General features: G+C 63.8%; 32 protein-coding genes. 13 read left to right on the top strand and 19 right to left on the bottom strand.

Annotation, left to right across the window (positions count from 1 at the left end):
• Positions 1–524: 524 nt before the first annotated feature.
• A complete protein-coding gene (locus C8J42_RS18565; protein WP_133021310.1) occupies positions 525–1,283 on the bottom strand; it encodes an SDR family oxidoreductase in 759 nt (252 codons plus the stop codon).
• A 179-nt stretch (positions 1,284–1,462) separates the two neighbouring features.
• On the opposite strand from C8J42_RS18565, the gene C8J42_RS18560 reads away from it, so the two are divergent.
• Complete coding sequence (locus C8J42_RS18560) at positions 1,463–3,019, top strand: SDR family oxidoreductase (RefSeq protein WP_133021309.1); 1,557 nt, start codon at positions 1,463–1,465, stop codon at positions 3,017–3,019.
• 90 nt (positions 3,020–3,109) lie between these two features.
• On the opposite strand, the gene C8J42_RS18555 is transcribed toward C8J42_RS18560, so the two are convergent.
• Complete coding sequence (locus C8J42_RS18555; protein ID WP_243644609.1) at positions 3,110–5,305, bottom strand: TonB-dependent receptor; 2,196 nt, start codon at positions 5,303–5,305, stop codon at positions 3,110–3,112.
• Positions 5,306–5,623: 318 nt separating this feature from the next.
• On the opposite strand from C8J42_RS18555, the gene C8J42_RS18550 reads away from it, so the two are divergent.
• Positions 5,624–6,388 (top strand): enoyl-CoA hydratase/isomerase family protein, encoded by a 765-nt coding sequence (locus C8J42_RS18550; RefSeq protein WP_133021308.1) that lies wholly within the window; start codon positions 5,624–5,626, stop codon positions 6,386–6,388.
• Positions 6,389–6,393: 5 nt separating this feature from the next.
• Positions 6,394–8,010, top strand: coding sequence for an acyl-CoA synthetase (locus tag C8J42_RS18545; protein WP_243644608.1), 1,617 nt, complete (start codon positions 6,394–6,396; stop codon positions 8,008–8,010).
• Between the two features lie 120 nt (positions 8,011–8,130).
• Here C8J42_RS18545 and C8J42_RS18540 read toward each other — a convergent pair whose 3' ends face one another.
• The 7 genes from C8J42_RS18540 to C8J42_RS18510 form a co-directional block, all read right to left on the bottom strand.
• Positions 8,131–8,685 (bottom strand): hypothetical protein, encoded by a 555-nt coding sequence (locus tag C8J42_RS18540; RefSeq protein WP_133021307.1) that lies wholly within the window; start codon positions 8,683–8,685, stop codon positions 8,131–8,133.
• A gap of 11 nt (positions 8,686–8,696) precedes the next feature.
• Positions 8,697–9,413, bottom strand: coding sequence for an SDR family oxidoreductase (locus C8J42_RS18535; RefSeq protein WP_133021306.1), 717 nt, complete (start codon positions 9,411–9,413; stop codon positions 8,697–8,699).
• Between the two features lies 1 nt (position 9,414).
• Entirely contained in the window at positions 9,415–9,918 is a 504-nt protein-coding gene (locus C8J42_RS18530) for a nuclear transport factor 2 family protein (protein ID WP_133021305.1), read from the bottom strand.
• 10 nt (positions 9,919–9,928) lie between these two features.
• Positions 9,929–11,044, bottom strand: coding sequence for an acyl-CoA dehydrogenase (locus C8J42_RS18525; protein WP_133021304.1), 1,116 nt, complete (start codon positions 11,042–11,044; stop codon positions 9,929–9,931).
• A gap of 14 nt (positions 11,045–11,058) precedes the next feature.
• Positions 11,059–12,237, bottom strand: a complete 1,179-nt coding sequence (locus C8J42_RS18520) for an acyl-CoA dehydrogenase family protein (protein ID WP_133021303.1) — start codon at positions 12,235–12,237, stop codon at positions 11,059–11,061.
• 79 nt (positions 12,238–12,316) lie between these two features.
• A complete protein-coding gene (locus C8J42_RS18515; RefSeq protein WP_133021302.1) occupies positions 12,317–13,198 on the bottom strand; it encodes an SMP-30/gluconolactonase/LRE family protein in 882 nt (293 codons plus the stop codon).
• Entirely contained in the window at positions 13,198–14,085 is an 888-nt protein-coding gene (locus C8J42_RS18510) for an amidohydrolase family protein (protein ID WP_133021301.1), read from the bottom strand. The genes C8J42_RS18515 and C8J42_RS18510 overlap by 1 nt, the downstream gene beginning before the upstream one ends.
• Positions 14,086–14,278: 193 nt before the next feature.
• Here C8J42_RS18510 and C8J42_RS18505 point away from each other — a divergent pair, with 193 nt between their 5' ends.
• Together C8J42_RS18505 and C8J42_RS18500 are read left to right on the top strand one after the other, a co-directional pair.
• Positions 14,279–15,691, top strand: a complete 1,413-nt coding sequence (locus tag C8J42_RS18505; protein WP_165895561.1) for an MFS transporter — start codon at positions 14,279–14,281, stop codon at positions 15,689–15,691.
• Between the two features lie 41 nt (positions 15,692–15,732).
• The gene (locus C8J42_RS18500; protein WP_133021299.1) at positions 15,733–17,373 is read left to right on the top strand and encodes a long-chain fatty acid--CoA ligase; all 1,641 of its coding nucleotides are present in this window, start codon (positions 15,733–15,735) and stop codon (positions 17,371–17,373) included.
• Here the strand turns inward: C8J42_RS18500 and C8J42_RS18495 are convergent.
• Positions 17,370–18,494: a zinc-dependent alcohol dehydrogenase family protein gene (locus tag C8J42_RS18495; RefSeq protein WP_133021298.1), complete on the bottom strand. Its 1,125-nt coding sequence runs from the start codon at positions 18,492–18,494 to the stop codon at positions 17,370–17,372. The two genes, C8J42_RS18500 and C8J42_RS18495, sit on opposite strands and share 4 nt — an antisense overlap.
• A gap of 155 nt (positions 18,495–18,649) precedes the next feature.
• On the opposite strand from C8J42_RS18495, the gene C8J42_RS18490 reads away from it, so the two are divergent.
• Complete coding sequence (locus tag C8J42_RS18490) at positions 18,650–19,123, top strand: thioesterase family protein (protein WP_133021297.1); 474 nt, start codon at positions 18,650–18,652, stop codon at positions 19,121–19,123.
• Here C8J42_RS18490 and C8J42_RS18485 read toward each other — a convergent pair.
• The 8 genes from C8J42_RS18485 to C8J42_RS18450 all read right to left on the bottom strand — a co-directional run bounded on the left by C8J42_RS18485 (position 19,093) and on the right by C8J42_RS18450 (position 33,926).
• A complete protein-coding gene (locus C8J42_RS18485) occupies positions 19,093–20,751 on the bottom strand; it encodes an NAD(P)/FAD-dependent oxidoreductase (RefSeq protein ID WP_243644607.1) in 1,659 nt (552 codons plus the stop codon). The two genes, C8J42_RS18490 and C8J42_RS18485, sit on opposite strands and share 31 nt — an antisense overlap.
• Positions 20,752–20,866: 115 nt before the next feature.
• Complete coding sequence (locus C8J42_RS18480) at positions 20,867–21,643, bottom strand: helix-turn-helix domain-containing protein (RefSeq protein WP_243644606.1); 777 nt, start codon at positions 21,641–21,643, stop codon at positions 20,867–20,869.
• A 498-nt stretch (positions 21,644–22,141) separates the two neighbouring features.
• On the bottom strand, positions 22,142–24,808 hold the full coding sequence (locus C8J42_RS18475; RefSeq protein ID WP_207897179.1) for a TIM-barrel domain-containing protein: 2,667 nt from the start codon (positions 24,806–24,808) through the stop codon (positions 22,142–22,144).
• 39 nt (positions 24,809–24,847) lie between these two features.
• Positions 24,848–26,932 carry a beta-galactosidase gene (locus tag C8J42_RS18470; RefSeq protein WP_133021295.1) on the bottom strand — a complete coding sequence of 695 codons (2,085 nt, stop codon included), beginning with the start codon at positions 26,930–26,932 and terminating at the stop codon, positions 24,848–24,850.
• A gap of 67 nt (positions 26,933–26,999) precedes the next feature.
• Entirely contained in the window at positions 27,000–29,921 is a 2,922-nt protein-coding gene (locus C8J42_RS18465) for a TonB-dependent receptor (RefSeq protein ID WP_347812420.1), read from the bottom strand.
• A gap of 563 nt (positions 29,922–30,484) precedes the next feature.
• On the bottom strand, positions 30,485–31,981 hold the full coding sequence (locus C8J42_RS18460) for an altronate dehydratase family protein (protein ID WP_133021293.1): 1,497 nt from the start codon (positions 31,979–31,981) through the stop codon (positions 30,485–30,487).
• Positions 31,978–33,096 (bottom strand): mannitol dehydrogenase family protein, encoded by a 1,119-nt coding sequence (locus C8J42_RS18455; RefSeq protein WP_133021292.1) that lies wholly within the window; start codon positions 33,094–33,096, stop codon positions 31,978–31,980. Before C8J42_RS18455 ends, C8J42_RS18460 begins: the two co-directional genes overlap by 4 nt.
• Positions 33,093–33,926, bottom strand: coding sequence for an amidohydrolase family protein (locus tag C8J42_RS18450; protein ID WP_133021291.1), 834 nt, complete (start codon positions 33,924–33,926; stop codon positions 33,093–33,095). The genes C8J42_RS18455 and C8J42_RS18450 overlap by 4 nt, the downstream gene beginning before the upstream one ends.
• A 98-nt stretch (positions 33,927–34,024) precedes the next feature.
• On the opposite strand from C8J42_RS18450, the gene C8J42_RS18445 reads away from it, so the two are divergent.
• The 3 genes from C8J42_RS18445 to fucP are packed head-to-tail and all read left to right on the top strand — an operon-like array spanning position 34,025 to position 37,402.
• Positions 34,025–35,035: a zinc-binding alcohol dehydrogenase family protein gene (locus C8J42_RS18445; protein ID WP_133021290.1), complete on the top strand. Its 1,011-nt coding sequence runs from the start codon at positions 34,025–34,027 to the stop codon at positions 35,033–35,035.
• 13 nt (positions 35,036–35,048) lie between these two features.
• Positions 35,049–36,062: an aldo/keto reductase gene (locus C8J42_RS18440; RefSeq protein ID WP_133021289.1), complete on the top strand. Its 1,014-nt coding sequence runs from the start codon at positions 35,049–35,051 to the stop codon at positions 36,060–36,062.
• Positions 36,063–36,103: 41 nt separating this feature from the next.
• On the top strand, positions 36,104–37,402 hold the full coding sequence (gene fucP, locus C8J42_RS18435) for an L-fucose:H+ symporter permease (RefSeq protein ID WP_243644604.1): 1,299 nt from the start codon (positions 36,104–36,106) through the stop codon (positions 37,400–37,402).
• Here fucP and C8J42_RS18430 read toward each other — a convergent pair.
• Positions 37,390–38,172: an IclR family transcriptional regulator gene (locus C8J42_RS18430; protein ID WP_133021288.1), complete on the bottom strand. Its 783-nt coding sequence runs from the start codon at positions 38,170–38,172 to the stop codon at positions 37,390–37,392. The two genes, fucP and C8J42_RS18430, sit on opposite strands and share 13 nt — an antisense overlap.
• Positions 38,173–38,345: 173 nt before the next feature.
• Here C8J42_RS18430 and C8J42_RS20240 point away from each other — a divergent pair, with 173 nt between their 5' ends.
• From C8J42_RS20240 to C8J42_RS18415, 4 genes are all read left to right on the top strand, one after another.
• The gene (locus C8J42_RS20240) at positions 38,346–38,483 is read left to right on the top strand and encodes a hypothetical protein (RefSeq protein WP_165895560.1); all 138 of its coding nucleotides are present in this window, start codon (positions 38,346–38,348) and stop codon (positions 38,481–38,483) included.
• A 171-nt stretch (positions 38,484–38,654) separates the two neighbouring features.
• Complete coding sequence (locus C8J42_RS18425; RefSeq protein WP_133021287.1) at positions 38,655–41,306, top strand: glycoside hydrolase family 3 C-terminal domain-containing protein; 2,652 nt, start codon at positions 38,655–38,657, stop codon at positions 41,304–41,306.
• A 35-nt stretch (positions 41,307–41,341) separates the two neighbouring features.
• A complete protein-coding gene (locus C8J42_RS18420) occupies positions 41,342–43,708 on the top strand; it encodes a glycoside hydrolase family 95 protein (RefSeq protein WP_243644603.1) in 2,367 nt (788 codons plus the stop codon).
• Between the two features lie 399 nt (positions 43,709–44,107).
• Positions 44,108–47,356 (top strand): glycoside hydrolase family 2 TIM barrel-domain containing protein, encoded by a 3,249-nt coding sequence (locus C8J42_RS18415; RefSeq protein ID WP_133021286.1) that lies wholly within the window; start codon positions 44,108–44,110, stop codon positions 47,354–47,356.
• Positions 47,357–47,685: the final 329 nt, after the last annotated feature.

Here is a 47,685-nt window from a genome sequence, read left to right as displayed (position 1 = left end):
ATTTGTATTTTCGTCGCCTACCAATTCCTCAAACCGGCGCACTCGCGGCGGCGGAGAGTGGTCTGCGCCTGTTGACTCAGGCCGCGATAGAGAAGCGGACGCTTAGCTGCCCGTAGCCCGGTCTCAGCTTCGGACGTTCGTTCAGCTTCGTACATCGTCGACGCTAGTTTGATTCTCCTGTCCGCTACTCAACAGGTCCATCTTGAGCGTACCTATTTTGGCGCTCCACCCGTAGGTTTAGGGGCGGTGACACCGGTCGATTGGCGATTTACGGCCTGAGCGTGAGCCGGATATTCCCAAGCTACTGATGGTCGCGCCTGATCTTCGAGGCGAGAAGCGTGGCCGGTGTTACTGTGCGGTCTGGGTGACCGCGGCCTTCGAGTGTGCCGGTGCTTCGATACGGGCCGCGCCCAGATGTCGGTCGGCGAAAAGGTGAATGCTCTTTGCCAGGAAAATCACTACCGCCACCACCTACGCTAACCGCCAGATCGGCGTATGAATTGAGCCGCCAAAAAAGGCCTGGATCATGGCAAGAACGCGTGTCCGAGGCCTCCATCGACCGCGATTGACTGGCCATTGATGAAGCTCGATCGGTCGGATGCAAGCCACAGCGCCGTTTCAGCGATATCGCGCGTCTCGCCCAGACGGCCGAGCGGCGAGCGCTCCAGTCGGCTGGCCATTGCCTCGGGCGTCAGCATTGCGAGTACACCTTCGGTTGCAATCGTCGACGGCGCGATCGCGTTGACCCGGATACGGTGCTTGCCGAGCTCGATCGAGGCGGAGCGCGTCAGACCGTCGACGCCTGCCTTCACGCCCGCATAGATCAGCGCATTGGGGCTGCCCAAGCGCCCCGCCATCGAACCAATGTTGATGATCGAACCACCATGGTCGCGCATCGCGGGTGCCGCCGCCTGAATGCCCCAGACGATCCCGCCCAGACCGATCCGCGTCATCCGCTCAAACGTGTCCGGCGTAATGTCCGCGATCGGCTCATACTTGTTCCACATCGCGTTGTTGACCAGCACGTCCAGCCGCCCGAACGCGGATAACGTCTCAGCCACGGCGGCGTGTACGGCTTCGCGGTCCGACACGTCGCAGCCGATGCCGATGGCTTTGCCACCGCCGGTGTTGATTTCGTCGGCCACCGCGAGGGCCCAAGGCCGCTTCAGGTCGAGCACGGCGACGCTGCCCCCCTGCGAGACGAACAGCTCGGCGATCGCCCGACCCAGGCCGCGCGATGCCCCCGTCACGATCGCCACCCGACCCGCCAGTTCGCCTGCCATCATCCGTCTCCCGTTTTCATTGACCGGAGAGCTATCAGCGGCCTCCGCGGCGGGTCACGCCTGCGGACGACCGGGCCATGCGTATCTCATGCGCGATAACCGCAGCGCGGCGCGCAGGACTTTTGATTGACGACACCGAGCGGAGTTGTCTGCGATCAAGGCATAAACAGGAGAGCCGCATGTCCGATCGCCTCGCCCCCGCAACCCCGTCCCGGATCGTCGTCGTCACCGGCGCCGCCGCCGGCATCGGCCTGGCCACCGCGCGCGCGTTTGCCGACGCGGGGGACACCGTCGTGCTGACCGACCTGAACGTCGCCACCGTCGAGGTTTGCGCCGCAGAACTCGGCGACCGTCATGTCGGTGTAGCGATGGACGTCTCGGATGAAGCCGCAGTCGTCGCCGCGATGGCCGCGATCGCCGCCCGCTTCGGACGGATCGACATACTCGTGAACAATGCCGGGATCGTGGACCCCGCTGCGAGCAAGGTCCTCAACAAGCCGATCGACGAAGTCCGCCGGCTGATCGCGGTCAATCTGGAGGGCACCTATGTCGCGGCGCGCGAAGCCGGGCGGGTAATGCTGCGCCAGGGATCGGGATCGATCGTCAACCTGTCGTCGGGCGCGGCGCTGTCCGCGTTGCCGGGGCGGACCCCGTACAGCATGACCAAGGCCGCGGTCCTCGGGCTGACGCGAGCGCTGGCCTGCGAATGGGCGGGGCGCGGCGTGCGCGTCAATGCGGTGCTGCCAGGCTATGTCCGCACCGAAATCCTCGCCTCGCTGGAACGTGCGGGCAAATTCGATCCAAGCGTTGTCGGCGCGGCCATTCCGCTCGGCCGGATGGCCGAACCAGACGAGATAGCCGCAGCGATCCTGCACGTCGCCGGTGCGCGCTACGTCACGGGGGCAGCATTCCTCGCCGATGGCGGCGTCGCGGCATATGGCGGACGCGCCGCCGCCTCGAGCGCGCCCGTGTCCGGGCGCATAGGCACTGGCGTTGTGCTGGTGACAGGCGGCGCGTCAGGCATCGGCGCGGCGATCGCGGACCATTTCGTCGCACTTGGTCGAACGGTGGTCGTCGCGGATTCCAACGCTGACGCGGTCGCCGCACTCGCTGCCGACCGCACCGGCATCGTCCTCGACGTAACCGACGCGGTCGCGGTGGAGCAGGCGGTGCAGGAGATCACGACAACGCTCGGGCCGATCGCGATACTCGCCAACACTGCCGGGATCGCCGACACGTTCACCGCCACGGTCGACCAGAGCCTCGCCGATTTCCGCCGGGTGTTCGACGTTGACCTGACCGGCACATTGATCGTCGCACGCGCAGTGGCGCGGACGATGGCGGCGCACGGCAAGGGTGGTGCGATCGTCAACCTCTCCTCGATCGTCGCGACCGGCGGCATGCCCAGGCGCAACGCCTATTGCGCAGCCAAGGCCGGGGTGACGATGCTGACCAGGAGCCTCGCCTGCGAATGGGCGGTGTACGGCATTCGCGTCAATGCGGTCGCACCCGGCTATATCGCGACGCCCGGCCTTATGGCGTTGCAGGAGGACGGTCGGCGCGATCTGGAGGCGGTACGACGCCGCATACCGATGGGGCGGCTCGGCGGTCCGACGGAGGTCGCGGATGCCGTCGCCTTCCTCGCCTCCGACGCAGCATCCTATGTCACCGGCATGAGCTATGCCGTGGATGGCGGGTACGCCGCTTACGGGGATGTCGGGCCGGCCGCCGACTGAACCCGCAAAAAAGGCGCTGATCTTAAGACCGGCGCCCGAAGTTGCAGGGGAGGATGTACCGGGACGGCTCGCGCCGTCCCGTCCGAACCGTCAGAACTTGTACTGCAGCTCGATGCCGAGCACGCGACCCTTGTTCAGGACCGAGAAGGTGCCGTTCGGAATGAACGGCGTCGGCCCCGAAATGCCGTAGGTCACTTCGTTCAGCAGATTGGTACCAAAGACAGACAGCTTGTACCGCCCGCGACTATAGGCGAGGTTCGCATCGACCATCGTCGCCGCCGGCAGGACGCCGTTGTTCAATTCGTTATAATAAGCGAGGCTGCGATAATTGGCCGCGACGCGCCCGTCGACGGTGCCTTCACCGGCCGGCATGGTATAGGCGATCGACCCGCCATAGGTCCACCGCGACAGGCGTGGCAGGACGAGCGCGTAATCCCGCGCGTCGATAACGCGATCATTGTTCAGGTCGGCGAAGATCTTATCGTAATTCCCGTCGGTAAAGCCCAGCTGTCCGGTCAGCGTCAGCCCCTTGACCGGCATCAGCACGGCCTCCGCATCGATGCCCTTGATCGTCACGTTGGCGGCGTTGGCCACCACCTGCAACGCGCCGACGCCCGCGACCGGCGTCACGATCTCACGCTGCACATTGTCGACCTTGTTGTAGAAACCGGCGATATTGAACCGCGCGATCCGGCCGAATTCCTGCTTCAGCCCGACCTCGAACGAGTTTTGCGTCTCCTGGTCGAATGGCCCCGGCGCGACCGCCGTGTTGATGCTGCGCAGGTTATAGCCGCCGCTGCGGAATCCCTTGGCCCAGAAGGTATAGAGTTGCGTCGCGTCGGTCGGCTTGTACTGGACGCCCACGCGCGGGGTAAAGCCGTTCCAGTTCTTCTTGCTGAAGAAGGTGTAGTTGCAGGTCCGCGCATCGAAATTGCATCCGCCTGCGATGATGTTGGCGATACGGACCTTCTTGTCTTCCTCCGTGTACCGGCCACCGATGTTGAACGTGATCTTGTCGGTCAGATGCGCGTCGAACGAAGCGAAAGCGCCATAGCTGTGCTGGTTTTGCACGCCGCCGCCGGCGATCGTCAAATTGCCTCCTGACAGCAGGCGCTTCTCGAGGTAATTGATCTCCTGCCCGAAATAATAGAGCCCAGTGGTCAGGTCCACCTTACCGAACGTCCCGGCATAGCGCAGTTCGTTGGAAAACTGGTTCTGCTCGGTGCGCGTGTAGAAGTGATAGGCGGTTGCCGGCGAGGCATCGAGATCGGTGATCAGGTCGCCCTGGAAATTACGATAGCCGGCGATGTTGGTGATCTTGCCGTCGCCGAACCCGACATCGACGTTCGTCTCCAGGCTGGCCATGTTCCAGTTGTTGCGCGACAACCCTTCTTCGTTGACCGAGATCTTGAACGTGTCGCGTCCGAACAGCCCGAAATTGGTCGGGCGCGCGCCGTCGCCGATCTGGTGTCCGTGTTCGTACCGCGCGATCACCTCGACCGTCTCCGTCGGCGTGAAGCGCACCGCCGGACGGACGATCATCGTCTCCATCTTGCCGAAATTATGGTTGTTGTTTAGCCGGTTGGTAAACCAGCCATTGTCCTTGTCGTAATAGACACCCAGCTTCGCCTGGATCTTGTCGGTGATGATCGGACCACTTATTACACCGCTGATATTCTTTTCCAGCCCCGTCGACAGTGCCGCCTTCACGTCGACATGCAGCGTGTTGTTCGGCACGGTCGAGCGAATGACTACAGCGCCACCCGTCACGTTGCGACCGAACAGCAGGCCCTGCGGCCCGCGCAGTACCTCGACGCCGGCAAGATCGAACGTATCGAGCACGACGCCGCCGCCGATGCCGAGATAGATGCCGTCGACGAAGGTCCCGACGGTCGGATCGATCGATGGGATCGAGCTGTTGATGCCGAGGCCACGGATCGAGAAATTGGCGTAGCCGGGCGCGGTGCCGAGTTCGGTCAACTGTACGTTCGGGATGTCGTAACTGAGCCCAGCGATGCTGCGGATATGCTGCTCGTCCAGCTGGTCGGTGCCGAACGCCGTCACCGCGAACGGTACGTCCTGTACGTTCTGCGCCGTGCCGCGCTTGCTGGCCGTCACGATGATGTCGGCGAGGCCGCCCTGATCGGCATTCACTTCGTTGGATTGTTGCTCGGGAGTGTCGGTGGCGGCTGGCGCCGCGGTCTGGGCCATGCCGGTCGACGACAGGCCGAGCATCGCAATGGCGCTGCCGATCAGCAGAACGGTCTTGGAACGGGTAGCTTGCATTCCTGATATCCTCCCTAAAACGCCTCGTCGCACGTCGTTGCGTGCGCATCTGATCTTGGCGTTGCAGCGTCGTAGGGAGCTGTAATTGGCTCGCTCGGCGCTGTTCGGCATCGCTTTGTCGTCGCCGAACAGCGACATTCTCAATCGACGAGAGAGGTCCGCACCCGAAAATCACAAACGGGATTTGGGCAAATGTCGAAATACCGGGTGCCAAATCGCGTATGGGATTTTCTCCCGGCTCTGGTCTCGCCCCGTATTTCACCCCGCCCGTTCGGATACAAACCCGACACACAAAAACCGAAACGGGAGAGTAATGCCGTGAGCCTGATCAAGCTGGAAGTCGCCGATTACGTCGCCGTCGTGACGATGGACAATCCGCCGGTAAACGCTCAGCCGATGGAGTTCATCCAGGAACTGATCGCGATCTTCGACACCTTCAACGATCGCGACGACGTGCGCTGCGTCGTGCTGACGGGGGCTGGCAAATGCTTTTCGGCCGGCGCCGAACTCAAGAACCGCATGGACCTGTCGGCGCCGGGCGCTCGATCGAGCCGCAACCGTTGGGTGCGCGAGGTCGGATATTGCATCGCCGACAATGCCAAGCCGACGATCGCCGCAGTCAACGGTGCGGCGCTCGGCGCCGGACTGGGTCTGGTCACGGCGTGTGATATTATCGTCGCATCCGAGCGCGCGGTGTTCGGTTTGCCCGAAGTCGATGTCGGCCTGATGGGTGGTGGCAAGCACGCCGCGCGGATCATCCCGCATTCGCTTGCGCGTCGGATGATGCTGACGGGCTACCGCGCGACGGCCGAGGAGATGTATCGTCGCGGTATCATCGAGGCCGCGCTACCGCACGACGAACTGATGCCGTTTGTGATGAAGATGGCGCTTAACATCGCCTCGAAGAGCCCGCTCGCGACGCGCCTCGCCAAGGACAGCATGCGCACGATCGAGAACATGACGCTGCGTGATGGCTACATCTACGAACAGGGCAACACTGCGAAGCTCGCGCAGTCTGACGACGCGAAGGAAGCGGTCGCCGCCTTCGTCGAGAAGCGCAAGCCCGTCTTCCAGGGACGCTGATCGTCATGACGGAGGGGGTGACGCGACCAACCGTGATGGACTGGAATTTCGGCGACCTGCTCGATGCTACCGCCGCAAACGTGCCGGGTGATCGCCCGGCGCTGATCCGGGGCGATACGGTCGTGAGTTGGGCGGAGTTCGACGCGCGCACCAACCGCGTCGCCCGCGCTATGCTGGCGGCCGGGCTGCCGGTCGGTGCCCGGATTGCGATCCTGGCGCGCAACATTCCAGAATTCATCGAGATCGCCTGCGCCGCGTTCAAGGCGCGGCTGAGCCACGTCAATATCAACTACCGGTACACGACCGCGGAGATAGAATATGTCTTGGCAGACTGCCAGGCACATGCGCTGTTCTACCAAAGCGAGTTCGCGGAACTCGTCGCGCCGCTGTTCGACGTGCTGCCCGACCTGACCCTCGACGTGCAGATCGACGATGACGGCCCCTATGCGGCGATGGCGCGCGAGGGCGACGGCAGCCCGCTCGGCATCCCGCGCTCGCCCGACGACGGCTATCTGCTCTACACCGGCGGCACTACCGGCAAACCCAAAGGCGTGATGTGGCGATCGGGCGACGCGCGCACGTCTCAGTTGGAGGCCCCCACGATCAAGACGGTCGTGCGCGACATGGCGGATCATATCGCGATGGTCGCCGCCAACGCCGCGCCCGGCCGCGTCATCCCCGCCTGCCCGCTGATGCATGGTGCGGGCCTGAACAGTTCGATGGCGGAACTGGTCGGGGGTGGCACGGCGATCCTGTTACCCAATACCCGCTTCGACGCGGTGGAATTGTGGGACGAAGCGGAACGGACGAAGGCGACGCGCATCCTGATCGTCGGCGACGTTTTCGCGCGGCCGATGGCGCAGGCGTTGGAGAAATTCCCCGGACGCTGGGACCTGTCGGCCATGCGCGTCATTTCGTCCGCCGGTCTGATGTGGAGCCGCGAGATAAAGCAGATCCTCGTCCAGCATCTGCCGCAGGTAACGCTGGTCGACATTCTCGGCGCGTCGGAGGCCTCGGGCTTCGGTTACGCCATCACGACCGCGACCAGCGAAACGCCGACCGGCTATTTCGAACCCGGCCGGCAAACCGTCATCGTCGAAGTGGAGACCGACCGTATCGTGGAGGCCGGCCAGTGCGGCGAAGGCTGGCTCGCGCGGCGCCCGCCTTTCGCGCTCGGCTATCACGGGGATCCGGCGAAGACCGCCAGCGTCTATCGCATCGTCGCCGGGGAGCTGCTGGCGATCCCCGGCGATATGGCTGCGCGCGAGGCGGACGGCCGGTTGCGCCTGATCGGACGTGGCAACATGGTCATCAACACCGGCGGCGAGAAAGTCTTCGCCGAAGAAGTCGAGGAGGCGATGAAGCGCGCGCCCGCGATCGAGGACGCGATCATCGTCGGCGTCCCCGACCCGACATGGGGGAAGGTCGTTATCGGTCTCGCAACGGTGACCGAAGAATATGACGAGGCGGCGGCGCGCGCATCGATGCTGAAGAATCTAGCGGCGTATAAATTGCCCAAGCGTATCATCGTGCTGGACGAACTGCCGCGGCATGCGAGCGGCAAGAGCGATTATCGCCGTGCGCTGGAGATCGCGCAGGCCGAACTTGGTCTTGTGGCCTGACGACTTTTGTCGACGGGCACAGCTGATCGGCCGTGCCATGAGCCCTATGTTCACGGCGCAGTCGAAAGGGACACTCCCGCGAATACGCAGGAAGTAACGTGGCAGATCGGCAGCCCTCGCCTAGCGCCGTTTGGCCTGGCGCATCTTCAGGCTGTTGCCCCCGTCGATCAGCACCGTCTCGCCGGTGATCGAGACCGCATCGAACAGCGCCGCCGCCTGCCGGGCAGCGTCGCCGATCGTTCCGCTATCGTCGGCATTGGTGCCCAGTGGCAGCGCGATCATGTTCGCGCGGACGGCGTACCGCGCATATTCCATCCCGACGCTGCGCATGATGCCGAGCAGCGCCGCGCTCGCCGCGGCCTGCCCCGTGCCGTGCCATCGGCCGAGATAGGCATCCGATCCCACGACGACGATACTCGCCGCCGCGCCGAGCCGCGGCAGTGCGGAGTGCAGCATCGCGACACGGTCGAGCGTCGCATCGATCACCTGTGCCGAGAACGCCGCATCGTCCAACTCGAGGAACGGGATCTCGTCGCCCGTGTCCGTGCCGTCCACCAGCACCGCGTCGGCAGCATCGTCCGCCGCGACGCATGTGCCCTCCGCGATCAACCGCGCACCGATGGCCGCGGCAATCCCCTCGGTCGCACCGAGAATGAGCAGGCGGCGCGGTTGCATGGTGGTCTCCATCAATACAGCCTCGTGCCAATGGTCTTGCCGCCGTCGACCAGCAGCACCTGCCCGGTTACCGATCGCCCCGCCGGCGACGCGAGATACGCGACCGCGCCGGCGATGACGCTCGGGTCCAGCGGGCCGCCGCCAGGCTCCATCTCGGTCAGCTTGTTCCGCATCGCAGGCGAGAATCCCTCGATCATCCGCGTCTCGACCATCCCCGGCGCGACCGCGTTGACGCTGATCCCACGCCAGCGGAGTTCGACCGCCATCGCGCGCGTTATGCCGACCACTGCCGCCTTCGACGCGACATAATGCGCGCCGCCGATCCCGCCGAGATAGCCGCGTGACGCGATATTGACGATCGCGCCCGAGTCCATGCGACGCGCGGCTTCCTGCGCGACGATGAAGCTGCCCTGCACGTTGATCCTGAGCGCCCGCGCGAAATGCTCGGGCGTCAGTTCCGCGAACGGCAGCATGTCGGCAGGGATCGCGGCATTGTTGACCACGACGTCTAACGGGCCATGCGCGTCCATCAGCGCGACGACCGCCGTGCGGTCGGTGACATCCAGCACCGCCCCAGTGATCGGCGCATCAATCCATTCCCGCGCGGCCTGCGCAACCGCGTCCGCGTCGATATCGGCGGCGATCACCCGCCATCCCGCTGCCGCCAACGTGGAGACGATCGCCGCGCCGATGCCGCGCGCGCCACCGGTGACCAGCGCCGTCCTCACGTCAGGCGAACAGCGCGTAGACAGGGTCGTGCGGATGACGCCCGCCGACGGGCTTACGCCTGCCGAAGCGTTCGTCCTCCGTACCCGGCGGCAACGGCATCTCCTCGACCCAATCGTAGATCACCGTGCGCGCCTTGATCCGCCACTCGTCCCCGCGCTTCTCGAACCAGTCGACATAGCGACCCTTCAAGTCCCATTGCTGCAACCCGTCGGGCCCGGGCTGCCGCTGGAACGCGGAAAAATAGGTCTCCACCGCCGCACCCTCCTCGCGCAGTTCGATCAACATGTTATGCAGTTGGTGGATGCCGCGATCGATCTTCGGCAGCACGCTCATCGCCCAGTCGCAAAACCCTTCGGCGCTGCCGGTATACTGCCCGTGATCGTCCGTGCCGTCGGGCCAATAGGCCGATCGCAGCGCCGTTTCGTCCACCCGGTCGATGCCGCGGCAATACCGGAACAGGCAGTCGCGGATCGCCTCGCGATCGATCAGGTCCTGAAGCGTCATGTGTCTCTCCTCAAGCCGGGGTCAGGGCAAAGCGCGACCGGTGATGCTCGATCGGCCCGAAGGCGAGATTGAGCATCATCTGGCGACGCAGATGATGGCTGACGATCAGTTCCTCACTGATGCCGACGCCGCCGTGCAGTTGCACCGCCTGCTGCCCGACATAGATACCGCTTTCGCTTACCCGGACCTTGCCGGCGGAGACGGCGCGGGCGCGTTCGCTCGCGTCGCGGTTGAGATTAAGCGTCGCGTGATAGGCCATCGACCGCGCCTCCTCGCCAGCGACGACCATGTCGACCATCCGGTGTTGCAAAGCCTGGAAGCTGCCGATCGCCACGCCGAACTGCTGGCGCGTGCGGATATAGTCGAGCGTGGCATCCGATGCCGCCTCCATCGAGCCGACCGCCTCGGCCAATTGCGCCGCGATCGCACGGTCGACCGCTGCCTCCATGCCAGGCAGCGCGCGCTCCGCGTCGCCGATCGGCACGGCGGCGACCCGATCGAGCTTCAGCCGCGCATGACGATGGCCATCGATCGCACGGAACGGCTCGACGGTCACGCCCTCCCCCTCGCGCGGGATCAGGAACAGGCCGATCCCGTCGCGCTCGTCCGTCCCGCCTGCGGTGCGCACCGACACCAGGAACCAGTCCGCATCCGCCCCGTCCTCGACATGAACCTTCGCGCCCGACACGCGCCAGCCGTCCGCGCCATTTTCGGCCCGCGTCGCGACCCGGTGTAGATCGTATCCGCTGTCCGCTTCGAGAAAGCCGGCCGCCGCCAGCGTCTCGCCAAGCCCGATCCGTTCGAGCAGTTCGCCGCCCGCGTCGCTCCCTGCGATCAGTGCAGGGACCAATACGCAGCACGTCGTGAAGGGCACAGTGATCAGGTGGCGCCCGATGCCCTCCATCACCGCCATCACCTCGACCGGGCCGCCGCCCAATCCGCCATCTGCCTCGGCGATCGGCAGCATCAGCCAGCCGAGTTCCGCCATCTCGGCCCAGCGTCGCTTCGCCGCGTCGGGGCCGGCGGCGAGGATTTTCAGGCGGTCCGATGCTGCCCATTTCTCGGCACCATAGCGAACGACGCTGTCGCGCAGCATCTGCTGCTCGTCGGAATAGACGAAGTCCATGAGAGCAGCCCTCCTTACAGGCCGAGCGCGCGACGCGCGATGATGTTGTGCTGGATCTCGCTCGACCCGCCATAGATCGAGGTGACGCGCGAATAGAGCGCACCCTGCAGCGCATAGGGCATGTCGTCGGCGAGGCTCGCATCGCCGAGTGCCGCGAAATGCGCCGCCTCCGGCCCCAATGCCTCGACCCACAAGGCTGTCCCGGCCTGCGTCAATTGCGACCAGCGCAGCTTCACCATCGATCCGCGCGGGCCGGAATCCGCACCTCGCGACGCGTCGTCCATCAGGCGTAGCACCATGGTCTGAAGGGCGATCACCTCAATCTCATACTGCGCCAGCTTGGCGGCAAAGCCCGGCGTCTCGATCAGGGGTGTCGTGCCGATCCGCCGCCTTGTTGCCGCCTCGCGGATACCGCGCACCGTCTGCGTCAGGAAGATCGCGGTCGACGCGCTGACCATGCGCTCGCGATCGAGCAACACCTTGCCATACGCCCAGCCCTTGCCCTCCTCGCCGATCAGGTTGCCCACCGGTACACGCACATCGTCCAGGAACAGTTCGTTGGTATGGTATTTCTCGTCCATCGTCGGAATTTTCTGCACACGCAGCCCCGGCGTCTTCATGTCGATCAGGATCAGCGAGATGCCTTGCTGCCGCCTCTCTTCCTGCGACGTGCGCGCGAGCACGAAAACATGGTCGGCGACGTGCGCGTAGCTCGTCCACATCTTCTGGCCGTTCAGCACATAATGGTCGCCGTCGCGGTCCGCGCGGGTTCGTAGCGCGGCGAGATCCGATCCTGCCCCCGGCTCCGAATACCCCTGGCACCACCAGTCCTGGAGGTTCAGGATACGCGGCAGATACTGCGCCTTCTGCTCGGGCGTGCCATAGGTGAAGATGATCGGGCCGATCAGTTCGAGGCCTTGGTGGAATTGCGCGGGTGCGTCGGCACGCGCGGCTTCGCTCCAGAAGATATATTGCTGCGTCGGGGTCCAGCCGGTGCCGCCATATTCCTTCGGCCAGGTCGGCGCGCCCCATCCACAGTCGTTCAAACGACGCTGATACTGGGCAAGATCATCGGGCTCCAGGCGCAGACCGGCGCGGACCTTCGTCTTCCAGCGATCCGGAACGTCGGTCGCGAAGAACGCTCGCACCTCATCGCGGAACGCGTCGTCGGCAGCGTCGAAATCCAGGTTCATGTTGTTCTTCCATCATTCTCTGGAGACATGGGTTAGGCGCTGTGCCGGGCCAGGCAATTTCGTCGCGACCGTCGCGGGTTTATTCGCGGATGTGATTGTCCCGGTATCGCCCTTCCTGAATGCCGGTCACGCCGAGCCCGGTAATCGCGAGTATCCGTCCCGCATCGGCATCGTGACTGATCAGCCGACCGCCGGAATCCGCGATGCTCGTCACGTACAGCGTATCCAAGCCGGGACCGCCGAACGCCGGGCATGCGGGATAGGGTATCGGTAGCGCGATGCTGCGCAGCAAGGCGCCGTCCGGAGCAATGCATGCGACCGCTTGTGCCAGCACCAGTGCGACCCAGAGATTGCCGTCCGCATCCACCGTCGCGCCGTCTGGCCCCGATCCGAATGCCGCGCAATCGACCACGTCGCGCCGCGGACCCATCGCGCCGGTCGCGACGTCGTAATCATGCGCGCGGATCACCCCCTCCAGGCTGTCGGCGAAGTACAGCGTCGCACCATCGGGCGAAAAGCAGATGCCGTTGGTGAGCTTCAGCCCACCGGCAAGAGTTGTCGCGCTGCCCGCGCTCAACCGCCATAGCGACGCTTCGGACGGCGCTCCCCCACTGTGCAGCTGCATCTGTCCGCTCAGAAACCGTCCCGCACGATCCGCCTTCCCGTCGTTCAAACGCAGCGTCGCATCGACGGGAAAGATGGCGATCGGTGTCGCCACACCCGACCCGCCATCGATCGCATAGAACCCGTCGGCCAACGCAGCGACAAGCCCGCCCTCGGCAAGCCCGATGCTGCCGACCGGCCGATCCTGCGCGAAGGTCGCGATCGGCGTGCCGTCCGATGCCGCCGCGTGGATCAGGCCCACAAGCGAATCGACCCACCACAGGCATTGCCGCCGGTCGTCCCAGACCGGGCTCTCGCCAAGCTTGTTACGGTGCGTGCCGAAGAAGGCGATCTCCATCACCGCTCTCCCGCGATGCGATAGATGCGCGCGGCAGTGTCGTGCCACAGCGCTTGCTTCTCCACGTCGCTGCGATCGGCGATGGCCGCGTCGAAGCGCGCGACGATGGTCGGATAATCGGCCATCACCAGATCGACTGGCGCGTTGCTGCCGATCATCAGCCGGTCGCAGCCAAACAGTGCGATCAGCCGCAGGATCAACGGCCGGATCGTATCGGCCGACCAGTCTCGCCGGACCAGCCCCGGCCCCGACAGCTTCACCGCGACATTGGGGCAGTCGGCCAACGCTGGCATGCCCGTATCCCACGCCTCGTCCGCGTTGCCGCCCCCGGCGAGCGCAAAATGTTCGATCACGATCTGTGTGTCGGGACAAGCGCGCGCCAGCGCCGCGGCCTCAGACAATTGCTCGGGCCAGAGCATGAGATCGGCGACGCCGCCCGCCGTGCCGAGCGCGGTAAAGCCCCTCCGCCAGTCGGTGTCGGCAAAGGGTGTTCGCGCTGGCCGGCCGGGTGCCGAGCCGGCAGGCCATTCGGCAGTAAAGCGGATTCCTCGCCAGTTCGCGTACGCGCTGTCGGCCGCGATCCGAGCCGCGGAGTCGGACGATCCCAGATCGATCCGGGTCAGGAAAGCTTGGGGAAAGCCATGCACATCGGCGATCGCCTGCATCGCCGCCGCCTCGTCCTCGGGCGGCGTAAACGCTGCCTCGACATGCACCGACGCGACGACGTCGTCCGCACGGGCATCGGCTATGAAGGCCTCGATGCCATAATGCTTGGTCAGTTCCCCGCTACTGCCCCAGAAGCGCTCGACCGGCGCCGTCGACAGCATCGGATGATGGCCGCTATCCACATCCCATAGGTGATGATGCGCGTCGATGCGCCGGATCATGCGATGCCTCTCCCGTTATCAGCGGGCACAGAGTGGCGCGCATGGCCGCCGAAAACCGCTATCGCACGACAGCGATGCAGCAATTTACATAGGTGATAATCGGTCGCGGTCGCCCTCGGCGATCAACATGGCCATGCCCGCGCCTATCATCGCGGCCAGCCCCGGCGCCAGACCGGACGGCAGGAGAGACCGTGTGACCGAACAGACGATCCCGTTTCCGATCTCCACCCCGGACGGCGTGGTCGTGCCCGACTTTCCCGATCTTTCGTCCGCCGCCGATCGAACCTCGACGACAGCTACCCAGACCGCCGGCGACGACACGAAGGCGTTCCCGATGGGGGTCATGCTGCTGATGATGCTGATCTACACGCTGAACTTCTTCGATCGGCAGATCCTGACAATCCTGGTCGAGCCCATCAAGGCGGACCTGCATCTCTCCGACAGCCAGATCGGCGCGATCAGCGGTCTCGCCTTCGCGCTGCTCTACACCGCCGCCGGCCTGCCGCTCGCGCGGTTCGCCGACAAGACCAACCGGGTCCATATGATTTCCGGCGCGCTCGCGGTCTGGAGCGTCTTCACTATCGCCTGCGGCTTCACGCGCAGCTTCGGCCAGATGCTGCTGACGCGGATCGGCGTCGGTGTGGGCGAAGCGGGCTGCACCCCTGCGGCACACAGCCTGATCACCGACTATGTTCCGCGCAACCGCCGCGCGCTCGCGCTCGCTATGTACCAGATGGGCGTGCCGCTGGGATCGCTTACCGGTCTCGTCGTCGGTGGCATTCTCGCCTCTACGCTGGGCTGGCGCTGGGCCTTCTTCATTGCGGGCGCGCCGGGCCTTCTGCTGGCGGTGATCGTGCCGTTTGCGATGAAGGAACCGCGCCGTATCGCAAGCGTGGCGGCCGATGCCGTAGCGATACCCCTGCGCGAGGGGCTTGCGACGTTGTGGAGCAAGCGCTCCTTCGCGTATATCTGCGTCGCCTCGGGCTTTTCGGCGTTCGGCTTCTACGGCCTGAGCGCCTTTTCCGGATCGCTGTATATCCGCACGCATCCCGATCAGCTGGGCGCGTTGGCCAGCACTGCCGGGATGGCGCCGACCGCATTGCTGGGCGTGATGCTCGGGCTGATGGTCGGTATCTGCGGTGGGCTCGGGACGTTCCTCGGCGGTTTCCTGTCGGACCGCGTGGCGAAGGCTAGCATCGCCAATTACGTGCTGTTCTGCGCCGTCGCGATCACCGCCGCTGCCCCGCTGTTCTCGCTGGTGGCGCTGGCCGACGACATGCGCGTGTCGCTCGCGTTGTTCGGGGGCGCGTTGTTCTGCCAGACGATGAGCTATGGCCCGGTCTATGCCGCAATCCAGACGGTAGCCGAACCGCGCATGCGGGGCATGGCCGTCGCGATCCAGATCCTGTTCGTGAACCTGATCGGCCTCGCGCTCGGCCCGTTGTTCGTCGGCGTGATGAGCGACCTTTTTTCAGCCTGGTTCGGGGCGGTCTCGGGCCTGCGTTTCGCGATCGCACTGGTCGGCGCGCCGATGCTGCTCAGCGGGTTGATGTTCATCCATGCGACCCGCCTGGTCCATCGCGAGGATGCGGCGGCGGCCGTTTGACCGGATCGGTCATCTCACTGAATTCATGGAGGGGAACGGGCATGTTGGGCCTGATGCAACAGCAGCAATTGACCACGGGGTCGCTGATCGATCACGCCGCGCGCGCGCACGGTCTTACGGAAATCGTCTCGCGCCGCCCCGACGGCCAATTGGAACGATCGAACTGGGCCGAGGTGTCGATGCGGTCGCGCAAGGTCGCGGCGATGCTCACGGCGCTCGGCGCGCAACCCGGAGACCGGATCGCGACATTGGCCTGGAACCGGTTGCCGCATCTCGAACTCTATTACGGCGTGACCGCCGCCGGCATGGTGCTCCACACCGTCAACCCGCGCCTGTTCGCCGAGCAGATTCGCTACATCGTCGAGCATGGCGGCGCCAGGATCATATGCGTCGATCCAGACCTGCTGCCGATACTCGAACCCGTCATCGCCGACTTGCCGCGGATCGAAGCGATCGTCGTGCTGTGCGCCGCCGACGAGATGCCCGAAAGCTCGATCCCGCACCTGATCGCGTATCACGACCGGGTTGCGGCTGCCGACCCGATCGGCGCCTGGCCCGCACTGGACGAGAATACCGCATCGAGCCTGTGCTATACCAGCGGTACGACCGGCAATCCGAAGGGTGTGCTCTACAGCCACCGGTCTACGCTGCTGCATGCCTATGCCGCCTGCGCCGCGGACTCGATGGCGTTGTCCGCACGCGACACCGTGCTGCTCGCGCCGCCGCTGTTCCATGTCAACGCCTGGGGCCTGCCCTTCACCTCGGCGATGGTCGGCGCGAAGCTGGTGATGCCGGGATCGGCGATGGACGGCGCATCGATCCATCAATTGCTGCGCGACGAGGGCGTCACCTTCTCGCTCGGCGTGCCGACGCTCTGGTTCACCGTGCTCGATTATATCGCGCGCAACGTGAGCGAGGACGACCGTGCGAAGCTCAAGCTCGACCGTGTCTTCATGGGCGGCGCGGCCACGCCGCGCGCGCTGATCGAACTGTTCCGGGATCTGCTGGGCGTGAAGGCGAACCAGGCCTGGGGCATGACCGAGACCAGCCCGGTCTCCACCGTCTGCCAACCGCTGGCGTCGCAAATGCATCTCGAAGGCGACGCGATGACCGACGTGCTGGCCACGCAGGGCCGCGCGGTGTTCGGCGTCGAATTGCGGATCGAGAATGCGGCCGGCGAAGCGCTACCGCATGACGGCGCCGAATCCGGACTGCTGAAAGTGCGCGGGCCCTGGGTGCTCAGCGCCTATTACGGCAATCCGGCCGGTGCGGACGTCGATGCGGACGGCTGGCTCGACACCTGGGACGTGGCGAAGATCGATGCGGACGGTTTCCTGCACCTCACCGACCGCGCGAAGGACGTGATCAAGTCGGGTGGCGAATGGATCAGCTCGATCGATCTCGAAAACGCCGCGACGGCGCACCCCGCGGTTGCGGAAGCGGCGGTGGTCGGCGTGCCGCACCCGCGTTGGCAGGAGCGCCCGCTGCTGCTGCTCCGTCTGCATCCGGGCGAGAGCGTCGAAAAGCCGGCGATGCTCGATCATCTTGCCGGGCATGTCGCGAAATGGTGGCTGCCCGACGACGTGCTGGTCGTCGACGACCTGCCGCACACCGCAACCGGCAAACTGCTCAAAACCGTGTTGCGCGCGCGCTACCGCGAGCATCTCGGCGGCGTGGGTTAATCGAAGCGGATGATCTGGCGCACCGCGCGCCCGGCATGTAACTCGTCGAACCCTGCATTGATGTCGGAGAGCGTCAGGTATCCACTGACCAGTCGGTCCACCGGCAATCGCCCCGCGCGGTACAGCGCGACATAACGGGGGATGTCGCGGGTCGGCACGCAGGTGCCGATGTAGCTCCCCTTCAGCGTACGTTCGTCGGCGACGAGCGCCACCACATTGACGGCAAGTGCGGCGTCCGGCGGCGGCAGGCCCGCAGTGACGGTGGTGCCGCCACGCCGCGTCATTGCCACCGCGCTTTCCAATGCACGCACCGAACCGGCCATCTCCAGCACTACATCGCAGCCGCCATCTGTCAGCGCGCGGACGGTGGCGACCGCATCCGCGCCCGCCTTCACCGTGGCGGTTGCGCCAAGCTCCGACGCCAGCGCGAGCTTGTCGTCGGCCAGGTCGACCGCGATCACCTGCGCCGCGCCCGCAGCGATGGCGCCGAGCACCGCTGCCAACCCCACGCCGCCCAGCCCGATCACCGCGACACTCTGCCCCGCCTTCACGCCGGCGGTGTTCACGACCGCGCCGACCCCGGTCAGCACCGCGCATCCGAACAACGCCGCCTCGTGCAGCGGCAATTCGGGATCGACCTTCACGAGCGACCGGCGCGACACGACGGCATGCGTCGCGAACGCGGAAACGCCCAGATGATGATGTACCGTTCCGTCCTCGTCGTGCAGGCGTAGACCGTCGCCGAGCAACGTCCCCGCCCCGTTCGCCGCCGCGCCGGGCGCGCACAGAGCCGGGCGACCTTCGGCACACGGCAGGCAGTGCCCGCAACTCGGCATGAAGATCATCACGACATGATCGCCGACCGCGAGATCGGCCACGTCCTCGCCCAGTGCCTCCACCACGCCGGCCGCCTCGTGCCCAAGCGCCATCGGGAGCGGCCTCGGACGGTCTCCATTGATCACCGACAAATCGCTGTGGCACAGCCCCGCCGCCGCTATGCGGACCAGCACCTCGCCCTTGCCCGGTGGATCGAGGTCGAGCGTCTCGATCCGCAACGGCCGGCTTTCGGCATAGGGCAGGCTTGCGTCTCGGGCGCGCAGGACGGCAGCTTCGATCTTCATCCCGCCATCATGCCCACGCGCACCCCGCCGGGCCAAGCGGAAAGCATCCGGCGACAGCGCGATACAAGCAGAATCGCATGCCGGATTTTTGCTGGTGGGGTGCAAGCCGGCCTGCCGCGCCGCTATGATCCGCGACGAAAACCAGAAGGACCGCGATGCCCCGGACGCCGCTTCGACCCCGCACGCACTATGTCGCCTGGACGCCCATCACCACGCGGTGGAGCGACAACGACGCCTACGGCCATGTCAACAACGCGGTCTATTATCACTGGTTCGACACCGCGGTGAACGCGTGGCTGATCGCGGCGGGACTGCTCGACGGCGCACATGGCGACCCGATCGGCCTCGTCGTTGATACGCGTTGTCGTTATGCGCGCTCGGTCGCCTATCCCGAGCCGGTCGAGATCCGCCTCTCGCTCGGGCGGCTGGGCAGTTCCAGCGTGATCTACGAACTCGGCGCGTTCCGCGTCGGCGAGAACGAGCCCGTCGCAGAGGCCGCCTTTACTCATGTCTACGTCGATCGCGCCCGCCGCCGACCGACACCACTTCCAGATATCTGGCGGAGCAAGCTCGAAGCGCTTGCCCCGCCAGTCTCGGATCACGCGCCGACCAGCGCCTCGTCCGGCTGAAATACGAGTTCGGCATAACCGCTGTCGGCCACCGCCTGGCAATATTCGCTGTATTTCGCGAACCCGCCGGTGAACATCGTCAGCCCGCGCGTCTTCCCCGAGACATTGCCGCCCGTGTACCAGGTGTTCGCCTTGGACAGCATCGTCTTCTCTGCCAGCCCTGCGATGATATCCATCCAGCGCTCCTCGCCTTCGGGCGTGGGTTCGACGGTCGCGAGGCCATTCGCCTCTATGTGCGTCATCAGTGCGGTGATCCAGTCGACATTCTGCTCGTCGATCGAAATGATGTTGGCGAGCGCCGCCGGCCCGTTCGCACCGCATACCATGAACAGGTTCGGGAACCCCGCGAGCATCAGCCCGAGCCAGGAATGCGCGCCGTATTGCCACTTCTCGCGCAGGTCCCGGCCATCGCGCCCCAGCACTTCGAACGCCATCAATGCGCCGGTCAGACCATCATAGCCGGTCGCCAGGATCAACGCATCGAGCGGAACCTCGCCGCTCTGCAACTTCACACCGGTCGGCGTGATCGCCTCGATCGGATCCTCGAACAGATCGACCAGATGGACGTTAGGCTTGTTGAATTGTTCGTAATAGTCAGTGTCCAGGCACGGCCGCCGCGCGAAGATCGGATAGCCGCGGGGCTTGAGCGCCTCGGCGGTCTTCGGATCCTTCACCACCTGCCCGATCTTGTCACGGACGAAATCGGCGACCTGTTCGTTGGCATCGGGGTTGACCAGCAGGTCGGAGAACGTGCCGAGTACCGCGTGCCCGCCGTTCTTCCACGCGTCTTCCAGCAGCGCCAGTCGCTGCTGCCGGGGCAGGCTGAAGAAGGCGCGATTGCCGGCCGGACGCACGCCGCCCAACGCACTCGCTCGCGCAGCAGCGCGCAAGCTCGGATAATGGTCCTTGATCTCCTTGATGTCCTCGGCGTCCAGCTTCGCGTTGCGCATCGGCATCGTGAAGCTCGGCGTACGCTGAAACACATAGAATTCGCCGACTGCCTTGCCGACTTCGGTGACGATCTGGATGCCGCTCGATCCCGTGCCGATCAAGCCGACGCGGCGGCCGGAGAAATCGACTTCCTCATGCGGCCATTTCTGCGCGCGGTAGATATCGCCCGCAAAGGTTTCGAGCCCGGCAATCTCTGGGTCCTTCGGAATCGACAGCGGCCCGGTCGCCATGATGCAATAGGTTGCCTCGAAATGATCACCGCGATTGGTTTTGACCGCCCATACCCGCCGCGCGTCATCCCATGCCGCGCTCGTGACCCGCGTTTCGAACCGGAAATCTTTGCGAAGGTCGAGCTTGTCGGCGACGAAATTGGCGTAAGCGAGGATTTCGGGCTGGCCCGCGAACTGCTCGCTCCAGGTCCATTCCTGCTGGATTTCCTCGGAAAAGGAATAACTGTAGTCGACGCACATCAGGTCGCAGCGCGCACCCGGATAGCGGTTCCAGTACCATACCCCTCCGACATCTCCGCCGGCCTCGATCCCGACCACCGCCATGCCGCGTTCGCGCAGTGCATGGATCGCATACATCCCGCCGAACCCGGCCCCGACGACCACGGCGTCCAGCCTTACGGGATCACCGGATGCCGGCCTCAGCCGCTCCTCTACGTCGCCCATCATTCAAACCTCTCCACATTCGAGCGTGTGAAGCGATCATTGCGGCGGGCAGTCGGCAAAGCGCATAGCAAAGCCCTCGACCCTTGCGAAAATCACATATGCGGATCGCGAAGCGTTCTCACCGGGCTGTGCTGACCGCTTCGGGCACGTCGTCGGCGGTCGCGACGGGCACGACATGACGGCGTTCGTTGAACTCAGCGATCATCTCGCGCATGATTGCGAGAATATCGGCCTTCTTGCGCGAGATCCGATCCGCAAGTCCGCCAACCCCGATCGCCAGCGGAATACCGTGCAGGTCCGCATCCAGCGCGATCGAGATCGACGACACGTCGGGCGTCGGCCAGTTGGGAAAATAGCAATAGCCGACATGCCGAATCCAGCCGACGTCCTTCATGATCTCGGGATAGCTGACCCGATCGTTCTTCATCTCGTAGTGATTGGTGTAGCGACATAATTTGTCGATCGCCCGGTCACCCATCCGCGCCATCATTGCGCGGCCACCGCTTGAATCGACTAGCAGCCGCATGGTGCCGTCGGGTGGCATGTTTTTAAACCGGTGTTCCGGCCCGTGCAGGAACAGATACTGGATGAACAGGTCATTCTGCGTCGACAGACCGACTGTCTCGTCGGTACGGCGCTGCATCTCGTCGACCAGATCGCGAAAGCCGCCCTCGGACTGAATGTAACCCGCAACCCAATTTCCGAGCAGGTTGAGGCGCATGGTCGGCAGGTATGTGCGCTTGGTACGGTTGTAATTTAGATAGCCGAGCAGGACCATGCTTTTCAGCAGGTTGGTCGTGCTCGACTGGGGATAGCCCAGTTCGGAATAGATCTCGTTCAGCGCCATCGGACGGCGGCGCTCGGCAAAGAGTTCCAGCACTTCGAACGTACGCATCGCCGATTTTACGGCCCTTCGCTGCATTCCACTCTCCGCGCGCCCGTTGACCGTCCAGGGGCTTTTGCGAAGGTTAGCATTAACCGCTCAAAGAATCGACAGTACGGCGTCATCGGTCGCAAGAGCGCCTTCCGGTATCTCGGCCGTGATGCTGCGCATCTTCAAAACTGGTAGAACGGACAGAGATCTGATGCCGCATTCGAGACCCATACCCGGATATTCGTGGGGCAATTCGCGTTCCCCAACTTCTGCCATTCGTTCATATCGCTTTTGCGATCGATTTATTAGTCAATTGGCTATGAAGTAATCAACGAATTGGCGCCTCGCAGGACATTCCAAGAACGGTGAGGGCCGGAAGCGCAGTATGCGAATCGCTTGGCCCGTAGGAGTTGATGCGACGGGGGGCTCTGCTCAGAAAAGTGGTGGACCTCTTGGATCAGATCCGTTCCTTTCGAATTCGTCGCACCGCGCGGTCGATGGACGAGAAATTTCTATCAGCTAATTCCGGAGGATCATTTTCTTAGCCCGTCCGACATAACCGACTTCCACGCCCTGGCTTACTGCCATCGCAGAGCTCCCAAGGCGCATCAAGTGAGCGCGGATCACGCGACTATTTGTCATGCCAGGATAAGTGCCCCGCCGCGAACCTAGAGTGAGCACGCCTGTTGCCTGCTCCCACTCCAGCGCCGTTTGCGCTGAGGCACCTTGCTCGTAGCGGTAGGTAAGCCCGTCATCCTCGTACAAGGACGCGGCGCCGTCCCGACCCGGATAAACCAGGAGATCGAGCGCCCCGCCAAGCAGCCCGGCCGTCGATTGGCCGACCGGTCCCAAAGGCAGGATGCTGCCCGCCCGCACATGAAGCGGAATGCGGTCCAGTGTCACTGGGACAGCGTGCATCCGGCCGCCCTCTCGACGCACGCCTGTCCAGAAATCGTACCAGCCGCCCTCGGAAGCCGGCAAGTATACGTCCCAGGTCCTCACGCCTGCAGCCAGCACCGGCGCAACATGGATCTCGCTGCCGAACATGTACGAATGAACCTGATCGAGGGCCTTTGGATCGTGTGGAAAATCGAACACCAGCGGCCGGATCAGCGGCATTCCCGCCGCCGAAGCCTCGGCCGCCAAAGCATAGGTGTAGGGCAGCAGGCGATAGCGGAGTTCGAGGTAGAAGCGGGCGATGCGCTCCACCGTCTCCCCATATCGCCAGAACTCGGTATCGGTCATGTAGCCATGGACGCGCGTCATCGGCAGGAATGTCGCGAACTGGAACCAGCGGAGGAACCGTTCCTGATAGGCAGGGTCGGTATATTGCCCCTTGCCCGGACGGAAGAAACCTCCCGCGTCGACGGTCCACCAGGCCTGACCCGCCGCCGCCATGTTGAGTCCGGCCGGAATCTGGCGTTTCAGCGTTTCCCAATCGTGGCCGATGTCGCCAGACCATGTCGCCGCGCCATAGCGTTGCTGACCCGGCGCCGCCGATCGGGTGAGGATCATCACCCGCTTGTCCGGATATGCGCGCCGCTGTTCCTCATACACCGTCCGGCTGACTTGCAGCGGATAGAGGTTGCGACGCTTCTCGCCGGGCTGGGTCCGGCCCGGTGCCGCATAGATCGGCCGTCCGACAAGATCGTCATTCTCTGGTTCGGTCGCGTCCTGCCACCAGGCGTCGATGCCGAGCGAGGCGAGCTTCTGGCTCTGCTGTCGGGCATAGAAGCGCGCCGCGACGGGATTGAAGAAATCGATCCATTCTGTGCCCGGGATGTAGAAGCCCTTCGCGGCCACTTCCTTGCCCAGTTCGGTTTCCTTGCCGACCTTGGACCAGACCGACAGCATCAGGCGCATGTCGGTCGCATGCAGATCGCGGACGAGGCCCGCGGGGTCGGGATAATGCTCCTCGTCGAAACTCATGGCGTTCCAGCCGTATTTTCCCCAATACTGCCAGTCCTGCACCATCATGTCGCAGGGAAGCTTGCGCACGCGAAATTCGCGTGCCGTCGCCATGATCTCGTCCGACGAGTGAAACCGCTCGCGACAATGGATGTAGCCGAGCGCCCACAGCGGCATCATCGGCTGCGGCCCGAGCAAGGCGTGATACCCAGTCATAACTTCCGCCGCCCTGGGTCCGGCGATCACGACATAATCGATCCCTTCGGATACGGGCGACCACCAGGTCGTGCGATCTTCGACCGGCGCAAAGTTCAGCACCGGCACGTCCTCGTCACCCGCCCGCACCAGCACGCTGTGCTCTCCGGCGGCGAGCTCGCTGATGAAGCTGGCGGTCGGCGGCAGCCAGAGGTTGGTGTGATCCGTCATCGGCTTGCCGTCGATCTCGACATAATGACGCGAAGACATCTTGCGACCAAGATCGAGCAGGAACGCATGGCGCCCATTCTGCGAGACCGTGAACTTTCCCGTGAACACGGCATCGCGGCGCTCGACGCGGGCATTGCCGGTGGATGTGGTGACATCGGCCATGCGCGCGTCGCCCGCTGCCGCCTGCCGGTTTAGCACGATCGGCCGATCCGGCCGGTTCAGCTCCGCCATGCCGGGATTATGCCACAGCAGACCATAGCCCTTGCTCGACAGCACGAACGGCTGGCTGATCTGCGTATTCACCTGCGTCAGGCGTCGCGGCAGGCCCCGAATATCGAGATGGCCGTCCTGAAAGCAGCCCGTGCCGTAGAGGCGTTCGTCAACCGGGCTGGCAAAGCCTTGCGTCACCGCCAGGGTCGGCTCGTTTCCGATCGTCGATTGCGCGACGTGGCGCGATCCGGGAGCTTCGCTGAGAAGCAGGTTGCCGACACCGTCATGGAACGAGAGGCACCCGGTCGCCTCATCCCATATACACTGCGCCTGCGGGAGCGTCAGACGCGTTCGGCTGCCCTCCCGTATCCGCCTGGGGACTGGCGGCTTCGCGATGGGCGCCAGCATTTCGCCTGGCGTTGCGGGGGGCGCTCCAACCGGCGCGACGCGGACGCGGAACGCGCGGTCGCTGAGTGCCGTGACGGCAATCGACAGGTCGCCGGAGCGGATCACGAAATCCGGGGAGCCAATCCGCGCCGCGGCTTGGACCAGGCCACTCGACACGAATGCCGCGCCCGCACCACTTCCGAGCAACGCCCGCCGGGTGATGGCCATGCTACGCGGCGCCTTGTTCTCGTTCATGCAACCTCCCGTTCGCTTCGTTTCCGCAAAGCGCGGCCATCAGTCGGATCGTCCATCTTCCTCGATGATGGCGACATCCCAGGCGGCAAGGTCGATCGGTTCGCCGCGCTTCACCTTGCGCCCATGCAACAGTTCGGTGCCTGCGGCGGGCGCCACCAAGTGCTGCGGGACAGCCGAATAGTTGAGTACGTAACGGACCTTGTGACCGTTCTTCAATGTGCCGCCGCGCACGATCAGCGGAAATTGCACGCCCGCAACCGATGGCGCGACACCTGCGCGCGTGACCTCGGCGGCGACGATCTTCTCGGCCAGCGCGTCGCTCGGCATGAAGCCGACATAGCTGACCTCACCCTTGCCCCAGTGATTGCGGGTCATGGCGGCGGCGGCCGGCCATGACGGATGCTGATAGCGCGCCACGACTTCGGCGGTGGTGGGCTTCAGCATCTCCATCCACCAGCGCGGGGCGTTGTCGGCATCCGAAACGCCGAACGGATTGCCCGCCAGCGTGACCCCGACGGGGATCGTGAACTCCTGATAGGTGACGCCCGCCGCTTCGGCGATCGCACCCGGCTGTGAAGCATAGCGGACCTTGGTGTTCTCGTCCGAAAAGCCGCTCTTGAACGTGTAGAGCAGGTGGCCGCCGCGCTTGGCGTAATCATTCAGCCGCGCGATCTCGGCGTCGCTCGCCGCGTACAGCGCGGGCACGACGATCAGCTTGTAATCATCCAGCTTCAGCGTGCTGTCGGGCGACAGGATGTCGGCCTCGACGTTCATCCGATAGAGTGCGTCGTAGAAGGGCCGCAGCACCCGGTTGTATTCCACGCCGTCCGGCTTGAACGAATTGAACGCGGTCTGCGCGGCGTTGCTGACATAGACGGCGACCTGATTGTGCTTCGTCATGCCTGCCAGCTTGGGGCCTAGGCGAGCGATCTCGGCGCCGATCACCTTTGCCGCCGCATACTCCGCATTGGGCTTGTAGTCCTGTGACAACAGCCCGCGCCAATAGGTCTCGACCGCGTTGGCGGTGGTCGCCCAGTGCCAGTATTCGACCATCTGCGCGCCCGACGCGAGATGGCTGAACGCCTGCAGACGAAGCTGGCCCGGATAGGGCGTCCATTGCGGGAAGCCCTGCGCCTCGGTCTCCAGCACCAGATAATTCTGTCCATTGCGGATCGAGCGGGCCTCGTCGCCACCAAAGGCGATCTCCGCGCCGGTCAGCTTGTCCTGGGTCGGATGATAGATGTCGATGCCGGCGATATCGAGCGACCGTGCCGCCTTCCAATGGTCGACTTCCGGCTGGATGCCATAGGATCCCTCACGCCAGCCCAGGTCGAAATTCTGCGTCATGAACTGGCCGGGTTTGGCATGGGCGCGCACCAGCTTGGCCTGCCACGCCAGGAAGTCGGTGACGAGGCTGCGCTGGTAGGCGGCGAAGGCGTTGGACATGCTGGCGTTGATCGAACCGTTGGTCGACGGGAAGTCCTCCCATCTATTTATCCGGTTGGACCAGTAATTAAGCCCCCACGCCTGGTTCAGGGCACCGAGGCTCGGCCATTTCGCCCTCAACGACTGGACAAACCCCGCCTGCACCGTCGGACCGCTGGTGCCATAGGGCTTGGTCTCGTTGTCGAGCTGATAGCCGATCACCGCGGGATGATCCTTCACATGGTCCACCAGCGCCACGATCACCCGCTCGGCCGCGGCCCGGTAGTCGGGATCGGTAATGTCCATGTTCTGGCGGGTGCCATATTGCGCGCGCACCCCGTCCCGACCGACGACGAGCACGTTCGGATGCTGGCGCGCGAGCCAAGTCGGTATCGCATAGGTCGGGGTTCCGACGATCACCTTGATGCCTTGCTTGTGCATCGCGGCGAGCATGCGATCGACATGGCTGAAATCGAAGACCCCGGGCTGCGGTTCCAGCGTGCCCCATGTCGACTCCGCGATGCGGACGACACTGATCCCAGCCGCCTTCATCATCCGCGCGTCCTCATCGACGCGATCGACCGGCGTGTACTCGTCGTAATAGGCGACGCCGTAGAGGATGGTATCGGGCACCTGCGCCTGGGCGACCGACGGTAGCGCCACCGCGGCCAATGCGAGTGCTTTTGCAAACCGCTGCATGTTCCTGCCTTCCACTACCAAGTCCTTCCCTCGCCGTTTCGCTTCAGGCTGACGGCGTGACCCTGCATCACATGCTGAAACGGACGCCGATCCGGAAAGTCCGACCGGCAATGTCATACAGCGCCGGGTTGACGAAATTCGGGGACTTTGGCGGCTCCTTGTTGAACATATTGTCGACCTTGAAATAGCCGGTTACCTGCTTAGTGACGTTGTACGTGCCGCCAACGTCCATATAGAAGGCGCCCGGCATGAAGTTGTTGTCGATGGTCGGGCGGTTATTCGTCGACACCGGGCAGTTACCGGGCGAGCATTCTACATATTGGCTACCGAACACCCCGTCGCTGAACCAGCGCTCCTGCAGCAACAGCGAGAAGTCGTCATTGGCATAGGTCTGCGTCGCCAGCCATTTCCAGTCGGGCGTGTTTCCAGAATTGACGCCGGCGCTGTCAATTGGAATCGTTCCGGGCAGGCCCGTATCGGTCGCGAACTTGCGGATGTTGGTCGCAAGCGCGCGCAGCGTGAAGCTGCCCGGCAGACCGAGCGGACGCCGCCAGCGATAGCTTGCCTCGATATCCAGCCCGTTGGTGTCGATCGAGGCGAGGTTGAACGCCTGGACGTTGATGAAGTTGGGCCCGGCGGGGTTGTTGAGGTTGAACGCGCTGCAGGTCTCGGGAAGGATGTTCTGGAAACAGAGATTGACGATGTCCCCGGTGCCGAGGCTCGAGATCACGTCCTTGATCTTAATGTGATAATAATCGACCGAGAGGCTGAGACCGGGCAGCCAGGAGGATCCAGAAAAGGCGATACCAGCGGTGGTGTTACGTGCGATCTCGGGCGTAAGGGCGGAGTTGCCGATCGTATTCTGGATAGCGAGCACGTTTACGTTGCGAAACGGATCGAAAAATCCAGGTAGCGTCGTGGTCGTCGGTGCGGCGAACAGCTCCGACAAGTTCGGCGCCCGAACATCGCGAGAGGTCACGCCGCGCAAACGCAACCCGTCGATCGGCAAGTCCCAGGTGCCGCCAATCTTCCAGGCCCAGACGGTGCCCGACGTGCTGTAGTCGGTTACCCGGATCGCGCCGTTTATCGCCGCGCGTCCGGTCCCCTCCGAATTTAGGATCGGCACGTTGGTTTCGACGAACGCCTCCTTGACGCTGTAGGCCCCGCTGCCGTTCTTGTAGTTTCCGGCATACCAGTTGTTGCCCCCGGGCAGCAGCGTAGGATCGGCGGGATAGTCGGGCGTGTTCGGCGTAGCGCTGGTGCCCGCGCCGTAAGGATCGGCTCGCACGGTATAGAATTCATGTCGGAACTCGCTGCCGAAGGCGAACGAGACGGGCCCCGCCCACAGACTGAACGGAGAGCCCGAGAAGTTGACGCTGATCACGTCTTGGGTCTGGCGGGTCCGCTGGTACGGGCCGTTGTCGGGCATGATGTAGCCGAGCGCCCCCTGCGACGGATTGCCACCGAAGATGTTGAGAGGCTGGCACCCATTCGCGCGTGCGACGGGATTGGCACAGACGATCGCTCCGTTCAGGGTCGTCGCGTTGATCGCCTGGTTGAAACGGTTCGACAGCATGACATTGTTGACGTCGATGTTGGAATAGTTGGTGCCGTGTTCGTAATACATGTCGTAGGTCCAATCGGACCCGGCGACGGATTGGCGACCCTTGGCGCCGGCGACGAACCGATACTGGCGTCGATCGGTATAGACTTGCGTGTTGCCCAAGGCGGCGTTGCTCGTGCCGTATTGGAAGTTCGTGATCCCCGCGGTGGTGCAGGCAGCCTGAACCGACGCGGGTACGAACGGATTGGCGCACTGGATCGTCAGGTTCGGACGGTTCATACCTCCGATCGGCTCGTTGCTGGTTTTCACCTGGCCGATGTTGGCAGTGACGTAGACCTCGTTGTCGGGCGCCCAGTCGAAGCCAATCCGACCGTAATTGGCCACCCGCTGCAACCGCGACTGAAGAGAGCGACCTACATCGACATTTCCGGAAAGGTCGCCGCCAAGGCAACTCCCGGGGAAACAGCCAATGACCGAACCTGACGCGTTACGCGATGGTACGCCATTCGAACCATATTGAAATTGGAACGGGTTGCCAGACTGATCAAAGGCCGTGCCCTGCAGCGGACCAGCGGTAATCAGTCCAAACTTCGTATAACTATATTGCTGGGAATAGTCGCGGACGAGATATTGCGGCGATCCGTCATCGAACACATTGCGATTGATCAAGGTCGTCTGCCGGAACCAATCCCGCCCGCTGGCAAGGTCGGTGCCCAACCCTCCTCCCTTGATACCATCTTCATGCGCGTATTCGGTACTGCCGACGATATGCAGGCGATCGTCGAGCAAACTCGTTCCGGCGGCAAGCTGAAGGAGGACCTGTTCGTTGTCACCATATGTGGTGATGCCACCCTGCAGGTTGCCCTTCACACCCTTGAACCGGGTATCGGTGATAAAATTCACGACTCCGCCGACCGCATCTGATCCGTAGGACGCCGAGGCACCGCCATTGACGACATCGACGCGCTTAATGAGGATTTGCGGGAACAGGCTTACGTCGGGCACGCCGGTGACGTTGGCACCGACGACGCGCTGGCCATCGATCAGCGTTAGGGTGCGGATCGCGCCAACGCCGCGCAGCGAGAAGGAACTAAGCCCCTGAGCGCCGCTCGATGTGCTGAACGTGCCGGTGCTTGTGCCGGTCGATCCCTGCAGCGACGGCAACTGAGCGATGGTCGTGAAGACGTTCGGTTGCGCATTGGCGGCAATAGCATTGGCGTCGATCACGGTCGTCGGCGTCGGCGCGGTGAAACCGCCGCTCGTGATGCGCGATCCGGTCACGACGATGTCCGTCGACGCTGGCTCAGTGGCGGGATCCGACGCAGCAGGCGGAATCTGTTGAGGAGCAGCCGTGGTGATAGTGCCCTCGGGCGCTACCGGCGCTACCGGCGATGACGCGGCGGGCACGTCCTGCGCTTGTGCCAAGGCAGGCACGGCATGCAAGCAGGCAGCAATTGCCATGAGGCTTGTCGCCCCAATCTGCAGCTTGTGCGTACGCGACGTTCTAGACTCGATTGCCATCGTGATCCTCTCCCAACCGCCCAGATTATTCCTGGTAGCGCTATCTTTCGCTCAGCTGCGCAAGGAGCCGTGCGCGTTCGCACAACCTCCCGCTCGCCATATTTTTGTACAACGCAGCGCTAACCTGCCCTATTGTTTTCATTTATGCAAATGAAATTCTTCTAGTGAAATGCGATGCCTGTGGGACGAGGAAGCCAGCGCGCATGGGGGTCGCCGTGCAGAGCGCGCGTTACAGACGTCCGTGAGCAGTCCACCGCCAGACTTTCGAAAGACACAGGCCAGTTACGAGTTCCATGCTTATTACTTTAAAGTTTTGTCGCTAATTGTGAAGATTAGATAACACACCAGACGTGTCTATTCTCTTATTCTCTATAGAAAGCTTTGGTTTCAGAGTGATGAAATTATTGACTTAATCCGGAAACCATAATTTCACCAAGCTATCTTTATCGAATGGAATGTCGCGATACCTACATCCAGGCGCCTAACTGCCACGGCACAAATTCGAAGTCGCCGACACCAAGGCTTTCAGACTTGCTCTGCTTACCAGATGCCGTCTCAAGCATCGTTTGATAAATAGCCTGTCCAATTTCATTCGGCGTTGCTCCATCGAGTATCGACGAACAGTCGACATCAATATCGTTTGCCATGGACCGTGCGAGCACGAGATTGGATGCGAGCTTGAGGCAGGGTGTGGGTTGCGCGCCGAATACCGAACCTCGCCCGGTCGTGAAGGCGAGTAGGTTGGCGCCCGTGGCAATCTGACCAGTAGCCGAGCAAGGATCATATCCCGGAGAGTCCATGAAGACGAGCCCGCGATGCCTGTGTTGCTCTGCATAGAGCAGCACATCGGCGAGCGGGGCCGTCCCGGCCTTTGCAATTGCGCCGAGAGACTTCTCGTAGATCGTCGTGAGCCCACCCGCCTTGTTGCCTGGCGACGGATTGTTGTCGAGGCTGGCACCGTGGCGCGTGGCATAATCCTCCCACCACGCGATCCGCGCAGAGAGCTGCGCCGCGACCTCCGGCGACGCGGCGCGCGCGAGCAGTAGATGTTCTGCCCCGTATATCTCTGGTGTTTCGGAGAGGATGGCGGTGCCGCCCTGCGCCACCAGCAGGTCCGTGGCTGCGCCCAATGCCGGGTTCGCGGTCACGCCAGACCAGCCGTCAGACCCACCACACTGCAGGCCGAGCACCAGATCGGCCGCCGGGCGGGTCGTGCGGCGATCGGCGGACGCCTCCTCGATCAGCTCAGCAACGATCTCGCTACCGCGGGCGATCGCTTCCGCCGTACCGCCCGCCTCCTGGATGGTCAGCGTGCGTCGCCGCACTCCGGGCGACAGGCCGTGTCGCGCCAGCATGTCGTCGATCTGCGCCACCTCACACCCGAGACCGACCAGCAGCACCCCGCCGAAGTTTGGATGGCGGGCGTAGCCGGCTAGCGTACGCTCCAACGTGTCGAAACCCTCGCCCGAGCGCGACATGCCGCAGCCGCTTGAGTGTGTGAACGGCGCGACCGCGTCGATCCCCGCCGGCAGGCAGTCCTCGAATCCGCGCGCGATCCGACGAACCACCGTGGCGGAGCAGTTGACGCTGGCGATGATCCCGATCGCATTGCGCGTACCGACGCCGCCGTCGGCGCGCAGATACCCCTCGAACGTCGCCCCTGCTCCAGCCGTGGCGCGCGCGTGCGGTGCTCCGGCGACCGCTTCCGCAAGCCTGTGTTCGGGTAGCGCTAGATTGTGGCTGTGGACATGCTCGCCCGCCACGACGTCGCGAGTGGCGATGCCGATCGGATAGCCGTATTTTCGCACCACCGTCCCGGCAGCGAGCGGATGGAGCGCCATCTTGTGTCCGCCGGGCATGGCGTCGCGCGCGGTGATCCCCAGTACGGAATCGCCCGGCGCGGCGGCGTCGATGAGCACCGCGACGTTGTCACGATCCGATAAGCGTAGCGCGCGCACTGTCATTGCTTCACCTCATAGCGTTGTGCGAGCGCGCGAAGTTCCGGCATCGGAACTGCGCTGCCACTCGCGTCGACCCAGTCAACGAAACCGCTCACGCGTTTGGCAACCTTGGCCGCATGGCTGGCGTAGATGTCGGATAAGCGGTGGTCGATGAACGGGTTGGCGAACCGGTCCATCGTCTTCTCGACATAGGTCGCTGCCTCGTCGTCCAGCCCCCCGGTGGCGAAGCCAGGCACGACTTCGTCGGTATATAGACGGCGCAGGTCGGCAAGCGTGTCCGCATCCGCCATCGCCTGCCGCACCGTTGCGGCTGCCACCATCCCGGCCCGGTACCAGCGTTCGGCCAGCCAGCTGTGCCCGAGGTTGAGGATATGAAGCTTCAACCGTTCGAAGCGAGGCAGATCGTCGGTGACGACGATCGCCTGATGGGTGAACGGCAAAATCAACCCTGGCTGATCGCGGATCGCCCACAGAGCATAGGGTTCGGCAACCGCGCCGGCGGGATGGATCGGTTCGCTGACGATCCGGTCGACCAGCGTGTCCACCCAGAGACAGGCGACGCCAAGCCACTCAACGAACGCTGGCGGCAGCCGCAACTGCTCCGCGAGATCGCGCACTGTCGCTCGCAGAGTATGGCCGTTGCCGGCAACCAGTTCGCACGGCAGAAACGTCACCCCCGCCCCGCCGAACCGCCAGCGGCGGTGGAGCAGCGCGAGCAGGATTGCAGGAAAACTGCGCGGTGGCCGATCGTCGGCGATCGTGATGCGATCCTCGGGCGGGATCATATAGCCATGATCGCCAGTGTTCGACACGACATGGGTCACTTGCCCGACGAACAGCGCACAGAGCTCCGACCAGTCGTGCGCAGCCGCCAAGCCCTGCACGACGCTGCGCACCTGCACGGTGCGCTCGACCGGCACTCCGCCCTCCAGCCCCCGGATCACGACGGGAAAGCCCGCAGCGTCGTCGAAGGCGGCCAGTCGCTGCGCACGCACCGGGTCGTCGCTCACCTGCACGATCGCGATGTCGGCGACCGTCTGGCCGGCGTCGCGAGCCTCGGACGCGAATAGATCGACATGCGCCTGAAGGAAACGGCTGGTGCCAAACTGGAGGATCATCGCCCCCGCCCGATCGCATAGGCGCGTAGCGCATTGCCGCCGAAGATTTCCGCCTCGGCGTGCGGGCAGCGTCGCGCGACGAAGTCGGCGACTAGGTCAACCACGCGCTCGTAAGAGGCGGCGAGCAGGCATACCGGCCAGTCCGACCCCCAGATCAGCCGCTCCGGCCCGAACACCGCCAGCACATGATCAAGGTAGCGCTCGACGTCGTCCGGCGTCCACGTGACGTGATCGGCCTCGGTCACCAGCCCCGACACTTTGCACCACACGTCCTGTCGCTCGGCGACCGCGGAGATCCGGTCTGCCCATGGCTGCCAGCCCTGCCTGGCGATGTCGGGCTTGGCAGCATGATCGAGCACGAACCGCCCTTCGCCCACCCTGTCGAGGAAGTGCGGGACGGTTTCGAGCTGCGCATGGTTGACGAGGAGGTCGTACGATAAACCCCGCTCGGCCACCGCGCGGACACCATAGATAAACGGTTCGGCAAGAAGGAAGTCGGGTTCGCCCTCGTCCTGCACGACGTGACGATAGCCGACGATCAGCGGATCGTCGTTCTCGTCCAGTAGCGCGGCGATATTCGGCGCGCGCAGATCGATCCAGCCGACGACTCCCATGATGGCTGGCGACCGCCGGGCGGCGTCAAGCAAGAAGCTGGTTTCCTCGGGCGATTGCCGCGCCTGCACTGCAATTGCCGCATCGAGCCCTGCACCGTCCAAAGCCGCTCTCAAATCTTCTGCGGCGAAATCTCGCGCAATCGCAGAGCCGGGCACGATCCAGCCGAACGAATTGGGTTCGTATCGCCAGAGATGGTGGTGCGCATCGATCCGCATTCGCGAGGGCCGTTCTCATGTCTCAAGGATGAGAGCTAAGTTGCACATATGAGAATCGTCGTCTAGTACGGGGGCCAGTCTGAACGGAAAGAAGCGCGATGAAAGCGGTCGTCTGTCGAGAGCCGTATAACCTAACGATAGAGGAGCGGCCCGCGCCCGAGGCGGCGCCCGGGGAGGTGATCGTCCGGATCCGGCGCGTCGGGCTGTGCGGTACGGATTATCATATATACGCCGGACGGCATCCCTTCCTGGCCTATCCGCGCGTCATGGGGCACGAACTGGCTGCCGAAGTGGAGCATGTCTCTGCAGTGTCGGCTTTCCATATCGGCCAGCGGGTTGCGATCAACCCGTATTTGACCTGCGGGACCTGCATCGCGTGCCGGAAGGACAGGCCCAATGCCTGCGTCAATATCCGGGTGCTGGGTGTCCACACGGACGGCGGCATGGCCGAATTGCTCGCAGTCCCCGAGAGCGCGTTACTCGACGCAACCGGGTTGACGCTCGATCAGGCGGCGATGATCGAGTTCCTGGCGATCGGCGCGCACGCGGTCGCGCGTGCGGCGGTGTCGGCGGGGGAGCGCGTGCTTGTGGTAGGCGCCGGCCCGATCGGCATCGCCTGCGGGTTGTTCGCGCGTTCCAATGGTGCGGAAGTGACCCTCACCGACACCCGCCTGCCGCGGCTGGCCTATGCACGCGAGCGGCTGGGCTTCGACGACACGGTGGACGCGACGGCCGACTTGGCGGGGTCGCTCGCGAAGCGGACCGGGGGCGAGATGTTCGACACGGTGTTCGACGCCACCGGCTCCCTGACCGCAATGGCGCAGAGCCTCGGCTACGTCGCGCACGGCGGCAAGCTGGTGCTGGTGGGGGTCGCGCCGGGTGACCTGGTCTTAGCCGATCCGGAACTGCACAAGCGGGAGACCACCCTGCTCGCCAGCCGCAACGCACACGCATCGGATTTCGAGCGCGTCCGCGAGGCGATCCTCGCCGGCGAGATCCCGACGGCGGCGCTGCACACCCACAGCCTTCTTGCCGATGACCTGCCACAGCGCCTGCCCGAACTGATCGCCGAGGCGGACCATGTGGTGAAGGCAATCGCCAGCTTCTGACGGCGCCGAACCCATGAAAACATCCCGACCCGCCATTCTCCAGCGCCTAGCGGCAAGCGGTCCGTTCGGCTTTGGCGCATCCACACTCGGCAACCTCTACCGCCGGATCGACGACGACCAAGCGCGCGCCACGGTGAACGCCGCTTGGGACCAAGGCGTGCGCTATTTCGACACCGCACCTTTTTATGGCTTCGGCCTCAGCGAGCGACGGCTGGGTGATGCGCTGCGCGAGCGGCCGCGCGACGCGTTCATATTGTCGACCAAGGTCGGAAGGCTTCTGGTACCCAGCGCTGCGACCGACGAGCGGTTCGGCTTCCACTCGCCGATGCCGTTCGATCCGGTCTACGATTACAGCTACGATGGCGTCATGCGCTCGGTCGAGGCGAGCCTGCACCGGCTGGGGCTGGCGCGGATCGACGTGCTGCTGATGCACGATCTTGGCCGCCTGACCCACGGCGCCGACCACGACCGCACCTTCGCGGAGGCAGTGGGCGGCGGCTTCCGCGCGATGACGGAACTGCGCGACGCGGGCGTCGTCTCTGCGATCGGGCTGGGCGTCAACGAGATCGAGGTCTGCGAGGCGAGCCTCGCGCACGCTGATCTCAACCTGTTGATGATTGCCGGTTGCTACACCCTGCTCGAGCAGGAGGCGGAGCGTTTCCTCTCGCAGTGCGGCGCGCGAGGGATTGGCGTGGTCGGCGCAGGGGTCTTCAACTCCGGAATCCTCGCTACTGGCACGCGGGGAGCCCCCCCCCACTATGACTATGGCATCGCTCCCGAAGAGGTGATCAGCCGGGTCGCCGCGATCGAGCGGTGCTGCGAGAAGTTCGGCGTGCCGCTACCGGCGGCGGCACTGCAGTTCGCCGCCGCCCATCCTGCGGTCGCGACGGTAGTGCTCGGTACCGGCAGTCCCGGCCGGATAGAGCAGACGGCCGATCTCATCTGCCTGCCGATTCCCGACGCGTTCTGGAAGGCGCTGCGCGCCGAGGGTCTGGTAAGCGGAGACTGTCCGACACCGTCCGCCTGAGCATGAGCCACAACGATAACCGTACAGGGAGCAGGACGGCGATGATGGGAGATACGGGGCCGATGGAACCCGCCGAAGCGGCGGGTTCCTTCATCACGCCAAACTACCGGTTCGGCTTCGTGCTGATCATCAGCCTGTTTTTCCTTTGGGCGCTGGCTAATAATTTCAACGACATCCTGATCCGCCAGTTCCAGAAGTCGCTGGGCCTCGATCGCGCCCAAGCTGGTTTCATTCAGTTCGTCTTCTACATCGGCTATTTCGTTGTCGCGTTGCCGGCCGGGCTGCTGATGCGGCGCTTTGGATACAAGGCGGGCATCCTTACCGGGCTGTTGCTGTATGCGAGCGGCGCGCTGCTGTTCTTTCCCGCATCCCTGATGCTCAGCTACGGCGCGTTCCTGTTCGCGTTGTTCATGATCGCAGCAGGCGCCGCGTGCTTGGAGACGGCGGCAAACGCATATACAAGTTCCTTCGGCGACCCCAGAACGGCCGTGCAGCGGCTGAACCTGGCGCAGGCGTTCAACGGTCTGGGCGCGTGCCTGGCGCCGGTGATCGGCGCGATGCTGATCTTCTCTGGCGTCGAACATTCGGCCGCCACCGTTGAGGCAATGAGTCCGGCCGCGCTAGCCGCCTATCGCGCGAGCGAGGCGAGCACGGTGCAACTCCCCTATACCCTACTCGCGTTGGCGGCGTTGCTCGTCGCGGGTGCAGTGGCAGTGACCCGCCTGCCCGCCGCCCAGCCGCGCGACGGCGCGAGCTTGCCCGACCAGTTCCGCCGCCTCGCCCGTCACCGGCCGCTAGTCGGCGCGGTGATCGCGCAGTTCTTCTACGTCGGCGCCCAAGTCGGCATCTGGAGCTACTTCATCGATTTCGTGAAGGACGTGACGCCTTCAGTGACGGAGCGGAACGCGGCGTTCCTCCTGTCGGCCAGCCTGGTGTTGTTCATGATCGGCCGGTTCAGCGGCACCGCCATCATGGCACGGGTGCGGCCGGCACGGCTGCTCGGCGGCTATGCGCTCGCCAACGTCATGCTGTGCGCGGTCGCGGCGTTCGCCGGCGGGTGGATCGCGGTCGGCGCGCTGATACTTTCCAGCTTCTTCATGTCGATCATGTTCCCGACGATCTTTGCACTCGGGATCGAAGGGACCGGGCCGGCCAAGCCGCTCGGCTCCTCCTTCATCATCATGGCGATCATCGGTGGGGCGATCTTTCCCCCGCTGATGGGGCTAGTCGCGGTGCGCGCGGGCACGGTGCCGGTCGCAATGCTGCTACCGCTCGTCTGCTTCGTCGCGATCGCGATCTATGCCCGGCGGATCAAGCCGGAAGCGACTTACCCGGCTTGATAGCCGAGCGTGTCGGAGATCGTGGCCACCGCCTCTCGCAGCAGGCCGCGTGCCGCATCCAGCCCGATCTTCTGCGATCCGTCGATCAGTTCCAGGAACGGAATTGTCAGCGCCGCGACCACGTTGCCGTCGAAGCCGTGCACCGGGAAGCTGATGTCGGTGACGCCGTAGGTGATCGGGCTCCTGCGGCTGTCATACCCTTGCTTGCGAATGACCGCCAAGCTGTCGGTGAGCGCGCGCCGGTCTACTGGCGCCGCTCGCTCCTGCTCGACTGCTGCGACGATCTGCTGCGCGCGCTGCTCGCCGGAAAACGCGAGGATCACCTGCCCCGAACAGCTGACGATCATGTCGATCCGGGCCCCGACGCGCAGCGAGAAGCCGCGTGTTCCCGGCTGCTGCTCACAGGCGACGACGAGGCCATGGCCGCCGTTCGCGACAACCAGATGGCACGACTGCCCGGCTGCGAGCGCGAGCCCCTGCATCACCGGCGTCGCCGCGCGGACCAGATGCTGGGCTGGCGTAGCGCGCATTGCCACGTCGAGCAGCTTATAGGCGACGGTATAGCGGTCGGTCGTCGCCGATTTACGCAGGTAGCCGAGCCGCTCCATCACAATGACAATGCGGAACAGCTCGCCGACGGTACGCCCAAGCCGGGCCGCCATTTCGCTGAGCAGCATGCCCTGCGGATATTCGGCCAGATGCTCGATGACCTCGAACGCCTTCTCAAGCGCTGGAGCGGCATAGGTGCCCTTGACGTCTTTGCGTTCCACCGACCTACCCTAACCCTTCGCTCGCTTCACACACTATGGCGGATCGCACCACAGCGCAAAACCGGTACGTTTTTGTTAATGAGAACTGACACTCACCTACGAAAAAGCGATGGCCTCGGTTCAAGAGGTTGGCTAGTCTAGCGCAAAGTCGATGTGAAGGGGACGGCATGCCGATGATCGAACGAAATCGGCTTAGGACCGGCGTGGTGCGGGCCGGTTTCGCTCTTTCGTCGCTGCCCGGCGTCGCGATCGTCCAGGCGCGAACACCGGCGGCTGGCAGGCGCGGGGCTGGCAAGATGGCGACACCATGAACAGCCTGCGGACCCTCACCACGCGCGTCGGAGGCGGACGGTCGCTCTTGCTTTCGTTAGCGCCCTCGGGCGGTGCGGGGGCGATAGTGAACTCCAGGTGACACTCGTCAAAAGCATAGCCGGAACGCTGACGGATACGCGCCGCCCGAGGGGGCAATGGAAAGGTTACCCATGCTGAAATCGCTAATCACAAGCACCGGTTCGTCGCTGGCTATCGCTGTTGCCATCGTCGCAGCGCCGGCGAACGCGCAAGCCGGTTCGTGGGCGGAAGCCGATGCGAAGGCGCGCGAGATCGTCAACAAGCTGACGACGGACGAGAAGGTGGCGCAGTTGCTGAACACCGCGCCGGCCGTCGCCCGACTGAACATTCCCGCCTACAATTGGTGGACGGAATCGCTGCATGGCGCGATGGGCGGCGTGCCGACGACCAACTTTCCCGAGCCGATCGGCCTGGCAGCCACGTTCGACGCGCCCCTTGTCCGGCGCGTGGCGGAGGTGATCAGCACGGAGGTGCAGGGACTGCATACGCTAGGCCGACGGACGGGGCGCCTGGGGCGCATCGGTACCGGGCTCAACACATGGTCGCCCAACATCAACATCTTCCGTGATCCACGCTGGGGCCGCGGACAGGAGACCTATGGCGAGGACCCGTTCCTGACCGCGCGGATCGGCGTGGCGTTCGTCAACGGCATCCAGGGCGACAATCCCGATTTGCCGAACGTCGTGGCGACCCCGAAGCATTTCGCGGTGCACAGCGGTCCAGAGCATAGCCGCCACGTCGACAACATCTACCCAACGGCCCATGACCTAGAGGATACCTACCTCCCGGCGTTCCGCGCGGCGATCGTCGATGGGAAGGCGGGTTCGATCATGTGCGCGTACAATCGCGTCTATGGTCAGTCTGCATGCGGTAGCCAGCTATTGCTGCGAGATTATCTCCGCGGTGCCTGGGACTTCAGGGGCTATGTCGTGTCGGACTGCGACTCGGTGGTCGACATCTACGAACATCACAAATACGCGCCTGATGCCGCGACCGGCGTCGCAGTGGCGCTGACGCACGGCGTCGACAACGAGTGCAACAACGCTACGTTGGGCGGTCGCATGGATCTGGGCGATCGCTATACCGAGTCCCTGCGACGCGGCTATATCCGCACGGAGGATATCGACACCGCGCTCGTCCGCCTTTTCTCCGCTCGCTACCGAAACGGCGACCTTCCTGGTCTGTCCGCGCGCAAACCCAACGCGACACCGGTCAGCGCGATCGACACGGCCGAAAGCCGCGAGTTGGCGCTGACCGTAGCGGAAAAGAGCCTCGTGCTGCTCAAGAACGACGGCGCGCTGCCGTTCCGTCCAGGCACCAGAGTAGCGCTGATCGGGCCGCTGTCCGACGCCACTCGCGTGCTGCGCGGCAATTATTCCTCGACGCGCAGCGCTCCCCCGATCTCGGTCGCAGACGGCTTGAGGCGAGCTATGCCCGGCGCGGACGTGACGGTTGTCCCGTTCACCGCCTCCGTCACCGATGGCGATCCCGTACCTGGCTCCGTGCTGGTCACCCCTGACGGTCGCCCGGGCATCCGCACCGAATACTACAATGCTCTCGACGAGAATGCGCCCCCGCCCGGGGCGGAACGGCGCTTCGCAGTCAAGCCTGTCTTGACCAGTGTGGAGCCCGGCATCGTCTCGCGCGCATCGGAGTTCCGTCAGGTCGCGAACAAGCACAAGGTCCTGTTCACCGGTTCGCTCGTCGTTCCGGAGACCGGACTCTATCGTCTTGCATTGACCGGGGTGAAGGGCACGCTGTCGCTTGCCGGCAAGCCGCTGGTCGAGGCGAAGCGCTACTCCCGCTGGGCCGAGCCGCTGCAGTTGGTCGACGCGCGACTGAAGAAGGGCGATCGGGTAGCAATCAACCTGCAGGGCGAGAGCGACATTGCGCCGCCCGCCCAGATCTTCTGGAAAAGGATCACCGACAATCTCGATCTCGACCTGAAGGCCGGCACGGCAAACGCGGACGTCGTGGTCGCCGTGGTCGGTCTCACCTCCGATTTGGAGGGCGAGGAAATGCCGATCAAGATCGAGGGCTTCTCGGGCGGCGACAAGACGACGCTCGATATTCCGGCGGACCAGCGCGCGCTGCTGGAACGGGCCAGGGCGCTCGGCAAGCCGCTGATCGTGGTGGCGATGAACGGCAGCGCGATCGACCTGTCATGGGCAAAGGACAATGCCGCCGCGATCGTCGAGGCCTGGTATCCTGGGCAATCGGGCGGTCTCGCCGTCGCCAACGTGCTGACCGGCAAGGTCAATCCTGCCGGCCGCCTGCCGCTGACCTTTTACAAGAGCGTCGCCGACCTGCCGGCGTTCACCGACTACAGCATGGCCGGCCGCACCTACCGTTACTTCAAGGGGACGCCCGTCTATCCGTTCGGCCATGGCCTGAGCTACACGAGCTTCCGCTATGGCAAGCTGTCCATCGATCCGGCGTCGGGCGGTATCGAGAACGGGTTAACCGCAACGGTCGACGTCACGAACACAGGCGACCGCGCCGGCGACGAGGTGGCACAAGCCTATATCACGCCACCGGGCTTCCAGGGTGCTCCGCGTCACGCGCTACGCGGCTTCGAACGTGTGTCGCTAAACCCGCACGAGACGAAGCGGATCACCATCGCCTTATCGCAACGCGACCTGAGCTTCGTCACGGCCGAAGGCGATCGCCAGCTGATCCCTGGAGAGTATCGACTGACCGTCGGATCGGGACAGCCAGCGGCAGGCATTCCCGGAACATATGCGGCGTACGCCGTCGGCAAGAACGTAGATTTGCCCAAGTGACCGTCAGCTTACCCAACAGCCGCCGCAAGTAAGGAGTGCAGGACATCAACCACGCCAGCAAACTCACCCGCCGGAGCATATTGAAGCGGTCCGTCGGCACGGCAGCAGCACTAGGGCTGCCGCACGCGAGTCTCGCTGAGCAATCGTCCAAGTCCCCCGACACACGGTTATGGTACCGTCAACCGGCAGAACGCTGGGTCGAGGCGCTGCCGATCGGCAACGGCCGCATCGGGGCCATGGTGTTCGGGGGTGTCGATCATGAGCGAATTCAGCTTAACGAGGATACCTTGTGGTCGGGGGGGCCGTACAATCCGGTCAACCCTGACGCGCTGGCGGCATTGCCCGAGGTGAGGCGGCTGGTCTTCGCCGAACGTCTTGAGGAGGCCCAGGCGTTGGCCAACGCCAAGCTGATGGGCAAACCACTGAGCCAGATGTCCTATCAGACCCTTGGCGACCTCTTCATCAGCCTGCCAACGATTACCGCCGACTCCGTCCGTGACTACGAACGGGCACTAGATCTCGATACGGCAGTCGCGACGACCGGCTTCGCCGCCGGAACCGTTCGCCACGAACGATCGGTGTTCGCCTGCCCGGTTCACCAAGTCATCGCCGTCCGGCTCGTCGCGAGTAAAGCCGGCTCTCTCGACTGCGACATCGGCCTGCGCTCGCCGCAGTCCGGATCGCTGACGATCGCCGACGACACCTTGATCCTGTCGGGCAGGAATGCCGCCAGCGAAGGAATCGCCGGCGCGCTTCGGTTCGAGGCCCGCGCCCGCGTGCTCCACGACGGCGGGACGGTGGAGCGCCGGGCCGGCGAGATCGGCGTGCGTGGTGCCCGGACGGTGACCATCCTGATCGCCATGGCCACAAGCTACCGGGGCTTCGACGACGTCGGGGGCGATCCCGCCGCGCTCACCCGCAGGCAGATCGACGCGGCTGCGGCCGTCGGGTTCGATCGTATCGCGGCTACCGCCGCTGCCGAGCACCGGCGACTTTACGGGAGCGTGCGCATCGATCTTGGTCGGACGCCCGCTGCCGACCAACCTACCGACGAGCGTATTCGCCTGAGCGAGACCAGCGATGATCCGGCACTGGCGGCATTGTATTTCAATTATGGCCGATACCTGCTGATTGCCTCGTCGCGAGCAGCATCGCAGCCCTCCAATCTTCAGGGCATCTGGAACGATCGCGTGCGGCCGCCCTGGGGCTCCAAATACACGATCAACATCAACACCGAGATGAACTACTGGCCTGCCGAGCCGACCGGGTTGGCCGAATGCACCGCTCCACTCATCGCCATGGTCCGGGAGCTCGCCGCAAGCGGTGCGCGAACCGCGCGGGACATGTACGGTGCCCGCGGCTGGGTTGCGCACCACAATACCGACCTTTGGCGCGCCACCGCACCCATCGATGGCGCGTCCTGGGGCTTGTGGCCAACAGGCGGCGCCTGGCTGTGCACGCATCTGTGGGATCGTTGGGATTATGGCCGGGACAAGACCTATCTTGCGGCGATCTACCCGCTGTTGCGCGGCGCCGCCGAGTTCTTCGTCGACGTCCTTCAGCGCGATCCGACGACCGGGCACATGGTCACCAATCCGTCCATCTCGCCAGAGAACGAGCACCACAAGGGCGTGTCGATCTGCGCGGGACCCGCAATGGACATGCAGATCCTGCGCGACCTGTTCGACCAGACCGCCGCTGCGGCGGGCATCCTGGGCGTCGATCCCAGCTTCATGACGCAGATCAAGGATCTGCGAGCCCGACTTGCGCCCGACAAGATCGGCGCGGGCGGGCAGTTGCAGGAGTGGCAGTCGGACTGGGATGCGGACGCGCCCGAGCCTCAGCACCGGCACGTGTCGCAACTCTATGCCCTCTATCCAAGTCACCAGATCAACCCGGAGGACACCCCGCGGTTGGCCGCCGCGGCACGTCGGTCGCTGGAGATCCGCGGCGACAAGGCCACCGGCTGGGCGACGGCTTGGCGGATCAATCTCTGGGCGCGATTGCGGGAGGGCGACCGGGCCTACGGCATCCTGAAGTTCCTGCTTGGTCCGGAACGCACCTTCCCGAACATGTTCGATGCACATCCACCGTTTCAGATCGACGGCAACTTCGGTGGAACGGCCGCGATAGCGGAGATGCTTGTGCAGAGTCGTGGAAAGGATATCTTCCTGCTGCCCGCCCTTCCCTCTGCCTGGCCTAACGGCAGTATCACCGGATTGCGCACGCGAGGTTCCACCGCGGTCGATCTGCATTGGAAGAACGGCCGGTTCGTCACCGCAACGCTTGTTTCAGCAGAAGACGGTTCGAGGACGGTAAGACTGGGCGAACGCACGCTTCAAATTCGGCTACGTGCTGGTCGCCCTAGAAACCTGAACGCGAGTGATTTTAACGCTATTTAGGGGTTCAGTATCGTGAACCACACTACATCTAAAGTCCTCGCATATTGCTACACCTACCAAGTTAACAGATAAAATATTCTGAAACTGACGTGTGTTACTTCAATATTGATGCTCTATACGAAGATACGCACGCTTCGACCGTATAGTCTACGCCAAGAACTGATGGTTTATTGATCGCGTGGCTACGCTTAGGTCGCCCGGACTCGCCAGGTTGTTATCAGCCAGCGGTATTGCAGTGCCCATAAACACTTTAGCGTACTGAATATCGCCGCCAGACGCAGCCTATCGCGGGAACGCTCGGGGTTTTCGCCTATGAAAAAGGGTTTGCACTTTCGTTTGGGTAAGGCATAGCATCTGCTAAGCCCGACACCGGGTCTGGGAACGAGGATGCGACGCGATATGAAGCTTGGTCCCGTAACCGGTTTCGCATGGCTTGCCGCCACGTTGCCAGGGTTCTTCGTCTTGGGATCGATCGCGTCAGCGCAGGATCGGCCAGTTTCCCCTATATCGCCGCAAATCGATGCCAGCCGTGCCGACTGGGAAAACCCTGCCGTATTCGCGCAAGGCAAGGAGCCGGCTCGAGCTACCGGCTTTGCGTTCGAGAGCCGTGAGCTTGCACTTGCAAATGACCGATCTGCATCGCGCCGTTTTCTCTCGCTGAACGGTAAATGGAGCTTTTCCTTCTCGCCCAATGTCGATGGCGCTCCCGCCAACTTCTACCGAGACGATTTCGACATATCCGCGTGGCAGCAAATCCGCGTGCCGGCCGACTGGCAAGCGGAAGGTTACGACCAAGCGCGCTACAACAACGTCACCTACCCGTTCCCCGCAAACCGGCCCCTGATCCCGCACGACCGCAACCCGGTCGGCTCCTATCGACGCGACGTCGATGTGCCGGCTAGTTGGTCCGGTCAGGACGTGATCCTCCACATCGGTGCGGCTGGATCGGCGTACTACGTTTGGGTCAACGGGCAGCAGGTCGGATATAGCGAGGATAGCAAGCTGCCGTCCGAGTTTAACATCACGCGTCATCTGCGTCCGGGCAAAAACAGCATATCGATGCGCGTTTATCGCTGGTCCGATGGCTCTTATCTGGAGGATCAGGATTTCTGGCGCGTCTCGGGCATCGAGCGTGAAGTTTTCCTGATGGCCGCGCCTCGGACGCGCATAAGGGACTTCACCGTGCGCGCTGGACTGACCGATAATTGGCGCGATGGCACGCTGGACGTTATCGCCATGGTGCTGCCCGGCAGTGCGGCGATGACCGTGCGCGCGACGCTGTTCGACGGCGACCGTACGTTGTCACGCCGAACGGCGCGCGTGAGCGCCGGCAGGACCGAGCAAATCGTTCGCCTGGCCGATCGCCTGACGAATGTGCGCAGTTGGTCGGCGGAAACGCCCAATCTCTACACGCTTCTGCTCGAACTCACCGACGCGAAGGGAGCCGTCATTCAGGCGACCAGACAACGCGTAGGATTTCGCGACGTGGCGATCCGGGGTGGCCAACTGCAGGTTAATGGCCGACCGGTCTATATCCGCGGAGTCAATCGCCATGAGCATGATCCCGATACCTTCCATGTCATCTCGATGGAATCGATGCGTCGCGATATCGAGCTGATGAAGCGAAACAACGTCAACGCCGTGCGGACGTCCCACTATCCCAATGATCCGCGCTGGTACGATTTGGCTGACGAATACGGCCTGTATGTCATGGACGAGGCGAATGTTGAGTCGCACGCCTACATGGAAATGGGCTGGAAAGGCGAGAAGGAGCGCAAACTCTATCATCTCGGCTATGATCCGGCATGGGAAGCGGCACATGTCTCGCGCGTCGCCAACATGGTCGAGCGCGACAAGAACCACCCGTCGATCATCTTCTGGTCGCTGGGTAACGAAGCTGGCGTCGGGCCAGCGTTCGAGAAGGGAATGGCAGAGGCGCGACGTCTGGATCCCACCCGGCTGGTCAGTTATCTTGGCATTGGTACTCTGCCGGAGCTTAAGCCTAATCCCTACGGCGATATCTTCGCTCCGATGTATTATACCGTCGACCAGACGATTACATATGCGAATGATCGGCGTTTCACGCAGCCGCTGATCCAGTGCGAATATTCCCACATGCAGGGTAACAGCGGCGGCAATCTTGCCGACTATTGGGACGCGATTTACGCCAACCGTAAGCTGCAGGGTGGCTTCATCTGGGACTGGGTCGATCAGTCGATGAACGCACGAGATGAGAATGGCGAGCCGTATTGGGGGACGGGAAATCTCTACGGTCCCAACCCTGGCGGTGAGATTGAGTTCGGTGATGGGCTGATCCAGCCCGACCGCACGCCGAACCCCCATCTGTTCGAGATGCGCAAAGTCTACCAGCCGATTGCCTTCCGCGCTGACGACGTGGCGAACGGGCGCTTCACCGCGATCAACCACAATGATTTCCGCAATCTCTCGGAGTTCGATCTCGGCTGGATCTTGCTCGACGAAGGGATCGAGGTCGCGCGCGGCGACTTGCCGACGGTCGACGTGCCCGCACGGGGGCAGGGATCACTGTCGGTCTCACTGCCGGCCGCCCGCCAACAAGGCCACGAATATGTCCTGACACTTACGGCGCGAGCGCGCGGAGACGCTTCTACCTTGGTGCCAGTGGGCCACCTGATTTCTTGGGACCAGTTCGTGCTGCCTAACGATCCCGCACGCGGTGTGACCGCTGCCTCCAGTGGTTCGGCAGTCGTTCGCGAAACGGCCAATCGCATCACCCTGTCCGGCGGCGGGTCCGAATTGCAAATCGACCGCATCACTGGACTGGTCGATTATCGCAAGGATGGGCGATCCATCATCACAGGCGGATCGCCTAACTTCTACCGTGCGCTTACCGATAACGACATCGGCACTCAGATCGCCGGCACGCATGACATCTGGAAGACGGCGTCAGCATCGAGGACGGTCCAGAGCGTTGCCGTCGAACGCTCGACGCTTAGCGAAATCGCAGTTCGCGTTCGCTTCGCCGTTGGCAAGGGCGCCGCAAACTTTGAAAGCCGATACGTGATGCATGGCGACGGGGCGGTTGCGGTAGATGCGCAATTTACACCGACCGGCACATCGCTACCCGCCCCTCTTCGGGTTGGGATGGAGTTCGCTATGCCAAGTGAATACACCGACTTGGAGTGGTACGGAAAGGGACCACACGAAAGCTACCAGGACCGGCAGACGGGTGCAGCGCTTGGACGTTGGGCTGGTGCAATCGCCGCTCAGAATCACGATTACATGCGGCCGCAGGAAACTGGGAATAAGGTCGCCGTGCGTTGGCTGGCCATACGAGGCACAAACTTGACGACGTTGACGGTGAAAGGTGACCGACCGCTATCGGCCAATGTGCTCGCGTTCCCGTACGAAGACCTATCACGTCGGCCGCCGGGCACCCGTCGTAGTAGCGACATCGTGCCGCACGGTCACGTCAGTGTAATGATAGACGCGGTTCAGAGCGGCCTTGGCGGTACGGACACCTGGAGCCCACAGGGCCGCCCGCTTGAGCGCTACCGTATCCCCCTAACCCCGCTTCGCTATGCCTTTACGATGTCGAATGGCCAAACGGGATCTACGGCGCGAGGAGCAATGCCTGCAAGCGCGACTGCGTCACCAATTGAATTCTGATCCTCAGCTTACCTTCGGGCGATCAACGCTTGGTGCGGTCGGCACCGCCCGATAAACCAGCACTGGCTTATCCAACGTTTGTATGAGGCGATCCTATTCGCCGGTAGGTGAATTAGAGCGACCGGGCAAACTTGTGAACACGACCCCAAGCTTAAGGTAACGAACAACTACCTCGTACTCCCACCGTGGTGATCGTTAAAACAATCGGTCGTTTGTTACCAGCAGATGACCCAGAAGATGGTGTATCGCGGCGGCTGCATTTCGACAGCAGATGAGATTTGCAGCCCCTTCACGTACGATGCCTGGATCGGGGTCGACCTGACCTCGTG

Source organism: Sphingomonas sp. PP-CE-1A-559 (assembly GCF_004340965.1).
In the GTDB taxonomy this organism is placed as follows: domain Bacteria; phylum Pseudomonadota; class Alphaproteobacteria; order Sphingomonadales; family Sphingomonadaceae; genus Sphingomonas.
Note: the sequence above shows the minus strand (reverse complement) of the source record. Positions and strands in the feature narration are given on the sequence as shown.

Excerpts from the sequence above, each read along its gene's own strand:
- C8J42_RS18565 (WP_133021310.1), bottom strand. The coding sequence starts at position 1,283 with ATGGCAGGCGAACTGGCGGGTCGGGTGGCGATCGTGACGGGGGCATCG.
- C8J42_RS18560 (WP_133021309.1), top strand. The coding sequence starts at position 1,463 with ATGTCCGATCGCCTCGCCCCCGCAACCCCGTCCCGGATCGTCGTCGTC.
- C8J42_RS18555 (WP_243644609.1), bottom strand. The coding sequence starts at position 5,305 with ATGCAAGCTACCCGTTCCAAGACCGTTCTGCTGATCGGCAGCGCCATT.
- C8J42_RS18545 (WP_243644608.1), top strand. The coding sequence starts at position 6,394 with ATGACGGAGGGGGTGACGCGACCAACCGTGATGGACTGGAATTTCGGC.
- C8J42_RS18540 (WP_133021307.1), bottom strand. The coding sequence starts at position 8,685 with ATGCAACCGCGCCGCCTGCTCATTCTCGGTGCGACCGAGGGGATTGCC.
- C8J42_RS18530 (WP_133021305.1), bottom strand. The coding sequence starts at position 9,918 with ATGACGCTTCAGGACCTGATCGATCGCGAGGCGATCCGCGACTGCCTG.
- C8J42_RS18525 (WP_133021304.1), bottom strand. The coding sequence starts at position 11,044 with ATGGACTTCGTCTATTCCGACGAGCAGCAGATGCTGCGCGACAGCGTC.
- C8J42_RS18520 (WP_133021303.1), bottom strand. The coding sequence starts at position 12,237 with ATGAACCTGGATTTCGACGCTGCCGACGACGCGTTCCGCGATGAGGTG.
- C8J42_RS18515 (WP_133021302.1), bottom strand. The coding sequence starts at position 13,198 with ATGGAGATCGCCTTCTTCGGCACGCACCGTAACAAGCTTGGCGAGAGC.
- C8J42_RS18510 (WP_133021301.1), bottom strand. The coding sequence starts at position 14,085 with ATGATCCGGCGCATCGACGCGCATCATCACCTATGGGATGTGGATAGC.
- C8J42_RS18500 (WP_133021299.1), top strand. The coding sequence starts at position 15,733 with ATGTTGGGCCTGATGCAACAGCAGCAATTGACCACGGGGTCGCTGATC.
- C8J42_RS18495 (WP_133021298.1), bottom strand. The coding sequence starts at position 18,494 with ATGAAGATCGAAGCTGCCGTCCTGCGCGCCCGAGACGCAAGCCTGCCC.
- C8J42_RS18490 (WP_133021297.1), top strand. The coding sequence starts at position 18,650 with ATGCCCCGGACGCCGCTTCGACCCCGCACGCACTATGTCGCCTGGACG.
- C8J42_RS18485 (WP_243644607.1), bottom strand. The coding sequence starts at position 20,751 with ATGATGGGCGACGTAGAGGAGCGGCTGAGGCCGGCATCCGGTGATCCC.
- C8J42_RS18480 (WP_243644606.1), bottom strand. The coding sequence starts at position 21,643 with ATGCGTACGTTCGAAGTGCTGGAACTCTTTGCCGAGCGCCGCCGTCCG.
- C8J42_RS18475 (WP_207897179.1), bottom strand. The coding sequence starts at position 24,808 with ATGAACGAGAACAAGGCGCCGCGTAGCATGGCCATCACCCGGCGGGCG.
- C8J42_RS18470 (WP_133021295.1), bottom strand. The coding sequence starts at position 26,932 with ATGCAGCGGTTTGCAAAAGCACTCGCATTGGCCGCGGTGGCGCTACCG.
- C8J42_RS18460 (WP_133021293.1), bottom strand. The coding sequence starts at position 31,981 with ATGACAGTGCGCGCGCTACGCTTATCGGATCGTGACAACGTCGCGGTG.
- C8J42_RS18455 (WP_133021292.1), bottom strand. The coding sequence starts at position 33,096 with ATGATCCTCCAGTTTGGCACCAGCCGTTTCCTTCAGGCGCATGTCGAT.
- C8J42_RS18450 (WP_133021291.1), bottom strand. The coding sequence starts at position 33,926 with ATGCGGATCGATGCGCACCACCATCTCTGGCGATACGAACCCAATTCG.
- C8J42_RS18445 (WP_133021290.1), top strand. The coding sequence starts at position 34,025 with ATGAAAGCGGTCGTCTGTCGAGAGCCGTATAACCTAACGATAGAGGAG.
- C8J42_RS18440 (WP_133021289.1), top strand. The coding sequence starts at position 35,049 with ATGAAAACATCCCGACCCGCCATTCTCCAGCGCCTAGCGGCAAGCGGT.
- fucP (WP_243644604.1), top strand. The coding sequence starts at position 36,104 with ATGATGGGAGATACGGGGCCGATGGAACCCGCCGAAGCGGCGGGTTCC.
- C8J42_RS20240 (WP_165895560.1), top strand. The coding sequence starts at position 38,346 with ATGATCGAACGAAATCGGCTTAGGACCGGCGTGGTGCGGGCCGGTTTC.
- C8J42_RS18425 (WP_133021287.1), top strand. The coding sequence starts at position 38,655 with ATGCTGAAATCGCTAATCACAAGCACCGGTTCGTCGCTGGCTATCGCT.
- C8J42_RS18415 (WP_133021286.1), top strand. The coding sequence starts at position 44,108 with ATGAAGCTTGGTCCCGTAACCGGTTTCGCATGGCTTGCCGCCACGTTG.